The 48,483-nt window shown below is 52.0% G+C and carries 38 protein-coding genes, 3 tRNA genes and 1 pseudogene; 16 read left to right on the top strand and 26 right to left on the bottom strand.

Annotated features, from left to right (window positions below; all coding sequences use genetic code 11):
- Positions 1 to 41: 41 nt before the first annotated feature.
- Positions 42 to 1,049 (bottom strand): nucleoid-associated protein YejK, encoded by a 1,008-nt coding sequence (yejK, locus tag AC2A1E_RS20630; RefSeq protein WP_484385313.1) that lies wholly within the window; start codon positions 1,047 to 1,049, stop codon positions 42 to 44.
- Positions 1,050 to 1,284: 235 nt separating this feature from the next.
- Between yejK and AC2A1E_RS20625 the strand changes: the two genes are divergently transcribed.
- From AC2A1E_RS20625 to AC2A1E_RS20615, 3 genes are all read left to right on the top strand, one after another.
- Positions 1,285 to 1,512 carry a YejL family protein gene (locus AC2A1E_RS20625; protein ID WP_076941538.1) on the top strand — a complete coding sequence of 76 codons (228 nt, stop codon included), beginning with the start codon at positions 1,285 to 1,287 and terminating at the stop codon, positions 1,510 to 1,512.
- A gap of 9 nt (positions 1,513 to 1,521) precedes the next feature.
- On the top strand, positions 1,522 to 3,297 hold the full coding sequence (yejM, locus tag AC2A1E_RS20620; protein WP_484385312.1) for an LPS biosynthesis-modulating metalloenzyme YejM: 1,776 nt from the start codon (positions 1,522 to 1,524) through the stop codon (positions 3,295 to 3,297).
- Between the two features lie 77 nt (positions 3,298 to 3,374).
- A tRNA-Pro gene (locus AC2A1E_RS20615) sits at positions 3,375 to 3,451 on the top strand.
- A 105-nt stretch (positions 3,452 to 3,556) separates the two neighbouring features.
- Here the strand turns inward: AC2A1E_RS20615 and AC2A1E_RS20610 are convergent.
- The 6 genes from AC2A1E_RS20610 to AC2A1E_RS20585 all read right to left on the bottom strand — a co-directional run bounded on the left by AC2A1E_RS20610 (position 3,557) and on the right by AC2A1E_RS20585 (position 6,373).
- Entirely contained in the window at positions 3,557 to 3,844 is a 288-nt protein-coding gene (locus AC2A1E_RS20610; RefSeq protein ID WP_484385311.1) for a phage tail fiber protein, read from the bottom strand.
- Between the two features lie 268 nt (positions 3,845 to 4,112).
- Positions 4,113 to 4,406 (bottom strand): hypothetical protein, encoded by a 294-nt coding sequence (locus AC2A1E_RS20605; RefSeq protein WP_484385310.1) that lies wholly within the window; start codon positions 4,404 to 4,406, stop codon positions 4,113 to 4,115.
- A 121-nt stretch (positions 4,407 to 4,527) separates the two neighbouring features.
- On the bottom strand, positions 4,528 to 4,731 hold the full coding sequence (locus AC2A1E_RS20600; protein WP_484385309.1) for a phage tail assembly protein T: 204 nt from the start codon (positions 4,729 to 4,731) through the stop codon (positions 4,528 to 4,530).
- A 186-nt stretch (positions 4,732 to 4,917) separates the two neighbouring features.
- Positions 4,918 to 5,397: an anti-virulence regulator CigR family protein gene (locus AC2A1E_RS20595; RefSeq protein ID WP_484385308.1), complete on the bottom strand. Its 480-nt coding sequence runs from the start codon at positions 5,395 to 5,397 to the stop codon at positions 4,918 to 4,920.
- Between the two features lie 331 nt (positions 5,398 to 5,728).
- The gene (locus AC2A1E_RS20590) at positions 5,729 to 6,127 is read right to left on the bottom strand and encodes a hypothetical protein (protein ID WP_484385307.1); all 399 of its coding nucleotides are present in this window, start codon (positions 6,125 to 6,127) and stop codon (positions 5,729 to 5,731) included.
- A gap of 87 nt (positions 6,128 to 6,214) precedes the next feature.
- Positions 6,215 to 6,373, bottom strand: coding sequence for a hypothetical protein (locus tag AC2A1E_RS20585; RefSeq protein WP_484385306.1), 159 nt, complete (start codon positions 6,371 to 6,373; stop codon positions 6,215 to 6,217).
- A gap of 225 nt (positions 6,374 to 6,598) precedes the next feature.
- Here AC2A1E_RS20585 and AC2A1E_RS20580 point away from each other — a divergent pair, with 225 nt between their 5' ends.
- The 3 genes from AC2A1E_RS20580 (at position 6,599) to AC2A1E_RS20570 (ending at position 11,154) form a co-directional block, all read left to right on the top strand.
- A complete protein-coding gene (locus AC2A1E_RS20580) occupies positions 6,599 to 6,997 on the top strand; it encodes a VOC family protein (RefSeq protein ID WP_484385305.1) in 399 nt (132 codons plus the stop codon).
- Between the two features lie 137 nt (positions 6,998 to 7,134).
- A complete protein-coding gene (locus tag AC2A1E_RS20575; RefSeq protein ID WP_459402057.1) occupies positions 7,135 to 7,377 on the top strand; it encodes a DinI family protein in 243 nt (80 codons plus the stop codon).
- A gap of 960 nt (positions 7,378 to 8,337) precedes the next feature.
- On the top strand, positions 8,338 to 11,154 hold the full coding sequence (locus AC2A1E_RS20570; RefSeq protein WP_484385314.1) for an autotransporter outer membrane beta-barrel domain-containing protein: 2,817 nt from the start codon (positions 8,338 to 8,340) through the stop codon (positions 11,152 to 11,154).
- 282 nt (positions 11,155 to 11,436) lie between these two features.
- Here the strand turns inward: AC2A1E_RS20570 and AC2A1E_RS20565 are convergent.
- From AC2A1E_RS20565 to AC2A1E_RS20550, 4 genes and pseudogenes are all read right to left on the bottom strand, one after another.
- A tRNA-Thr gene (locus tag AC2A1E_RS20565) sits at positions 11,437 to 11,512 on the bottom strand.
- 6 nt (positions 11,513 to 11,518) lie between these two features.
- Positions 11,519 to 11,606, bottom strand: a tRNA-Ser gene (locus tag AC2A1E_RS20560).
- A 157-nt stretch (positions 11,607 to 11,763) separates the two neighbouring features.
- Complete coding sequence (osmE, locus tag AC2A1E_RS20555) at positions 11,764 to 12,093, bottom strand: osmotically-inducible lipoprotein OsmE (RefSeq protein ID WP_473187764.1); 330 nt, start codon at positions 12,091 to 12,093, stop codon at positions 11,764 to 11,766.
- A gap of 193 nt (positions 12,094 to 12,286) precedes the next feature.
- Positions 12,287 to 12,376 (bottom strand): annotated as a pseudogene (locus AC2A1E_RS20550) (VOC family protein); the annotation flags it as partial.
- A 115-nt stretch (positions 12,377 to 12,491) separates the two neighbouring features.
- Between AC2A1E_RS20550 and AC2A1E_RS20545 the strand changes: the two are divergent.
- The 3 genes from AC2A1E_RS20545 to rcsB are packed head-to-tail and all read left to right on the top strand — an operon-like array spanning position 12,492 to position 17,011.
- Positions 12,492 to 13,646: an MFS transporter gene (locus AC2A1E_RS20545; RefSeq protein WP_484385304.1), complete on the top strand. Its 1,155-nt coding sequence runs from the start codon at positions 12,492 to 12,494 to the stop codon at positions 13,644 to 13,646.
- A 13-nt stretch (positions 13,647 to 13,659) separates the two neighbouring features.
- Positions 13,660 to 16,368, top strand: a complete 2,709-nt coding sequence (gene rcsD, locus AC2A1E_RS20540) for a phosphotransferase RcsD (RefSeq protein ID WP_484385303.1) — start codon at positions 13,660 to 13,662, stop codon at positions 16,366 to 16,368.
- Positions 16,361 to 17,011, top strand: a complete 651-nt coding sequence (rcsB, locus tag AC2A1E_RS20535) for a response regulator transcription factor RcsB (RefSeq protein WP_025122830.1) — start codon at positions 16,361 to 16,363, stop codon at positions 17,009 to 17,011. Before rcsD ends, rcsB begins: the two co-directional genes overlap by 8 nt.
- 54 nt (positions 17,012 to 17,065) lie before the next feature.
- Here the strand turns inward: rcsB and rcsC are convergent, their stop codons facing one another.
- Positions 17,066 to 19,939 carry a two-component system sensor histidine kinase RcsC gene (gene rcsC, locus AC2A1E_RS20530; RefSeq protein WP_484385302.1) on the bottom strand — a complete coding sequence of 958 codons (2,874 nt, stop codon included), beginning with the start codon at positions 19,937 to 19,939 and terminating at the stop codon, positions 17,066 to 17,068.
- A gap of 173 nt (positions 19,940 to 20,112) precedes the next feature.
- A complete protein-coding gene (gene gyrA / locus AC2A1E_RS20525) occupies positions 20,113 to 22,758 on the bottom strand; it encodes a DNA topoisomerase (ATP-hydrolyzing) subunit A (RefSeq protein WP_484385301.1) in 2,646 nt (881 codons plus the stop codon).
- Positions 22,759 to 22,936: 178 nt separating this feature from the next.
- Here gyrA and ubiG point away from each other — a divergent pair, with 178 nt between their 5' ends.
- From ubiG to yfaE, 4 genes are all read left to right on the top strand, one after another.
- Positions 22,937 to 23,662, top strand: a complete 726-nt coding sequence (gene ubiG, locus AC2A1E_RS20520) for a bifunctional 2-polyprenyl-6-hydroxyphenol methylase/3-demethylubiquinol 3-O-methyltransferase UbiG (protein WP_484385300.1) — start codon at positions 22,937 to 22,939, stop codon at positions 23,660 to 23,662.
- Positions 23,663 to 24,094: 432 nt separating this feature from the next.
- Positions 24,095 to 26,383 (top strand): class 1a ribonucleoside-diphosphate reductase subunit alpha, encoded by a 2,289-nt coding sequence (gene nrdA, locus AC2A1E_RS20515; RefSeq protein WP_459402050.1) that lies wholly within the window; start codon positions 24,095 to 24,097, stop codon positions 26,381 to 26,383.
- Positions 26,384 to 26,451: 68 nt separating this feature from the next.
- On the top strand, positions 26,452 to 27,582 hold the full coding sequence (gene nrdB / locus AC2A1E_RS20510; protein ID WP_484385299.1) for a class Ia ribonucleoside-diphosphate reductase subunit beta: 1,131 nt from the start codon (positions 26,452 to 26,454) through the stop codon (positions 27,580 to 27,582).
- Complete coding sequence (gene yfaE, locus AC2A1E_RS20505) at positions 27,583 to 27,843, top strand: class I ribonucleotide reductase maintenance protein YfaE (protein WP_484385298.1); 261 nt, start codon at positions 27,583 to 27,585, stop codon at positions 27,841 to 27,843.
- 68 nt (positions 27,844 to 27,911) lie between these two features.
- Here the strand turns inward: yfaE and AC2A1E_RS20500 are convergent, their stop codons facing one another.
- Complete coding sequence (locus AC2A1E_RS20500) at positions 27,912 to 28,055, bottom strand: Hok/Gef family protein (RefSeq protein ID WP_156292577.1); 144 nt, start codon at positions 28,053 to 28,055, stop codon at positions 27,912 to 27,914.
- Positions 28,056 to 28,285: 230 nt separating this feature from the next.
- Positions 28,286 to 29,482 carry a nicotinamide mononucleotide deamidase-related protein YfaY gene (locus AC2A1E_RS20495; protein ID WP_484385297.1) on the bottom strand — a complete coding sequence of 399 codons (1,197 nt, stop codon included), beginning with the start codon at positions 29,480 to 29,482 and terminating at the stop codon, positions 28,286 to 28,288.
- 319 nt (positions 29,483 to 29,801) lie between these two features.
- Here AC2A1E_RS20495 and tyrP point away from each other — a divergent pair, with 319 nt between their 5' ends.
- A complete protein-coding gene (gene tyrP, locus AC2A1E_RS20490; protein WP_484385296.1) occupies positions 29,802 to 30,950 on the top strand; it encodes a tyrosine transporter TyrP in 1,149 nt (382 codons plus the stop codon).
- A 34-nt stretch (positions 30,951 to 30,984) separates the two neighbouring features.
- Here tyrP and AC2A1E_RS20485 read toward each other — a convergent pair whose 3' ends face one another.
- On the bottom strand, positions 30,985 to 31,527 hold the full coding sequence (locus AC2A1E_RS20485; protein WP_484385295.1) for a YfaZ family outer membrane protein: 543 nt from the start codon (positions 31,525 to 31,527) through the stop codon (positions 30,985 to 30,987).
- A 327-nt stretch (positions 31,528 to 31,854) separates the two neighbouring features.
- Here AC2A1E_RS20485 and katA point away from each other — a divergent pair, with 327 nt between their 5' ends.
- The gene (gene katA / locus AC2A1E_RS20480) at positions 31,855 to 33,291 is read left to right on the top strand and encodes a catalase KatA (protein ID WP_484385294.1); all 1,437 of its coding nucleotides are present in this window, start codon (positions 31,855 to 31,857) and stop codon (positions 33,289 to 33,291) included.
- A 1,395-nt stretch (positions 33,292 to 34,686) separates the two neighbouring features.
- Here katA and menE read toward each other — a convergent pair.
- The 10 genes from menE to AC2A1E_RS20430 form a co-directional block, all read right to left on the bottom strand.
- Complete coding sequence (gene menE / locus AC2A1E_RS20475) at positions 34,687 to 36,075, bottom strand: o-succinylbenzoate--CoA ligase (RefSeq protein ID WP_484385293.1); 1,389 nt, start codon at positions 36,073 to 36,075, stop codon at positions 34,687 to 34,689.
- A complete protein-coding gene (gene menC, locus AC2A1E_RS20470) occupies positions 36,063 to 37,046 on the bottom strand; it encodes an o-succinylbenzoate synthase (protein WP_484385292.1) in 984 nt (327 codons plus the stop codon). Before menC ends, menE begins: the two co-directional genes overlap by 13 nt.
- Positions 37,046 to 37,903: a 1,4-dihydroxy-2-naphthoyl-CoA synthase gene (menB, locus tag AC2A1E_RS20465; protein ID WP_459402040.1), complete on the bottom strand. Its 858-nt coding sequence runs from the start codon at positions 37,901 to 37,903 to the stop codon at positions 37,046 to 37,048. The genes menC and menB overlap by 1 nt, the downstream gene beginning before the upstream one ends.
- Positions 37,887 to 38,675, bottom strand: a complete 789-nt coding sequence (gene menH, locus AC2A1E_RS20460) for a 2-succinyl-6-hydroxy-2,4-cyclohexadiene-1-carboxylate synthase (protein WP_484385291.1) — start codon at positions 38,673 to 38,675, stop codon at positions 37,887 to 37,889. Before menH ends, menB begins: the two co-directional genes overlap by 17 nt.
- Positions 38,675 to 40,348 carry a 2-succinyl-5-enolpyruvyl-6-hydroxy-3-cyclohexene-1-carboxylic-acid synthase gene (menD, locus tag AC2A1E_RS20455; protein WP_484385290.1) on the bottom strand — a complete coding sequence of 558 codons (1,674 nt, stop codon included), beginning with the start codon at positions 40,346 to 40,348 and terminating at the stop codon, positions 38,675 to 38,677. The genes menH and menD overlap by 1 nt, the downstream gene beginning before the upstream one ends.
- Positions 40,349 to 40,523: 175 nt before the next feature.
- A complete protein-coding gene (gene menF, locus AC2A1E_RS20450; protein ID WP_484385289.1) occupies positions 40,524 to 41,816 on the bottom strand; it encodes an isochorismate synthase MenF in 1,293 nt (430 codons plus the stop codon).
- Between the two features lie 268 nt (positions 41,817 to 42,084).
- Positions 42,085 to 43,326, bottom strand: coding sequence for an MFS transporter (locus tag AC2A1E_RS20445; RefSeq protein WP_484385288.1), 1,242 nt, complete (start codon positions 43,324 to 43,326; stop codon positions 42,085 to 42,087).
- A 161-nt stretch (positions 43,327 to 43,487) separates the two neighbouring features.
- Positions 43,488 to 44,354 carry a DMT family transporter gene (locus AC2A1E_RS20440; protein WP_459402035.1) on the bottom strand — a complete coding sequence of 289 codons (867 nt, stop codon included), beginning with the start codon at positions 44,352 to 44,354 and terminating at the stop codon, positions 43,488 to 43,490.
- Between the two features lie 314 nt (positions 44,355 to 44,668).
- Complete coding sequence (locus AC2A1E_RS20435) at positions 44,669 to 45,094, bottom strand: cupin domain-containing protein (protein WP_459402034.1); 426 nt, start codon at positions 45,092 to 45,094, stop codon at positions 44,669 to 44,671.
- Positions 45,095 to 45,403: 309 nt separating this feature from the next.
- A complete protein-coding gene (locus tag AC2A1E_RS20430) occupies positions 45,404 to 47,233 on the bottom strand; it encodes a thiamine pyrophosphate-binding protein (RefSeq protein ID WP_484385287.1) in 1,830 nt (609 codons plus the stop codon).
- Between the two features lie 341 nt (positions 47,234 to 47,574).
- On the opposite strand from AC2A1E_RS20430, the gene AC2A1E_RS20425 reads away from it, so the two are divergent.
- Positions 47,575 to 48,447 carry a LysR family transcriptional regulator gene (locus AC2A1E_RS20425; protein ID WP_484385286.1) on the top strand — a complete coding sequence of 291 codons (873 nt, stop codon included), beginning with the start codon at positions 47,575 to 47,577 and terminating at the stop codon, positions 48,445 to 48,447.
- Positions 48,448 to 48,483: the final 36 nt, after the last annotated feature.

Below are 48,483 nucleotides of genomic sequence, written 5' to 3'. Positions count from 1 at the left end.
AACGCCGCAATTGCGGCGTTTTTTATTGGCTGCGATCCGGCTTATTGGCCGCCGCCTGAACGGCGTTGCAGCTGATCGCGCAGGTTCGGCGGCGTGCCGCGAATAGTCAGCGTATCGGTAGCCGGATCCCAAAAGATCCGCTCACCTAACAGCATCGCATCAAAGTTCAGGCTGATGCCGCCACCGCTGCCGGCAAATTTGGTCAACTGACGCAGCGTACCGCGATCCGCCGGGAAACTCTCTTCCAGTTGATAGCCCTGCTCGCTGGAAAATTGCAGGAAATCTTTTTCACCTACCGGCGCAATTTCTTTCGACAGCTCCTGTAACGCAATCTCTTCGCCTGCCTGCAACTGCTCATTACAGTAGCTGTAAACCTGCTGGCGCACCGACTGGCGTTCGTTCTTGCCCAACTGCGCATCGGCACAGTAGTCGTCCACCGCTTGCAGCAGGCCACGGTTCTGCGCCTTGGTGTCCAGGCCTTCGGCTGCCGCCAGGAAATCCATGAAGAAATCGGAAACTTTACGGCCCACGCGCCCTTTCAGGAAGGTCAGGTAACGCGTTGATTGCGGATTGGTTTCCCATTCAGTCAAATCAATACGCGCCACGATATCCGCGTGGTTGATGTCCAGATAGTGAGTCATGCTGAGATCCAGCTCTTCATTGACGCGCGTACTGTTACAGCTGTTCAGCACGGCGATCAGCAAATACTCCACCGCCAGATAACGGTATTGGCCAAACAACACCACGCCGCCGGAGGCAAACGGGTATTTGGCCAGTTCATCGCGCAGGCGACCGGTCGCTGCACGGCTGAATGCCAGGAAGTCTTCATCACCCTTGCGGCAGGTACGCAGCGCATCCGCCAGTTCGCTCCCTTCGTTAAACAGGCCATAAGCTTTGCTCTTGGCGCTGTAAACGCGGTGCAGCTCTGCCATCATCTCTTCCACCGCCGCATTGGTGGGGAGAAGGGAATCGCGCAACACCACGTCCAACGTCTGTTCGTCGCGTTTAACCAACTGGTGCAGTGCGATCTGCTGGATATCCAGACTCATGATAAATCCTCCTGTTCTTTGAGCGCGTATTCAAGCACTGAAGGCTTCGAACCGCAACCGATACTCAGTGGATTTCAAGACACAGGTAGGCGCAGGAATAGAGGCAGCCCCCCTGCATCTTGAAAGGCAACGGGTATAATCATTTCCTTAACGATCTTCACGCTATAAAAGAGCGGAAAAACACGGCTCTATACGGTAAGATATTGGACTTTGTCAGGCTTTGAGCACAATCTTTATGCCACAATCATCCCGTTACAGTGACGAACACGTTGAACAATTGCTTTCTGAACTGGTCAATGTTCTGGAAAAACACCATACTCCCACCGATCTCTCTTTGATGGTGCTGGGCAACATGGTAACCAACCTGATCAACACCAGTATTGCTCCCGCGCAGCGGAAGTCACTGGCAAGATCGTTTGCCGAAGCTCTGCAAGCTTCGATCCGTGAAGATAAAGCGCATTAATAATTATTTATGGTGACAAACCGTCAGCGTTATCGTGAAAAAGTCTCCCAGATGATCAGTTGGGGGCACTGGTTCGCCTTATTCAATATTCTGCTCAGTATCGGGTTGGGCAGCCGCTATCTGTTTGTTACCGACTGGCCGGCATCACTGCTGGGGCGGGTTTATGCGTGGGTCAGCCTGATTGGGCACTTCAGCTTTATTGTGTTTGCTGCCTATCTGCTGATCATCTTCCCCCTCACCTTTGTGGTGATGTCGCAGCGCCTGCTGCGATTTATTTCTGCCGCGCTGGCCACTACGGGCCTGACTTTGCTGCTGGTCGATAGCGCCGTATTTACCCACTTCCACCTACACCTTAACCCGGTGGTATGGGAACTGGTAATCAATCCAGATCAGAGTGAACTGGCGCGCGACTGGCAACTGATGTTCATCAGCGTACCGGTGATCTTCCTGATCCAAATGCTGTTTGCCACCTGGAGCTGGCAGAAACTGCGCAGCCTTAATCGGCACAGCTTTGGCAAACCGCTGGCCGCGTTGTTTATCTGCTCGTTCTTTGCTTCGCATCTGATCTATATCTGGGCAGATGCCAATTTCTATCGCCCAATCACCATGCAGCGCGCCAATCTGCCACTTTCTTATCCGATGACTGCGCGTAAGTTCCTGGAAAAACACGGCCTGTTGAACCAAGAGGAGTACGAACGCCGCCTGATTCAACAGGGGAGCCCTGAAGCCGTAGCCGTAGAATATCCGCTGAGCCCATTGAGTTACCGTGATAAAGGGAGTGGTTATAACCTGTTGATGATTGTGGTCGACGGCATTCGCACGGCTGATATCGCGCAGGATATGCCCACCCTCACCCGCTTTGCGCAGGAAAATATCCGCTTCAGCAATCATTACAGCTCCGGCAACCAGGCTGATACCGGTCTGTTTGGCCTGTTTTACGGCATTTCGCCCACCTATCTGGATGGTATTCTGGCCGGGCGTAAACCTTCGGCACTGATTAATGCGCTGAGCGATCAAGGCTACCAGTTTGGTCTGTTCTCTTCGGATGGATTCAATGCCACGCTGTATCGCCAGGCACTGCTGGCTGATTTCTCGCTGCCAGCACCTGAAGCGCAGAGCGATGCGGTAACGACCCAACAATGGCAACGCTGGCTGGCCGCCCAGAATCATACTGCACCTTGGTTCTCTTACCTCAACTTCAGCGGTGCTGAACTACAGAATATTAGTGACAAACCGGATGCATTTATCCAGCGCTACCGTAATGGTGCGAAGGATGTTGATGCCCAGATCGCACAAGTGCTGGCGACGCTGAAAGAAAAAGAGATGCTGGACAATACCGTTGTAGTGATCACCGCAGAACACGGTATTGAATTCAACGATACCGGCGAAGGGAATTGGGGGGCAGGTACCCGCTTCAACCGCAGCCAGTTGCAGGTTCCTCTGATTGTCCATTGGCCTGGCACACCGGCACAGACGATCAACAAACTAACCAATCACAATGACGTGATGCGCACGTTGATGCAGCGCCTGTTGCATGTCAGCACCGCCGCCAATGATTACTCACAGGGTGAAGACCTGTTTGCCGCACAGCGAAAAAACGACTGGCTAGCCACCGGCAACCGCAGTCTGCTGGTGATTACCACGCCAACGCAAACCCTGATGTTGGACAGCAACGGCAGTTATCGCGCCTACGATCAGAATGATAAAGAGATAAAAGATGAAAAACCTCAGTTAGCGCTGTTATTGCAAGTGCTGACCGACGTTAAACGCTTTATTGCCAACTAACTGCTTAAATCTAAAGCAATCAGCGATAAGCCATCTTGAATTCACAACGGGAAACGGTAGTATAGGTCGCACTGCGTCGGCATGTAGCGCAGCCTGGTAGCGCACCGTCATGGGGTGTCGGGGGTCGGAGGTTCGAATCCTCTCATGCCGACCAATTTTTTATAGAGAAACCAACCTGTTACGGTTGGTTTTTTTATGCCTGAATTTTTAACATGGTAAAACAATGGTAAAACTCTGGTAAAACCCCCGACGAAGATCATCAGGGTGCGCTAGGTTTACTCCTTGGTTTCGGACTCCGGTGTATCACCCTGTTCCAGCTCGGCCGGCTGATCAGTTGCTGATCGGTATCCGGTTCCGCTACTACCTCGGGCTCTGGGATTGGTTCGGGTTCAATCACCACCTCAGGCTCATCGCTGGCTGGCATCTCCACACGCAGATCAATCCAGCGGCCAGCAGGGATATCAATCGGCGTTCCATCAGGCATAGGCACATAGATTTTTTGGTCCTTAATAACCTTCCCTTTGTTATCAATGGCATCTGTTTCCATAACGCGTTGAGTATGGTCCCGTATCGTATGTGCGATGATACGTGCGGATCTCTATGTCGCCATCTGACAAGATATGTGCTGAACTTCTATAACTGCTCATGTCAGTGATTTCCTTCTTACTTGTGGTGAGTAAGCTGGAATTTTCTTGCATGGGCTTTCTTCAGGCTAGAGCCTCACAGGAACAATCACCACCTCCCGAGGAGGTGGTTTAGGCCTGACAATAAAAAAACCACCAGTTACGGTGGTTTCTATTACGGTTGCTTTTAATTTATTTCTTGGATTGTTTTTCTATATAATCAACAAGCTCTCCTGAGAGCTCACAGCTATCATCACCTTTACGAGTAATGCCAAGCTCTTTTTCTTTCTGGCATTGCTCAAAAAAACCATGATTTAATTGAACATATTTCATCATTTTATAGAGCATCTTCATACATTCGTCTTTAGCGTCTGCATGAGAATAACAAACTCCCTGCACAAATCCGTGCAAAGCTTTAGGTGTGAGAACCGGAATAGCCTCGGATTGAAAACTGATTAAAAGTAACGCAATTAATATCCTTTTCACTTACACGACTCCGTGATTAAACAAGCAAGTTCACTCTAGCATAGAGGAAAAGGATAACGTGATTAATTCACCGCTATTGCAAATACGGTATTGAGGCAGAAGTTTATACATAGTAGATATATTAATCAGCCAGCCCCCCCAGGAATCCCTCAAACTCTGAGGTATCCTCTGCTTCTTCTTCCGCTGGCCCACTCCAGCACAGCAACATATCGGGAATAGTTATCGGGTCTTTGGTGCGCCGATAATTCAACACAGCCGCCGAGATCTGCGCGGCGTGATAGTCGCTGCGCTCATCACCGATCGGACTGATTTTGTTGAATTCCATCCAGAGGCGAAGTTCACTGACGCTAATGGTCTGGCGCTTCGCCCAGGGTTATACCTAGGCGAAGCGCCAGCTTCATCATGAACCGGGTTTCTGGCTCTCTGACTTTTTTTCAGCATCTCCCTGTGTGGTACTCAGAGCGATTGTCTGCTTAAGTAATCGGCTAAGAATTTGACGCTGCTGAAGCCTCTAATCAAATACCCCATTAATCACAGAGGCGACGATTGCAGTGCTCAAAGCAACCAGGACTAAATCATCTCCCGCAATGCGCCATTCATACCCTGGATAAGCAGGTAACTGCCCCAAAAGCGAAGCAGGCACTGCTTTCTTTGCGATCCCCGGTGGCAATGGTTTACCTCGCGCCAAATTCTTTGCGATACCTGGAGGTAAAGACTGGTAGCCAGTTAATCCATAATTCACAGCGAGTGAGCGCACATGGTCATAAGATAAATTCACAGAGACCAACTCACCCTGATTATCCTTGGATTTTGCCCCGCGTTCTGAATGGCTTTTTCCTTTACCATGGCTAGCCGAGTTACCATGACTGTTGCCGCTGTTGCCATGACCAGCGCTATTGCCATTCCCTGGGTTTGCCATAGCCGAAATAGGAGACAAGGACAGAGATGCAATCAACGCTAGAGTGAAAAACACTGAACGACATTCTGACATTTCAAATTACCTTTATTAACGAGGTGCAAGTTAACTCTAGCCTTCCATACAACATAAACAATGTAGACTCATCTTATTTTTTGTTTTACTCGGCACTTTATTTGTAGTCCTTCTGCTATTCGCAGCACGGGCAAAAGGTTCGCTTGTGACCAACGACATGAGCGCCTGGCGGTTAGTGTGCTGGTAACACCTAACCACCGCCCACTTCACAAATATAATGCTCTGGGATATTCCCAGATATACCGGACAATCCGTTTACAGTTGCATTTTCTCGTTGTCCAGAAACGACAAAACCCGCCGAAGCGAGTTTTTTGACTTGATACAGCATGTGCTACCGAAACTTTCTAGTTTTCATCAACATTTCTAACAGAAATTTCCCTGATTGCGAATCCATTTTGTAAATTCGGAATGCGCTCCTACGGAAGATTCCTCGATACATTTTTGCCATACGAGGAAAAAGTATAAAAGGAATTACGCCAGCCCCAAACGCCGCCAACCCATACATCCAGTTCGCTAGGGTAAGAATGAGCAGTACAAAGCAATAGTGCATTGCAATAGCCAAGCCACCGCATTTACTTGCCCATTTAGGTATAAGCCCCCGCGAATAGGTTCTACCATAACCGAACTCTTCAGCAATGCCCTGAGCTGTAACATTCATGCCCAAAAACCAGAATGCGGGTATGTAAGTGATGATCAATGAAGACACTACGATGATATCAAACTCACTCATTATCAGTTCCACTCCGCAAAAAAGACAGTATAAATAATACGTTAATAACTTCCAGTGTGGAACTGGGTTTCTTCGCGAGTTGATTACTCAGTGAACTTCGACTCCATTACCTGTCACAAACCGCATCAGGAGCTGCTTAACCTGTTCTTTCGCTTTCATGCCATCCGTCACATAAAGCATCAGGATTTCTTCTGCCAGGGCATCAGCCTGCTCTTCTATGTCACGTGCCATCTTGTCGGTGCTCATGCTTACGTCCTTGTTGTTGGTGTTACACAACAGTAACAAGGGTAACGTCCTCTTATCAGCCCTTCCTCTCCCTTTGCTAAGGTAACTCCTGTCACTGCCGGTTGAGCTATTGTGCTCTCAGCCTTGGATTGTTATCGTACATAACAGATTCGCGGTAGCTCTTAGCGTAAGCAGTTTCACTCGCGTTCGGCCAAAAACAGACCTGGTTTGACCTGGAGATAAAGCATGATTGATCACACCGGCATCAATGTAAGCCAATTTGCCCAAAGTGAAAAATTTTACACGGAGGTGCTGGCATCTTTGGGTTATGTGCTACGTCTGCAACTCGGTGACACCGCAGCAGGCTATGGTAAAGCAATTCTACAGCCTGGGGACGATCCGGGGGGCGCTTTCTGGATCTCTGCCGGTGAACCCTGCACGCCGCGTATTCATATTGCTTTCCGAGCCACAAGCCAAGCACAGGTGAATGCCTTTTATGATGCCGCGTTAGCGGCTGGGGCGAAAGATAACGGAGCCCCAGGATTTCGCCACCACTATCACAAGAATTACTATGCCGCGTTTGTATACGACCCTGATGGCTACAACATTGAGGCTGTTTTCCACGGTACGGCAGAGCCTATCTGAAGTGCTGGGGCTTGAGTCAATGGCGTTTTATAGCTGTGAGTTACTGCTGCAAGATTTTTGTCATTTTTCTCTTGCATAAAGCCCTGGCTCTCGGCCAAAATAACTGTATACATAAACAGTTATTTTAAGGTTTAACTATGTTCGTTGAATTGGTGTTTGATAAGCGCAACGTTACTGGCATTCCGGGGGCCGATGAAATTATTAAGGCCGAACTGACAAAACGCGTGCATCGGCTGTTCCCTGACGCCGAGGTGAAAGTAAAACCCATGCAGGCTAACGCTCTGAACTCCGATGCCAGCAAAAGTGACAGAGAGAAGTTAAACCGTCTGCTCGAAGAAATGTTCGATGAGTCTGACCAATGGCTGGTCAATGAGATTTAAATCTGACACTACCTTGCGAATAAATAATCGAAAATCTGCACCGGTATAATTTACCGGTGTAATAGCATGGCTCAAAAAATCTCATTTACTGAGCCATTTAATGTCAGTTCGAAGTATAAATAATTGAATATATACAGCCTCACCTTATTGACTGCATCTACAAAACCCGATTACTGACGAGATGCATATTATTACAACAAGATGAGTTTATCACTCAGTAATATAACCTTTTAATCAGCTATCCAAAATCATCAGAAAAGTAAGACTCTCTAATTTACTCCTAAGCTAAAAATAGGAGAGTATCAATTACACGTTGAGCAGGGAATGTCACCGCTAAACCCACCAGAAGAAAACAGAACCTACCATCCTGCTTGCGGCGACACGATACAGTCAACAACACCTAGGGTGCTTCATGATTTCATCACTCTTCCCATCCCCCTGAGAATAGACGGCAGCACTGACTTTGATACCGCATCCGTTAAATAGGGTTACTTACAGTACCGGTACAACTATTTAACAAAAATAATATCCAAAGAGACAAATTCACATTTAATTTAATATACTTAAATTTACATTATCCAAGCAAATTCCCAAAATAACAAACACTCGTTGTGGTGATTTTTTAATCTACATATAATACATCTAACTCGTCGTTTATTCTCCAAACGGTAAACATACGCACATCCAGCATAATAACTATTATATTCACTTTTTGATGTTCCTAAATAACATTAGACGCACGGAATTAACCATTAGCATTACATTAATTTAACACCAGGAAAACCTCATATGGACATACACTCTTTAGCCACATGTCGGCAATTTGTTGTTTCTAATCCAAAACCTAAAGAAAAAATCAATAGGCATCGTTCTTCCCATAATTCTACCGCAAACTCAGAAGTGACGAATGTGTTCAGGCGATCATGCCTTTCTGTTGCGCTTTCATGTTCTATCTTGAATGTGCCTTTCGCCTTCGCAGAGACGATTGATGGTGGTCAGACCGTCACTGTTCCAGGCTCACAATCCTCGCCTTGGGGCACCAATAACCTTCTGATCGGCGACGCTAGTAGTGGCACATTGCTGATTCAGGACGGCGGAACTGTCACGACCACGGGTGCCAGCTACCTCGGCAGAACCGCTGGCTCAACGGGCACGGTGCAAGTCTCCGATGCCGGATCATGGAATAACAGCAGCTACCTTTATGTAGGTTACGCGGGTAATGGCTCGCTCACCATCAGCGATGGCGGCACAGTCAGCAATACAGATGGCTATATTGCCAACATGGCAGGAGCAACAGGCGCGGTCGACGTATCCGGTGCCGGATCGCAGTGGCATAACAGCAAAACACTCGTTGTAGGTAACTATGGTGATGGTTCACTGACGGTTAGCGATGGCGGTGTTGTGAGTAATACAACGGGCTTTATCGGCTACGCCCCTGATATTACGGGTACTGTCGCGGTGTCCGGTGCTGGGTCACAGTGGAATAACAGCGCCTACCTCTATCTTGGCTACTACGGCAACGGCAAACTCACTATTAGCGATGGCGGCACGGTGAGCAATACCATGGGTCTGCTCGGCGTCAGCGCTGGAACAACAGGTGTTGTAGAGGTGTCCGGCGTTGGGTCGCAGTGGCTTAACAGCGATGACCTCTATGTTGGCAACGCTGGGAATGGCAAACTCACCATTAGCCATGGCGGTATTGTCAGCAATACCAGTGGCTATATAGGCTCAGCTACCGATGCAATAGGTGTTGTCGAGGTATCCGGTGCTGGATCGCAGTGGAGTAATCGCAACAACCTCTCCGTCGGTAGCGGCGGAAATGGCACTCTCACCATCAGCGATGGCGGCGTTGTCAGCAATACGACGGGTAGTATCGGTGAGAGCACCGGTTCAACAGGCGTTGTTGAGGTATCCGGCGCTGGCTCGCAATGGAATAACAGCGATGACCTGGCTATAGGCCGCTCCGGTAATGGCACACTGACCATTGCCGATCGGGCAGAGGTTTCCGCCAGATACGTAACTATTGCTAATAACGCATCCGCCCAAGGTACATTAAATATCGGTAACGGTAATCTGGGCGGTACTCTCAATGCATCCAGCATCCGCAGCGGAGCCGGTTCAGCAACAGTCAACTTAAATCATACTGATAATATCGCCTTCGCACCGCGGATGTCCGGTTCATTAACCGTAAACAAGGTTAATACAGGTACCACCACGCTGATGTCTGCCAGTGATTATTCTGGCGTTACTACCGTCGATTCAGGAACCTTACGAGCCGGAACGGCTGGGGCCTTCAGCTTTAACTCAGACTTTGTCATCAAAGCCGACGGAAGGTTGGATCTGGCCGGTTATGACCAAACTCTGGCCAGCCTGAATAACGCCGGTGTGGTGAGTTTTAACGGTGCTCCAGGTACTGTGTTGACCGTTGAGGGTGATTACATCGGTAACAACAGTTTGCTGAATTTCAACACGGTACTGAATGACGATGCATCGGCAACCGATAAGCTGGTGGTAGAAGGTAATACTTCAGGCACTACGTGGGTAAGTGTGACCAACGCCGGCGGCAGCGGTGCTGCTACCCTGAACGGCATTGAACTGGTACAGGTTAACGGTCTTTCTGATGGTGAATTCGTTAAAAATGGCCGTATTGTCGCAGGGGCTTATGACTACTCTCTGGCACGCGGCACGGGTGACAAATCCAACCATTGGTACCTGACCTCGGCCACGGAGCCAGTAGCACCACCAAGCCCAGAGGTTGAAGTTACACCAGAACTAAAACCAGAAGCAAGTCCGGCAATCATGGTTAAACGTCCAGAAGCCAGTAGCTATGCCTCTAACCTGGCGGCAGCGAACAACATGTTTGTGACCCGTTTGCATGATCGTTTAGGTGAAACCCAATATATCGATGCTTTGACCGGTGAGCGGAAAGTGACCAGCCTGTGGATGCGTAACGAAGGGGGGCATAACCGTTCTCGTGATGCTGATGATCAATTGAGTACGCTGGCCAACCGTTATGTATTGCAACTGGGTGGCGATATTGCCCAATGGAGTAGTAATGATCAAAACCGTCTGCATCTCGGCATGATGGCGGGCTACGCTAACGGTAAAAGCAACACGGTATCTCGCCTGTCTGGTTACCGTGCTCGCGGTTCTGTTGAGGGATACAGTGCCGGTTTGTACGGTACCTGGTATGCCAATGAAGCCGATAAGTCCGGTTTGTACGTTGATAGTTGGGCACAATATAGCTGGTTTAACAATACCGTCGATGGCCAGAACTTAAATACCGAAAAGTACAAATCCAAGGGGATTACGGCGTCAGTTGAAAGCGGCTATACCTTTAAAGTCGGTGAGAATGTAGCCCAAAACGCGATTTACTTTATCCAACCGAAAGCGCAAATCACCTGGATGGGGGTGAAAGCAGACGACCACAAAGAAGCCAATGGCACAAATGTCTCTGGTGAAGGCCATGGCAATATCCAGACTCGTCTGGGGGTGAAAGCCTTTATTAACGGTTATAGCGATCAGGATAAGGGCAAGGACCGTGTATTCCAGCCGTTTATTGAAACCAACTGGGTCCATAACACTAAAGACTTTGGCGCCACGATGGACGGCATCACCGTGAAACAAGACGGCGCGGCCAACATAGCCGAACTCAAATTGGGTCTTGAGGGCCAGATCAATAAGCAGTTGAATCTTTGGGGCAATGTGGGCCAACAGATCGGGGACAAAGGCTACAGTGATACTGCGGTGATGTTGGGAGCTAAATATAATTTCTAAGGTGATGTGACTGTAAAAACCACCCGCCTTGCCGGTGGCTACAGATTGAAAATCCCCCCAGAGCAGTTTCAGCCGCTCTGGGGGGATTTTTTTGCCCCACTCTCGGCATGCGAACCTCTCACCCCTTTGGAGTAGAGCACGACGGTGTGTGGTTTTCGCATGCATAAAGTCTCTATGCGCGCAGCTATGCACAAGTGACCGAAGCGAATAGACGAAAAAGCCCAGCAACCGTTGGGATTGCTGGGCTTAATAGACGTTAGTAAACGCGGGTATATCTAATTATGGTGCCGGCTACCGGAATCGAACTGGTGACCTACTGATTACAAGTCAGTTGCTCTACCTACTGAGCTAAGCCGGCTAAATTTGGCGGAAGGACAGAGATTCGAACTCTGGGACAGTCGCCCGTCGACGGTTTTCAAGACCGTTGCCTTAAACCACTCGGCCATCCTTCCAATGGGCGCTGATATTAGCGATACCGTTATGAAATGTCTACTGTTCCCATGCAAAAAAATGCAGAGAAACGTTCACTTGCTTAAATTTCAAACCACTAGCGGTTAAAAAATAAAGAACCACGTAAAAACGAGGCTCTTTTATAATAGTCGATGGCGATTATTTAGGCTGGGCATCGTAGTCGGAACAACTCTGATAGCCTTTGTTCATCACATGGCCTGTATCGTTAAAGCTGACAAAATAGGTTTGTGCTTTTCCATCACGCGGTGCCACGGCGTAAGTATCACAGGTCCCTTGCGCGTGGATCAGTGTTGCAGAAGTCGATGGCGGCCCGGCAATCGCACGCACTTGCTGTTTAGTCATCCCGACTTTTACATCGCTTACCACAGGTTCCTTCACATAGCTCGCAGCCCTGTCGTAAACGGTACAACCAGCAAGAACAGAAAATGCCGCCGCAATGCAAACGGTTAAGATCAGTTTCGTTGTCATAGCTCATCCTGTTGAAATGCATTTATCGTGCCCTAAGCCTAGAAGGCAAAAGGTATTCCTACAAATTGCATTTTGTTTCTCTGTGGTATTGGTCTGAGCATGTCATTCAAGCAAGCCGTACCGAATTCACGCAGTTACCGATTAATCAAAAACCAAAATCACTGAGTGAAAGCTCTGTCGCAAATTTGCGCCCTCAGTAGTTAGCCCAAATGCCTGGAGTCACCAACTCCAGCAAATGCTTATCAGGATCGCGAGAATAAATACTTTCCCCACCATGCTCCCAATACCTACTCCAGCATGGATGATAACAACGCGAATCCTTTCGACCCAGATCGCAGATTGTGATAAAAACAGGGGTTCATTTTAGCCACTTATGCAAAATCGATCCCAATACCCACATGACAGCCACTTTGTGCAGTGAACAACGTAAACCCGGTGTACCAGAACAGGTGGCCACTCGTCTGGCGTTTTTTATCGCCGGTATTGGTATGGCCGCTTGGGCTCCTTTGGTGCCTTTTGCCAAAACGCGCATCAATATTGACGACGGCTCATTAGGATTACTGTTGCTGTGTATTGGTGCAGGGTCAATGCTGGCGATGCCACTGACGGGCCTATTGACCGGCAAATTCGGCTGTCGGCGCGTGATCCTGCTGGCCGGGTTCGCACTTTGCCTCGATTTACCGCTGCTCGTCATTATGGATTCAACGGCAGGAATGGCCTTGGCACTGCTGCTGTTTGGCGCTGCAATCGGCATGATCGATGTGGCCATGAATATACAGGCAGTGGTGGTTGAACGCGCCAGTGGGCGGGCCATGATGTCTGGCTTCCACGGTTTTTTCAGCGTTGGTGGTATCGTGGGGGCCGGTGGCGTCAGCGCGCTGCTGTGGTTAGGTCTCGGGCCGCTTCAGGCTACGCTGGTGGTCGTTGCCATGATTTTGGCGTTACTTTCCATTGCCAGTAAAAACCTGCTGCGGGAAAGCGGCGGTAACGCCGGTGGCCCGATGTTTGTGCTGCCACGTGGCTGGGTGATGTTCATTGGTTTACTGTGCTTTATTATGTTTCTGGCTGAAGGTTCGATGCTCGATTGGAGCGCACTGTTTCTGACCACGTTGCGCGGTATGGATCACAGCCAGGCGGGGCTGGGATATGCGCTATTCTCTATCACTATGACGCTCGGCAGGCTGAATGGCGATCGGATGGTCAACGCCATGGGAAGATACCAGGTGCTGTTATTGGGCAGCCTGTGTGCGGCGATCGGCCTGGTGTTAGCGATCTCCATCGACAACGTGATGACCTCGCTACTCGGCTTTATGCTGGTTGGCATCGGTGCCTCCAACGTGGTCCCCATTCTGTTTACCGCCGCCGGCAATCAGCAGGCGATGCCCGCTAACCTGGCTATTGCTTCAGTCACCACTGTCGGCTATGCCGGTATTCTCGCGGGCCCTGCGTTGATCGGCTTTATCGCCCAACTCTCTAGCCTGACGTTTGCCTTCGCCTGCGTCGCTACACTGTTGCTGGTAGTTACCGTAAGCGCTAAAGCGATCACTCGCTAACACGAAGGGTATAATGCAAAATAAACGACTGACTATCAGTTCCAGCTACATCACCCGCTGTTTCTGGCTGTTCATCGTGCTGCTGGCTGTGGCTCTTGGCTTGTATGGTTACAACTACACCAATGCCTACCTGGCGGAAAAGAAGTATTCCGTCAACACTATCGCCAATACCCTACAAAAGCGGATTGATAACTATCGCTATATCACTTACCAGATCTACGACCGATTTGGTAACACAACGGCGCAACCCGCCGAGGCCAGCCGCCAGGAAACCCGCCTGCATCCCGACATTTATTACGTTGAAAAATTGCGTAAGAAAACCGATGCGGTGATTTTTGGCAACCACGACAGCAGTACGTTGACGATGGTCGCCAACATTTCAGACTTCCTTGATGTCCGCTGGGGAGCCAAAACCGAAAGTTATACCCTGTACTACCTCAACGGGCAGGACAACAGCCTGAGCCTGGTGACAACCCAATCGCTGAAAGAACTGACCTCGCGGCTGAAAGAGAATTACCTCACCACGTTAGCCTCGGAGCGCCGGGCGGAAATGCTGCAACAGGCCAATATGCTGGATGAGCGCGAAAGTTTTTCAGGCCTGCGCAAGCAACGTTTTCAGAATGCTTATTCGTTTTCGATCCGCACGACCTTTAATCAACCTGGGCATTTAGCCACGGTGATCGCCTTTGATCTGCCGATTAACGACATCATTCCGTTGCATATGGCTCGCTCCAGCTTTCTGCTGTTGCCCGACAGTGGTGAGATAGATGAAAACACAGTACCCAGCGAAACGATCACCGATACCAACGTCGCATTGAAAGGCAGTTGGGTCGAATTTAGCATTGCACTGCCAAACGCGCCGCTAAAACTGGTTTACCGCGTTTCTGCCGTCAATCTGGCTATCGATCTGCTACGCAACAACCTCTGGTTGCTGGTGATTAACCTGCTGTTGATGGTGCTGTCGATGATGGGCATTTACTTTATTCGCCAACAATACATTCGGCCGAGCGAAAATATGGCCGCTGAATTGGAGAACGAGCGCACGCTGAATCGAGAAATCATCGCCAGCCTCCCCTCAGGTTTGCTGGTGTATGATTTTGCCAGCAACAGCGTGATTACCAGCAACAAAATTGCCGAACACCTGTTACCGCACCTCAGCCTGCAAAAAATCGCGCATATGGCTGAGCAGCATCATGGCGTGATTCAGGTCACGGTAAATAACGAAGTTTATGAAATCCGGATTTTCAACAGCCAATTATCACCAGAAACTTACCTGTTCCTGCTAAGCGATCAGGACAGAGAGGTGTTGGTCAACAAACGGTTGCAGTTGGCTCGCCGTGAGTACGATAAAAACGTCCAGGCACGCAAGCTGATGCTGCATAACCTGGGGTTCGAACTCAATCAACCGGTTCAGCAGATGCATGCGTTGGCCGAGCGCCTGCGCACGCCAGCCGACGAAGAACAGCAACAGACGCTGCTCAACCAACTGAATCTGGTTTCGTCGTCGGTGTTGAGCCTGATCGAAAATATCACCCTGCTTACCCGGTTGGAAACACAGGAGTGGCAGCCTTCGCTCCAGCCTTTCAGCCCTTCGGCCCTGATCGATGAACTGCTGTTGGATGCCCTGCCAGCGATCAATCAGAAAGGATTGGCACTGTTCAACCACTTCCAACTGGATGTTAACCAGCAATATATCGGCGATGCCAACGCATTGCGCAAAGTGATCTCGCTGCTGATTCATTACGCCATTATCACTACCGCCTACGGCAAGGTTACGCTGATCGCCGAACATGAGGTGGATCGCCCAGGCCATCTGCTGTTCCACATCAACGATACGGGTTCGGGCATTTCCGATGAGGAAATCAGCAATCTGACTTACCCTTTCCTTAGCCAGACCTTGGCCGATCGCTTCAGCCAAGGCTCTGGGCTGACTTTCTTCCTGTGTAATCAACTGTGTAAAAAGCTGAACGGCCGGTTGGATATCCACAGCAAAATCGACCTCGGCACGCGCTATACTATCCATGTAACCTTGGAGTTGAAAGAGAACGAACAGGAAGAAGAAGCGCAGGAAAAGTTGCTGGATGGGGTAACGACACTGCTGGACATCACCTCCGAGGAAATTCGCAGTATTGTCACTCGCCTGCTGAATGCTTATGGGGCCAATTGTATCGTTGCCGAAGAGCACCAACTTAATCGTGATTATGACGTGCTGCTGACCGATAACCCGCAGCAAGCCGATGACTATACGCTACTGCTAGCCAGCGATGAAACCGGCTGGCAGCGGCTCGACAAACGCTACATCCGGGTAAACTATAATCTGAGCGGCGCTATGATCGACGCTATTCTGATGCTGATGGAACAGCAGATGGCCGCACTGGATCAAGAGGAAAATCCGTTATCATTGAAGGCAGATGATATCCAACATTATGAAAAACAATTGAAATCAAGCGATTACTATGGTTTGTTTATTGATACAGTACCCGATGACGTCAAAAAACTGTATACTGAAGCGGACAGCAGTGATTTTACTGCACTGGCTCAAACCGCACACCGCCTGAAAGGCGTGTTTGCTATGTTAAATCTGCTTCCCGGCAAGCAATTGTGTGAATCGTTAGAACAGCACATCGCGGACGGTGATGCGCTTAATATCGAGAATAACATCAGTCAGATTGATTTTTTCGTCAGTAGACTGCTGCAGCAAGGTAGCCAACAACATGAATAACCTGAACGTAATTATTGCTGATGACCATCCTATCGTATTGTTTGGCATCCGGAAGTCACTTGAGCAAATTGAATGGGTGAATGTCGTTGGGGAGTTTGAAGACTCGACAGCGCTGATTAACAATCTGTCCAAACTGGATGCGAACGTGTTGATCACCGATCTTTCGATGCCTGGTGACAAATACGGCGACGGCATTACGCTAATTAAATATATCAAACGCCATTATCCGCAATTGTCGATCATTGTTCTGACCATGAACAATAACCCGGCAATTCTCAGCGCCGTGCTGGATTTGGATATCGAAGGCATCGTACTGAAGCAAGGTGCACCAACCGATCTGCCTAAGGCGCTGGCCGCATTGCAGAAAGGCAAGAAATTTACGCCGGAAAGCGTTTCCAAACTGCTGGAGAAAATTAATGCCAGCGGTTACGGTGACAAACGTCTTTCTCCGAAAGAGAGCGAAGTGTTGCGCCTGTTCGCTGAAGGCTTCCTGGTGACCGAGATCGCCAAGAAACTGAACCGCAGCATCAAAACCATCAGCAGCCAGAAGAAGTCGGCGATGATGAAGCTGGGCGTTGATAACGATATTGCCCTGCTTAACTATCTCTCCTCCGTCAGCATGACGCAGTTGGATAAAGACTAAGCTCCCAGGGGCTAACGAAAAAGGGCGCATCAGTTATGCGCCCTTTTGTTTTTTCTACACCTCTTCCGTTTCGATCCTGTTCCGCCGCACCTGCTGGCTGTAATAAGATAACGTCTGATTAAGCGTTTCCAAGGTTACCGGCTTCGACAGGCAATCATCCATCCCAGCCTCGATACAGCGCTGTTTCTCTTCCGCCAGAGCATTAGCCGTCACGCCAATCACCGGAGCGACAAAATGCAGCTGACGCAAGCGCTGCGTTAAACGGTAACCATCCATATTTGGCATGTTTACGTCGGTCAGGACGATATCCACCGTATTGTGATTCAAGACCGCCAACGCATCGACACCGTCATTAGCGGTAATCACCTGATAACCCAGCGAAGCCAGTTGATCAGACAACAAGCGGCGATTGATCGGGTGATCGTCCACCACCAGCAAACGGATATCTCCGTTATCCACCACGCTGGCTTTCGCTGGCAATGGCAGTTGTACCAAAGGTTTGAGATGCTCACTATCAACACCGAACAGGCTGTTCAATAACACAATGGTGTCCCGCGATGTTGAGGTGCTGTGTATCCAATAACCCGGATGCGTTTCCAATGAAGGCCCAATGTGCCCGATAGAAAATTCAATTTGTGCCAATAATGGTGTTGCCACTTGCAAGGGATAATCGCTGAGTAAAACATCACCCGCTGCCGTATCTTGCCCTTCATGGCGCAGTACGAGCGCGCCATACCCCCCGAGAATGGTCATCAGATAACTTTCCAACCGTTGGTTACGGATCTGCAACCACAGGGTTTTCCCCTGCCAGGTATCGCTGGCCTGTGGCAGCGGGAACTGTGCCCCGAATAGGGGAATGCGGATGTTGAACATACTGCCGAGCCCTGGCTCAGACTCTACGGCGATATCACCATCCATCAGGTTGATGAGTTTCTCGCAAATCGCCAACCCCAAACCCGTGCCCTGGAAGTGGCGCTGCACTCCGCTGCCGACCTGAAAGAAAGGATCGAACAAGCGGGGAATTTCTTTCTCTGGGATGCCTACGCCGGTATCGCGCACGCTGAACTCCAGATAGTTGTTACGGGTACACACTTGCAAAATGATGCAACCGGTGTCGGTGAACTTGATCGCATTACTCAACAGATTGGATAAAACCTGCTGCAAACGCACCGGATCGCCATGAAGCCGCTCTGGGACGTTTTGTTCGATGAAACAGTACAACCCGAGGTGTTTCTTCACCACCAGCGGCAGATAGTTACCCGCAATATGGGTGATCACTTCCAGGCAAGAGAACTCACGCGGCTCAATTTTTAGCTGCTCAGACTCAATTTTGGAGAAATCCAGAATGTCGCTGATGATCTTCAGCAACAGCCCCGATGAGTTGTTCATCGCATTAACCAAGCGCTCCACCCCTTGCGGCAGCGCCTTGGTCTGTAGCAGATCCAGGTTACCGATAATGCCGTACAGCGGGGTACGCAGCTCATGGCTAACGGTGGCCAGGAACATCGATTTCGACTGACTGGCCTGCTCCGCCGCCGCCGCCATCTCCTGCAACGACTCTTCCATCTTCACGCGAGCGCTCACATCCACCAGCACGCAGATCGCCACATCTTCATTACGATAGCGGGAATGCACAAAACTGATTTGCAGGTTGTTATTATTGCTGGTCATCACATCAACAAAGTTCGCCTGCTGTTCGCAGATAATCCGCGTAATGCGTTCGCGATCTTCGTGAGTCAACAGGTTGATATAGTTGTGCGCCAACTCATTACTCAGAATATTGCTGCCGTCACTGATACGCAGAATACAGATCCCGACCGGGGCCGAAGCCACGATCTTACGGTTGAACTGTTCATGTTCCTCAAGGCGGAAAGCATTCTCCTCCGCAGGCAGGAACATTTTGCGCTCAAACAGCCAAGCCAGGCTGAACAGCACAACAGCCGACAGTAAGTTCAACAGCACCGCATTAAGGATCAATACCTTGAAGCGCTCCGCTACACTCTTCACCGGCAGTGAATACACAATACTGAGCGATGATGGAGGCAATGCCTTCTTCATGATCAGATCGTGATAGCTATCGACATAGCCAAAATACGTGTGAGCCTGCGGATACATATAAAGCGAAGAGGCATAGCGATCGCCGTTTGACAGGCGCAACACTGGTTCACTGTTATCATCCAGCAGCGTGACGCTCACCGGCAGGTTGCCCGAAGTGATAAAATCCTCCAGACGAATGGTTTGCTCAATCCCCAGCAACGCTTCCAGCTTGTTGCCAATATAGATAGGCGTCAATACATACAGATAGCCGACATCTGGCCGTTGAGCGCTAGGGCTGACCCAGTAGAGATTATTACCTTTATCCAAGCTGTTGGTATTACGGTATTTCAGTATCTGCTCATGCAGCGATTTCAGGACGTTTTGCCGATCGGCCGTGGCATTGCTGCTGCCAAACTCCGCCATACACAGACTGTCACCGCCAATGAAAAACACCCGATTAAGATCATAGGCGGCAACAAAATTTTCTTTCCAGTATTGGATCAGGCTGTTCAGCGAAGTGAGAGATTCGTGATAAGACGTATTGAGGGCGCAGTTGGACTCAGGGTAAAGCGGAATAAAATTTAGCGGGGTACTATTTTTACCGTTAATGACACCGGTAAACACATCCAGACTGCCAGCCGAACGGTTAAGTCGATTTTCCGCCATATATTTGATATCGCGGATAATGTCAGAGGAATGGCGGATATACCCCTGCGCCTGATCGAAATTGAGGTTAAATTCCTGTCGGATATCCGATTCTTTCTCATGCAGGATATCCAGAATATAAAACGTCGTCAGCAACGCCCCCAGCGACCACAGCATGAGCGCCAGTACCCGGAACAGATAGCGGGAAATCTTTAAGGTGGTACGGAAAGAGGCTAAATATTTCAATCGGATACCATATCAACATGAGCGGTAATGCGCGTGTTCGTCACAAAAATAACGATTCCGGGAAACGCCGCTGGATCATACCGGCAATTAAACCATATAACTGAAAAAGGGCCTAGCATCGCTGCCAAGCCCTTTGTTTCACCGCCGATAACAGGCGTTATCTACGGTAAGCCTTATGCGTCTTCGTCATCCAAGTCGTCAGGCGCGATGTCGTCACCGTCATCAAGCGGCGTACTATCTTCTTCCGCTTCCGCAACACCCGGCTCGAGGCTATCCAATTCCTCGTCCTCAACCGGTTCTGCGACCCGCTGCAAGCCAACGACGTTCTCGTCCTCGGCGGTGCGGATCAGCGTCACGCCCTGGGTATTACGGCCAACCACGCTGACTTCCGCAACACGGGTACGTACCAAAGTACCGGCATCGGTGATCATCATGATCTGATCGGTGGTCTCCACCTGTACCGCGCCGACCACCCGACCATTACGCTCGCTCACCTTGATCGAGATAACCCCTTGGGTCGCACGCGACTTGGTAGGATATTCCGTCACCGCAGTGCGCTTGCCATAACCATTCTGGGTTACCGTCAGGATATCGCCTTCACCACGTGGAATGATCAGCGAAACCACGCTGCTGCCTTCACCGAGGTTGATACCACGCACGCCGGTGGCAGTACGGCCCATTGAGCGAACCTGCCCTTCAGGGAAGCGCACCACTTTACCGTTGGAGGAGAACAGCATCACTTCGTTGCTGCCATCGGTCAGATCCACACCAATCAGTTCGTCGCCCTCGTTGAGGTTAACGGCGATGATGCCCGCACTGCGCGGACGGCTGAATTCAACCAACGCTGTTTTCTTCACGGTACCGCTGGCGGTGGCCATAAACACATGGCAGCCTTCTTCGTACTCACGCACCGGCAGAATGGCGGTGATGCGTTCGTTGGCTTCCAGCGGCAACAGGTTGACGATTGGACGACCACGCGCACCACGGCTGGCTTCAGGCAATTGATACACCTTCATCCAGTACAAACGACCTCGGCTGGAGAAGCACAGGATCGTATCGTGGGTGTTGGCTACCAGCAGGCGATCAATAAAGTCTTCTTCTTTAATACGGGCGGCAGACTTGCCTTTACCACCACGACGCTGTGCTTCATAGTCGGTCAACGGCTGGTATTTCACATAGCCCTGATGCGACAGCGTAACCACCACATCTTCCTGGTTGATCAGGTCTTCGATGTTGATGTCAGAGGTGTTGGCTGTGATCTCAGTACGGCGATTATCACCAAACTGCTCGCGAACCGCTTCCAGCTCTTCACGGATCACTTCCATCAGACGATCTGGGTTTTCCAGAATAAAGATCAGCTCAGCGATCACGTTCAGCAGTTCTTTATATTCGTCCAGCAGCTTCTCGTGTTCCAGGCCGGTCAGTTTCTGCAAGCGCAGATCCAAAATCGCCTGAGCCTGCTGCTCGGTCAGGTAGTATTTGCCATCACGGATGCCGAATTCCGGCTCCAACCATTCTGGGCGCGCGGCGTCGTCACCGGCACGTTCCAGCATGGCACCCACGTTACCCAAGTCCCAAGGCTGCGCAATCAGCGCAACTTTCGCTTCGGCCGGGGTCGGCGCACGGCGGATCAGTTCGATAATAGGATCGATGTTGGCCAACGCAATCGCCAACGCTTCCAGGATGTGCGCACGATCGCGGGCTTTACGCAGTTCGAAAATGGTACGACGGGTCACCACTTCGCGGCGATGGCGAACAAATGCCTTCAGAATATCTTTCAGGTTCAACAACTTCGGCTGGCCCTGATGCAGCGCCACCATGTTGATACCAAAGGTAACCTGTAGCTGGGTCAGCGAATAAAGGTTGTTCAGCACCACTTCACCAACCGCGTCGCGTTTGACTTCAATCACGATGCGCATACCGTCTTTATCAGACTCGTCACGCAGCGCGCTGATGCCTTCAACGCGTTTCTCTTTCACCAGTTCGGCGATCTTCTCGATCAGGCGCGCTTTGTTCACCTGATACGGAATTTCATGCACGATGATGGTTTCACGGCTGGTTTTGGCGTCGGTTTCCACCTCAGCACGGGCGCGGATATACACTTTGCCACGGCCGGTGCGATAAGCTTCTTCAATACCACGGCGACCATTGATGATCGCCGCCGTTGGGAAGTCCGGGCCTGGGATGTGTTCCATCAGGCCTTCGATGCTGATGTTTTCATCATCGATATAGGCCAGACAGCCACTGATAACCTCAGACAGGTTATGCGGCGGAATGTTAGTCGCCATACCCACGGCGATACCGGATGAACCGTTAACCAGCAGGTTGGGAATTTTGGTCGGCATAACCGCCGGGATCTGCTCGGTACCGTCGTAGTTCGGCACGAAGTCGACGGTCTCTTTTTCCAGATCCGCCAGCAGTTCGTGAGCAATTTTCGACATGCGCACTTCGGTGTAACGCATTGCCGCGGCGGAGTCGCCATCGACAGAACCGAAGTTACCCTGGCCGTCCACCAACATATAACGCAGCGAAAACGGTTGGGCCATGCGGACAATGGTGTCATAAACCGCACTGTCACCGTGTGGGTGGTATTTACCGATGACGTCCCCGACGACACGGGCCGATTTCTTGTAGGGTTTATTCCAGTCATTACCCAATACATTCATCGCGTACAGAACGCGGCGGTGTACTGGCTTCAGTCCATCACGAACATCTGGCAGCGCACGCCCGACAATAACGGACATCGCATAATCCAGATACGAGCTTTTCAGCTCATCTTCGATATTTACCGGTGTGATTTCTCTGGCAAGGTCGCTCATGGAGCTGCTATCCCTCATACTGAATGATTCATCTGCCCTGGCATAGTGCCAAAGGGGTAAAACTATATCACAAAGCGCGCTTTACTGGAAAATATACCCGGCAACTTAGCGTTATTGGGGCAACTGCGCCGGAACATGTATAATCCGCACAATAGAAAACCAGGAGCCAATAACGCCCATGAATGCAGAATCATCCCGCCACGTGCAGAATGTTGATCACCAGGAGATCGCCAAGTTTGAGGCAGTGGCCTCACGCTGGTGGGATTTGGAAGGTGAGTTCAAACCGCTACACCGGATCAATCCGCTGCGCCTGAATTATATCATGCAACGCGCCAACGGCATTTTTGGCAAGAAGGTGCTTGATGTCGGCTGCGGCGGCGGTATTCTGGCCGAAAGCATGGCGCGCGAAGGCGCTGATGTCACCGGCCTGGATATGGGAGCCGAGCCGCTGCAGGTAGCGCGCCTGCACGCGCTGGAAAGCGGTATGCAAGTCACCTATGTGCAGGAAACTGTAGAAAGCCATGCGCAGGCTCACCCCCAGCAGTATGACCTCGTCACCTGCATGGAGCTGCTTGAGCACGTTCCCGATCCGGCCTCCGTGGTTCGCGCCTGTGCCCATTTGGTGAAGCCAGGTGGCCATGTGTTCTTCTCCACCATCAACCGCAATACCAAAGCTTGGCTGATGGCGGTGATCGGGGCGGAATACGTCCTGAAGATGGTGCCACAGGGCACGCACGATCATAAAAAATTCATCCGCCCTTCCGAGTTGATTGGCTGGGTGGACGGCACACCACTGCGTGAAAAGCATATGATTGGCCTGCATTACAACCCCATTACCGATCATTTCAAGCTGGGCCGTAATGTTGATGTGAACTATATGGTTCATACCCAGCACGAAGGTTAACCTAGCCGTACCGCTCCGGGGCTGGCTTTGCTGGCTCCGCTAAGGCTGAAGTTTAAGATAAACATCTAATTTTTTGGCTTTCGATCAAAAAACACGATGTAAAGGGTTTTTAAGAATATTAAATCAGATCAATATGCCGTTTTTTTCTAACGTTTAATAAAACGGCAAACGATCCAAATTTTCTGGATTTTAGCAAAATCTTATCCCGCTTATTGACAAGCTTGTCGTGCCAGTCACAGTGCGCACTTGGAACGGGCTGTAAGATTTCACCCCCAAGTTATCCACAAAATAGGTCGGTTTTGTTCACTTGCAAACGCCCTGCTTTCTCACTATCTTGTTACTCCATCGACACCCACCCCCTATATGTAGTGTTTACATACTGAGCAGAGCGACTACACTTTTTGCTTAGGGGAATCATACGGACAGGTAAAAATGAACCAAAGTCTACTTGTAACTAAACGCGATGGCCGTAAAGAGCGCATCAACCTCGACAAAATCCACCGGGTCATCGACTGGGCCGCAGAGGGTTTACATAACGTCTCGGTATCTCAAGTAGAGTTACGTTCACATATTCAGTTTTATGACGGCATCAAAACCGCCGATATTCATGAAACCATCATCAAAGCTGCCGCCGATCTGATCTCCCGCGATGCGCCGGACTATCAGTATCTGGCCGCTCGCCTGGCCATTTTCCACCTGCGTAAAAAAGCCTATGGCCAGTTTGAGCCACCAAAGCTGCACGCTCACGTGGTGCGCATGGTGGAGATGGGTAAATACGATAAGCATCTGCTGGAAGACTACACGACTGAAGAGTTCGAGCAGATGGGCTCCTTTATCGATCACTGGCGCGATATGAATTTCTCCTACGCGGCAGTCAAGCAGTTGGAAGGCAAATACCTGGTGCAGAACCGCGTGAGCGGCGAGATCTACGAGAGCGCGCAGTTCCTGTATATTCTGGTTGCGGCATGCCTGTTCTCTGGTTATCCGCGTGCCACGCGTCTGGATTACGTAAAACGTTTCTATGATGCGATTTCTACCTTCAAAATTTCTCTGCCTACGCCAATTATGTCTGGCGTACGTACTCCAACCCGTCAGTTCAGCTCCTGTGTGCTGATTGAGTGCGGTGATAGCCTGGACTCCATCAACGCCACTTCCAGCGCCATTGTGAAATACGTTTCGCAGCGTGCCGGGATTGGTATCAACGCTGGCCGCATCCGTGCGCTGGGTAGCCCGATCCGCGGCGGTGAAGCTTTCCATACCGGCTGTATTCCGTTCTACAAGCACTTCCAGACCGCGGTGAAATCCTGCTCGCAGGGCGGCGTACGTGGCGGTGCCGCTACATTGTTCTACCCAATGTGGCACTTGGAAGTAGAAAGCCTGCTAGTGCTGAAAAACAACCGTGGCGTTGAGGGTAACCGCGTGCGCCATATGGACTATGGCGTGCAGATCAACCGCCTAATGTATCAGCGCCTGATCAAAAATGAAGATATCACCCTGTTCAGTCCGTCTGATGTTCCAGGGCTCTACGACGCGTTCTTCGCCGATCAGGATGAATTTGAGCGCTTGTACACCCGTTACGAGAAAGACGACAGCATCCGCCAGAAACGGGTAAAAGCGGTAGAGCTGTTCTCACTGATGATGCAGGAACGTGCCTCTACCGGCCGTATCTACATTCAGAACGTCGATCACTGCAACACCCACAGCCCGTTTGATCCGCAGGTCGCTCCGGTGCGCCAGTCCAACCTGTGCCTGGAAATCGCCCTGCCAACCAAGCCGCTGGATGATGTGAACGATGAAAGCGGTGAAATCGCGCTGTGTACGCTGTCTGCCTTTAACCTGGGTGCTATCGATAGCCTGGACGATTTAGAAGAGCTGGCGACTCTGGCTGTGCGTTCACTCGACGCGCTGCTGGATTACCAGGACTACCCCATCAAAGCCGCTTACCGTGGCGCGATGGGCCGCCGTACCCTGGGCATTGGCGTGATCAACTACGCTTACTATCTGGCGAAGAACGGCGTGCGTTATTCCGATGGCAGTGCCAACAACCTGACTCACCGGACCTTTGAAGCTATCCAGTACTATCTGTTGAAAGCGTCGAACCGTCTGGCTCAGGAGCAAGGGGCTTGCCCGTGGTTCAATGAGACCACCTATTCGCAGGGCATCCTGCCGATCGACACTTACAAGAAAGACCTGGATGTTATCTGTAGTGAACCGTTGCATTACGACTGGGAAACTCTGCGTCAAGAGATTAAAGAAACCGGTCTGCGCAACTCAACGCTGTCTGCGCTGATGCCGTCGGAAACCTCTTCACAGATTTCCAACGCCACCAACGGCATTGAGCCACCACGCGGCCATGTCAGCATCAAAGCATCGAAAGACGGCATCCTGCGCCAAGTGGTGCCCGAGTATGAACGTCTGAAAGACAACTACGAACTGCTGTGGGAAATGCCGAATAACGACGGTTACCTGCAACTGGTTGGCCTGATGCAGAAGTTTATCGATCAGTCGATCTCTGCCAACACCAACTATGACCCAACCCGTTTCCCAGGTGGCAAGGTTCCGATGAAGCAGTTGCTGAAAGACCTGCTCACCACCTACAAGTTCGGCGTGAAGACGCTGTATTATCAGAACACCCGTGACGGTGCGGACGATATCCAGGAAGACATGCAGCCAGCCAAAGGCAGTGATGACGACTGTGAAAGCGGCGCCTGCAAGATCTAAGGTTTGCACAGCGGGCCAGAATTCTTCTGGCCCCTTTAATTCAGCACGGCACTAATGGATTCAAGCTTATGGCTTACACCACTTTTTCTCAGAACAAAAACAACCAGTTGCTTGAGCCGATGTTCTTCGGCCAGTCAGTCAACGTGGCGCGTTTTGACCAGCAGAAACACGAAATCTTCGAAAAGTTGATCGAGAAACAGCTCTCCTTTTTCTGGCGTCCGGAAGAAGTTGACGTTTCGCGCGATCGCATCGACTATCAGGCGCTGCCGGAACATGAAAAACACATCTTCATCAGCAACCTGAAATACCAGACCCTGCTGGATTCCATTCAGGGCCGCAGCCCGAACGTAGCGTTTCTGCCGCTGATTTCGATCCCGGAACTGGAAACTTGGGTGGAAACCTGGTCCTTCTCTGAGACCATCCACTCGCGTTCTTACACCCACATCATTCGTAACATCGTTAACGATCCGGCAGTGGTGTTTGACGATATCGTCACCAACGAAGAGATCCTCAAGCGCGCGAAAGACATTTCCGGCTATTACGACGAACTGATCGAAATGACCAGCTACTACCATCTGCTGGGGGTGGGTACGCATCAGGTTAACGGCAAAACCGTTACCGTGAATCTGCACGCCATCAAAAGGCTGTTGTATCTGTGCGTGATGAGCGTTAACGCGCTGGAAGCCATTCGCTTTTACGTCAGCTTTGCCTGCTCGTTTGCTTTCGCCGAACGTGAATTAATGGAAGGCAACGCCAAAATCATCAAGCTGATCGCCCGCGATGAAGCGCTGCACCTGACCGGTACCCAGCACATCATCAATCTGATGCGTTCCGGTGCCGATGATCCAGAGATGGCTGAGATCGCCGTAGAATGCCAGCAAGAGTGCTATGACCTGTTTGTGCTGGCGGCGCAGCAAGAGAAAGAGTGGGCAGAATACTTGTTCCGCGACGGCTCCATGATTGGCCTGAACAAAGATATTCTGTGCCAGTACGTGGAGTACATCACCAATATCCGTATGCAGGCAGTGGGTTTAGGCTCACCATTCCAGACCCGTTCTAATCCAATTCCGTGGATTAACGCTTGGCTAGTTTCGGATAACGTACAAGTTGCGCCACAGGAAGTGGAAGTCAGTTCCTATCTGGTGGGCCAGATTGACTCGGAAGTCAACGCTGACGACCTGAGCGATTTCGAGCTATAAGTGGCTGAACCAACCGTAACGCTGCGTGCCACCGGTACGCAGCTCTCCTGCCCCGAAGGTGAAAATTGCCTGCTTGAAGTGCTGGAATTGCACGACGTTGCGGTGGAATATCAGTGCCGCTCCGGCTATTGCGGCGCCTGCCGCATGAAGCTGCTGAAAGGTAAGGTTGCCTATCGTCAACAGCCGCTGGCATTTCTCAACGAAGGTGAGATCCTGCCCTGCTGCTGCATGCCGTTGATGGATATTGAGTTGGAAATATAAAGTCGGGTGCCTGAAACCCACGCCAGGATACCAGAAGGCGGGGTTTCCCCCGCCCAATGATTACCACTTCACATACAGGTTAACGACATTAGGATAGTGATATCCTTCTGGTAGATTGCCAACCCGCAAAACCGGTCTTTAATCATCCAGATAAATATTAAAACCGTAATGCATACAACCGTTAACGCATACAGCGCATGTTTTTTATACATGGCTTGCCTCCTTGCTGTGAAGGGGCTACCATACCGGTGTCTAGGCGGTAGTGGCAGCCCCATTCTGATTGAGAGTCAGTCTGGGGCTTTCATCTATTCGCCTTGTCACACAATGCCCAAGACGAACAGTCTCAAGCACCCGCAAAGAGTGTAACAGCATAATCCCACGCCGAATATCCCCTATAATATTATGATTAATAAGGGATATATCACCGTACTGAAGGCATTAGCTACTCAATGATTTCCACAATTTCCAACCAGCTATTCTTGCCACACACTTTTTCGCCATTCAACCAGCGGCGCAGCATATCCAACGCCAACATCGCCACCGATTCCTGACGCAACCGCAAACCATGGCGTGTTGCACGATAGCTCACGGTTTGGGCAACACCGCCCTTAGGCGTATGCAAGGCTACGCTGACGCGATCGCCTTCCAGTGCGCTAACCGCCAGCGCCAATGGTGAACCAGTGAGCTGAGCCAAAGACTGCGCGCGCGCCAACACCGTTTCCAGCGGCTCAGAGCAGTGCGCGGGCAGCAACTCGCCTCCTGCCAGCGGTGCCGCTGCGTTCTGCAACTGCAGATTGATTAAACCCGCGGTAAATTGCTCGCTCAGAGCCAATTTCAACCCCTGCTGCTGCAAACGTTCTGCCAATGATGCGGGTAATCCTGCCGTGCCTTCAAAAATCTTGTTGTCCCCCGCCACTTCGCGCACCCGCTCCCATGCCTGCTCCATCGCAGCCTGCTGAGTGCGTGGGCCTGTCAGCTTCAATTCAATAATCGGGCTGGAAGAACGATACCCCAGCACCACGCCTGGCGGTAATGCCATGCCGTCTAACTCAGCAGCCAGATCGCTTTCCGACGTACCAAAGGTGGTCAAACGCAAACATAGCGGGGGTTCTGGCAGAGTCAGATGTTGACGCAGACGCGGTAAAATCTGCTCTTCAACCATCACTTTAAATTCAGAAGGCACGCCGGGCGTGAAGAACATCTGGCATTTATTGAGCGTCAGTGCGAAGCCACAGGCGGTACCCACACGGTTATCCAACATTTCAGCATTGGCCGGGATCTGTGCCTGTTTACGATTAGATGCCGCCATCGGGCGGCCACGCTCCGCGAAGAAGGCTTCCATACGGGCAATCCATTCAGGATGCTCAACCAAACCAACGCCACAGGCATTGGCCGCAGCCAGCGCGCTGAGATCGTCGCTGGTTGGCCCCAAACCACCGTTGACGATCAGCACATCGGCGATGTGGCTGCGTTCCTGCAATATTTCCACCAAAGAGGAGAGGCTATCTCCTACCGTTTCGCGTCCGCTCATCGGTAAACCTTGCTGGAACAGATAATCCGCCAGCCAGGCCGCATTGGTATCTATAATTTGCCCATGCAGCACCTCATCACCGGTGCTGAGCATCTCCACCCTTAACATTGGTCTCTCCCGCATTTTTGACTCATCCATTTGGCTGCGATCGGCAACCCCGCAATTTGCAAGATGAAGGGTATGCAGAAGCCTGTAAACAACTTTTCACTGCGCGTGAAACGATATTGCTTATCTGAAGCATTTTTTACTGCCACAGCACCACCCTAGCATCGTAAAGATAAGTATACACTCTTCGTAACGTCGGTTTGACACAAAATGGGCAATCCACTATTCTGCCGCCCAAAGTCATAAGCTAGTAGAGAAAAATGTGAAGAATCGCACTCTGGGCAGTGTTTTTATCGTGGCAGGCACCACCATTGGTGCCGGAATGCTGGCCATGCCGCTGGCAGCCGCAGGGGTTGGTTTTGGTGTCACCTTGGCCCTGTTGGTTGGGTTGTGGCTATTGATGTGCTATACCGCCCTGTTGTTGGTGGAAGTTTATCAACATGAGCAGGCTGATACTGGCTTGGGCACGCTGGCACGGCGCTATCTGGGGAGCGGTGGTCAGTGGCTGACCAGTTTCAGCATGATGTTTCTGATGTACGCACTGACGGCCGCCTACATCAGCGGAGCCGGTGAACTGCTGGCAGTCAGTATTAGCCAATGGACTACGCAGGATTTCCCAACCTATCTTGGCGTGTTGCTGTTCACTCTGGTGGCAGGTGGCATAGTTTGTGTCGGCACCCACTCGGTCGATCTGTTCAACCGTATTCTGTTTAGCGCCAAAATCATCTTCCTGATCGTGATGCTCGGCCTGATGATGCCCTATATCCATCAAACCAACCTGATGACGCTACCGCTGGAACAAGGGCTGGCGCTTTCGGCTATTCCAGTGATTTTCACTTCGTTTGGCTTTCACGGTAGCGTACCCAGCATCGTCAACTATATGGGCGGAAACGTCCGCAAACTGCGCCGGATCTTCATCATCGGCAGCGCCATTCCGCTGGTTGCCTACATCTTCTGGCAGTTGGCTACGCTGGGCAGCATCAGTTCTAGTACTTTCGTCGGCATTCTGGCGCAACAGGCCGGGCTAAACGGTTTATTGCAGGCCGTACGCGGCGTGGTTGCCTCCCCGCATGTGGAACTGGCCGTACACCTGTTTGCCGACTTGGCACTGGCGACCTCATTCCTCGGCGTTTCACTCGGGCTGTTTGATTTCCTGGCCGACTTGTTTAAACGTCAGGACAATGCGCGTGGCCGCTTGCAAACCGGCTCCATTACTTTCCTGCCGCCGGTGGCGTTTGCGCTGTTCTATCCGCGTGGATTTGTGCTGGCATTGGGATTTGCAGCCATTGCGCTGTCGATACTGGCCCTGCTGCTGCCTTCGCTATTGGTCTGGAAAACACGCCAACAGCATCAAGCCAATTACCGTGTCTGGGGCGGTACACCGGCACTGGCGCTGGTGTTTGTCTGTGGAATAACGGTGATTGCCATTCAACTTGGCATCGCCAGCGGTATGTTGCCAGCGGTAGGGTAACGGCTGAATGTGGGGGCAGATGCCCCCATCATGATCAGAAGCTCAGACCTGCACCGATATACAGGCCATCGGCCACCTTGTTGTCGCGGTGGCCATCTTTACCTTCAATGTTGGCATAACGATAGCCTGCATTGACGTTGAGAGGGCTGAAAACATTCCAGCGCAGGCCGCCGTTGACTTCGTTATACGCCTTAACGCCGCTGGTCAGCGATTCTGGGGCAAAATAACCTTCACCGTACAGACTGAAATAGCGATTGAGGGTCCACTGCAAGCCGCCACCCAACGCGAGCGCCGCGCCGCTCTTACCGTCATTTGGGCTAAGGTAAAGCGCCTTACCGCCCACGGTTGCCATCAGCGGGCCAACCGGCAGGCTAAACCCCAACCCCAGGCTGCCGACGTTACCGTCATGATCGCTGCGTAACCAGTTACCGCTCAGTGCTAAACCGGTGGTTGAGGTACCCATGCCAATGCCCAGATTGGTGTAATGTTGCCCTGCCTCACCATTCATGCTGATGGCATTAGCCGACCCCGCCACCAACAGTAAACCTGCGGCACATGCGACTAAAGTTTTCTTCATCGTTGTTTCCTTTCGTCCTTCATCATCAGGAAGTGATGATGTATTACCCTGAAAATAGCGCGGTGATGAGTGTAACCGAATCGTCACGCTATCGGCGGTAATTTAAAGCAAAAATCTTCCAATTTTTCAATAAATTGTAAATAGATGAAAATCAACCAACCCCGTATCGCAACGATAACCGGTGCCTATTTGCCCCTGGTCGAGAATAGGACTACAACTAGTAATGCCATTGATATAAGCCAGCAACCTAGGGCTTTTCATTAATTACGATTATGTCCCCCCGAGTATGAGCAATCAACTTAACTGCAATACAGTAAGGAGCAATTGATGAGCAAGAAAGGATTAACCACTGCGGCCGGTGCACCCGTTGTTGATAATAATAATTCGATGACCGCCGGGAAACGTGGCCCACTGCTGATGCAAGACGTGTGGCTGCTGGAAAAACTGGCCCACTTTGATCGTGAAGTGATCCCAGAACGCCGCATGCATGCCAAGGGTTCCGGTGCATACGGCACCTTCACGGTGACTCACGACATCACCCAATACACTCGCGCAAAAATCTTCTCCGAGATTGGCAAAAAAACCGAGTTGTTCGTTCGCTTCTCTACCGTAGCCGGTGAGCGCGGTGCCGCCGATGCCGAACGTGATATTCGTGGCTTTGCGATGAAGTTTTACACCGAAGAAGGCAACTGGGATCTGGTGGGCAACGATACGCCAGTGTTTTATCTGCGCGATCCGCTCAAATTCCCCGATCTCAACCACGTGGTAAAACGCGACCCGCACACCAACCTGCGCAACCCGATTTATAAATGGGATTTCTTCTCGCACCTGCCGGAAGCCCTGCACCAGTTGACCATCGACTTCAGCGATCGCGGCCTGCCCAAGTCTTACCGCCATATGCACGGTTTCGGTAGCCATACGTTCAGTTTTATCAATGCTAATAACGAGCGGTTCTGGGTGAAATTCCACTTCCGCTGTGAACAAGGCATCGAAAACCTGATGGATGATGAGGCAGAAGCGATCATCGCCAAAGACCGTGAAAGCTCGCAACGCGATCTGTTTGACGCGATCAAACAGGGCAATTTCCCGCGCTGGACGCTGCAAGTCCAGATCATGCCCGAGCACGAAGCCTCACAGACCCCGTATAACCCGTTTGACCTGACCAAAGTCTGGCCACACAGCGACTATCCGCTGATCGAAGTTGGTTTCTTCGAGTTGAACCGCAACCCGGACAACTACTTCTCCGAAGTAGAGCAAGTGGCGATGAACCCGGCCAACGTGGTGCCAGGCATCGGTTTCTCACCGGACAGAATGTTGCAGGGCCGTTTGTTCTCCTACGGCGATGCACATCGCTACCGCCTGGGAGTCAACCATCACCAAATCCCGGTCAACGGTGCCAAATGCCCGTTCCACAACTATCACCGTGACGGCGCGATGCGCGTAGACGGCAACAGCGGCAACGGCGTCACCTATGAGCCAAACAGCTTTGGCCTGTTCCAGGAGCAACCGGACTTCAGCGAGCCACCGTTGAGCCTCGAAGGTGCGGCGGATCACTGGAATCATCGCGAAGACGACGATTACTACAGCCAGCCACGGGCGCTGTTCAACCTGCTGAGCGCTGAAGAGCATCAGCGTATGTTCACACGCATTGCCGATGAGCTGTCGCAGGTGCCAGAACAGATCCAGCGCCGCCAGGTTGACCTGTTCGCCAAGGTGCACCCAGACTACGGTGCCGGTGTCGCCAAGGCGTTAGGTTTGAAATAATCAGTTAAGGCTAGCCCTCTCCTTCGGGGCGGCTTCTCATACACATATCAGATTACGGCCATTTGGTCGTAATCTGACAAATATAACCATCTGATTTTAAAATAAATACTCTCACGCCGGCCTTAGACAACTAGAATAATGCACATAAAAAAACCACAAGATAGCCAGAACAACCAGTTTTCCAAGTACCGGGCGAGGGATGCTTCAATTATCACTGGCAATTCCGTTTTTAAACAATGCACAGCCACCAGCGGATAAACAGGGACTGTCATTTCCTTGTCATAATACAAATAACGCAGCAGTGCGCATTAGCGGACAATTAAATAATTGACAGTACAATTTCGCCGTTTCAGCATTATTAGTATTCACGGTATAGTCTGGCGTGATATCGGGGAGAATAGTGATATTACGCTGATGTTCGGCCACTTCCAAACACTGTTTATTGGCAGCAGCAACTAGCTCTTATAACAGGAGGGACAATCATTGTCTTTTAGTACGCTTGCGCTACTGATAACACCAATAGCAATTACATTCCCTTTTATTTGAAATGAACAATATTTAAACAGGCTGATGCGAGAATACCTATCGCATCAGCACTGAAATTATATTCTAAAAAAAACGTATTAATTTAGAATATTATGCACATTTAACCAGATCGGCTGATTCACTCGTCGTGCTTACGACGTTGCCGTTCTTATCTACGCATGTGTTTACTTCCATGCAAACTGTAGGTGAAGTTTTCTCGAAGCTAACAGTACAAACCGGAGCGGCGGTACCGCCAACAATGACGCTAGCTTCAGATAAATTAATTTTCTTCACAATATCATCCTTATATAAAATTGAAAATAAATTAAACGTTCCCCCATCGCTATAATAGCAACAAATTCACGCTCACTATAAAGACACAAGATTTATGCCTTTATTAAAGCATAAACAAGCGGGTACTTATAGGACACCATCTGCGTATGCCGTTAAGAATAACCTCACACATGAGATTAATCAATATAATTATTACTGTAATAACAAAGCCTCACCTTATTAGTTATGTTTTCAAAAAAGGATATTTCTTGTTTTTCACAAGAATAAATCCTCTATTAAATCTCGTGATCTTTTTAAATAAGGGCAACAACAGGAAATACATTATGGATATTTCTTATATACACACGTAATTATTGAAGCGGCATGATTCTCTAATCAATAAGGATCATGCTCAACGCTATGATTTCAGCACTGAATAATGAACAAAAAATAACCTCTGAGGCGCTCCCGACAAATACTTGCCAGAGCAAATATCCACGGGAGCATCTTCGCTACCCCCATGGTGTTCTGCAAACCGCTGTCCTACACGGGTATGAGCCGTTGTACGAGTATTATCCGCTTAAGCGGCCTTGTTTTTCAGCGAGACCCCTTCAACTGCTCAACTACCCACTGCCGTAAGCGGCGGCGCGAAATCTTGATACCGCCGGTTTTCAGTTCGTCACGTAGAGCAAACAGCGCGATTGGCCGCTGGAAATTGGCCAGCAAGGCATCCGCCCATGCCAGCAAGGCATCCAGCGTCAACTCACCTTCGTAGTCAATCACCGCCACTGGCCGCTGGCCGAACTCGGGATCGTCAACCGGCACGATAAACACTTGCAGGATCTGCGGATGCGCTGCCAGTACCCGTTCAACGTCTTCGGGTTGCACCCCTTCACCACCGCTGAAGAACAGATTGTCCAACCGACCGATAATCCGCAGTTCGCCCTGCTCCATCGCACCACGATCGCGCGTGTGGAACCAGCCCTGCTCATCGGCGATCGGCAGCAGCGCCCCTTGGTGCCAATAACCCAGCGCCAGGCTTGGCGAGCGGATCCACACCTCCTGATCCACCAGCCGTATCTCGCGGCCATACAGCGGCAAGCCTACGCCCGGCCGTTCGTCGGCGCGTTTGGCGCATACCGTGGAAGCCAGTTCGGTTAGACCGTAACCGCACCAGCAGCGGATCCCCATCGCCTCTGCCTGCTGAGTGAGCGAAACCGGGATCATCGCCCCACCGAGCAGCACCTCTTTCAACGCATGTTCGGTCATCGGTTCAGACAGCAAGCGCCATAACTGGGTCGGTACCAGAGAAGCATGAGTGCAACCAGCCAGCGCGTCGGCCAACGGCTGCATATCACGCACCACCAACTGCGCACCTGCCACCAGCCAGCGCCAAATAATGCCTTGCCCAGAAACGTGGAACAGCGGCAGAGAAAGCAACCAGCGATCCTGCGGCTGAAAGTCCATCAGATGCAGCACACCTTCGGCGCTGGCAAGGTGCCCGGCATAGCTGTGTGCGGCCGCTTTTGGCAAGCCGCTGGAACCGGAGGTCAGCGTCAGCGTTGCCAACCGTTGTGCATTCCACGGTAGCTCTTGCAGAGGGTATGCCGTTCCTGCTGATGACGATAATCGGATAATTTCAGGCGCTAGTTCGGGTAAACCATCGGGGCTGAAAGCAAAAGCAATATCCAAATCCGGCAATAACGCAGCCAACATAGAAGTAGGCAACGCCGGGTTAAGCGGCAACACGCGTGCCCCGCATTGCAGCAATGCCAAATAAGCCAGCAACAATGGATAGCTGTTTTTACCACACAGCACCACACCACAGCCCGGCAAAACCCCTTGCTGCTGAAAATCCGCCGCCAGCAGATCAACCTGCCGTTGCAGCTCAAGCCAGCCGATCGGCTGATGCCCAACGATCACCGCCGTCGCCTGCGGGTTCTGAGCGGCCCAATAGCGCCACGGCCAGTCGTTTAGCTGCGCCATAAGCACTCCAGCGCATCCGTACCGAGCAACGGCAGCGTACTCTCTGGCCAACCGCGCATCAGCTGCGCCTGCATCAGGTTCAAAGTATCCAGCCCCGGTACGGTATCCGGCGTCAGCCAATGGGCAATGCGTGCCAGCTGCGTTAGCCCCAGACTGGATTCAATGCTGGAGCTGATCACTGCGACTAACCCCGCTTGGTGCGCCTGCTCGATCAGTTCACGGCAGCGGTTCAAGCTGCCGACCAGCGTTGGTTTGATAACAATCGCGGCCACACCCGGCTCGGCCTGCACCACAAAGTCCGCTTCACGCACGCTCTCATCCCAGGCGATAGCAATACCGGTTGCCTGCGCAAAATCCCGCGACTCATCACGAGTTTTGCAGGGCTCTTCCAGAAATGCGATGCGATCGCGCCATGCCGGGTTGACATACTTGGCAAAGCTGTCGGCCTTGGCGCGCGTCCAACTGCGGTTGGCATCCAGCCGCAATTTAAGATCTGGCAAAGCCTCTAGCAGCACGTTGACCACCATGCCATCGCGCACCGCCTCATACAGGCCCACTTTCACCTTGGCTACCTTCTCGCCCGGCAATGCGCTCAGCACCGCAAACAATTCGTCGGGATCGCCGGTACAAAGCGGAGCCTTGCGATAGTCGGCCTGCAACGGCAACTGCTCTGCCAATTCAGCCAACGCGCAACTGGTGCCGAAAGCCACCGACGGCGGTTCGCTGGCAGCGCTGGCCTCACCCACCAGCCACGCCTGTAGCCAGATTAAGGCGGCCTGCTGTGCCTGCTCGAGCGTTTCCTGACTGAATTCCGGCAGCGGCGCGATCTCGCCCCAACCCTGCTGATCCCCCTGTTGCAGGTGGATCAGTAAGCCATCACGGGTTTTTAACCGCTGGTTGCGCAGCACCACGCCCGCCTCCATCGGCAGGCAGTAACGGTAAAGGGCTGCGTTACGAGTTAGCGCGGTCATTACGGATTACGCTTGAATTTGCTGAAGTCCGGCTGGCGCTTTTCATTGAATGCGTTGCGCCCTTCCTGACCTTCGTCGGTCATATAGAACAACATGGTGGCGTTACCCGCCAGCTCCTGCAAACCTGCCTGGCCGTCACAGTCGGCGTTGAGCGCTGCTTTCAGGCAGCGCAAGGCCATCGGGCTGTTTTGCAGCATCTCACGGCACCAGCGCACGGTTTCTTTTTCCAGATCCGCCAATGGCACCACGGTATTGACTAAGCCCATATCCAACGCAGCCGCAGCATCGTACTGGCGACACAGGAACCAGATCTCACGCGCTTTTTTCTGGCCAACAATGCGCGCCATGTAAGAAGCGCCCCAGCCGCCGTCAAAGGAACCAACCTTCGGCCCAGTCTGGCCAAAAATGGCGTTATCGGCCGCAATGGTCAGATCGCACATCATATGCAATACGTGACCGCCGCCAATAGAGTAACCAGCCACCATCGCCACCACCGGCTTCGGGCAGGTGCGGATCTGGCGCTGGAAATCCAGCACGTTCAGGTGGTGCACGCCGCTGTCATCACGATAGCCGCCGTAGTCGCCCCGCACTTTCTGATCGCCACCGGAGCAGAAGGCCTTGTCACCAGCACCGGTAAGAATGATAGTGCCGATCCCATCGTCATAACGCGCGTTCGCCAACGCATCGATCATCTCTTTCACCGTATGCGGGCGGAAGGCGTTACGTACCTGCGGGCGGTTGATGGTGATTTTGGCAATGCCATCGCTGGATTTGTGGTACAGGATGTCCTCGAAATCGCCGGAACAGTCCTGCCACTCAATGGCGGCGTACAGTTGTTCTTCATTGGGATACAGCATGTTCAGTTCCTTTATTATCAAGAAATTCATGTAACGCGGCGGCAAAATCCGCCGGGTTCGCTAAATGCGCGTTATGTCCGGCCAGTGGCACGGTACGCAGCGGCAAACCGGCATCGCGCGCCAGCATTTGAAATTTGTGATCATCAACGCCACACAGCACCCGCATCGGCAGCGTCAAACGTTGTAATTGTGGCACCAACCACGGCTGCCGCCCGAGCGAAGTGGCTTCCAGCATATCGGCCACCGCCGAGCCAATATTGGCAGAACGGGCTGAGATCAGCGCTTCACGGTGTACCGCGCTCAGATCGTCAAATATCGGTTGCTGATACCAATCCAGCAGCACCTGCTCAATAGGTTCAGCGCGAAAACGACTGGCCCAGTTGGCATCATGGGCACGGCGCTGAGTGCGTAGTTCTTCGCTCTCCAACCCCGGATTACCGCCTTCGACCACAATCCCCTGCAACCCCTGATGCTCACCGTAGCAAGCGTGGTACATGGCAATCCGGCCGCCGAGCGAATAGCCCACCAGCCAGTAACTTTCAATTTTGTGATGTTGCAGCGTGGCGGTGATTTGCCGGCTGATATCGGCAAAGTCCTCGCAGGGCTGGGCAGCAGAATCCCCATGGCCGGGCAGATCGATCGCCAGCGAAGGCCACTGCTCGCAGCGAGAAGCGATAACCCGCCACTCATTGTTGTTGCCCAGCAGGCCATGCAACCAAACCAACCACGGGCGATGGCTTTCGCCCTGTTGTAAAACGCGTGAAGCCAGCATCAGTTCACCACCTTGTGTTGTACCAGATGTTGTAACGTCTCTGCGCCATCGCTCGGCGGCACCTGCAATTCAATTAACGTCGTTCCTTCGCGGCACCAGCCCTGCTCCACCGCCTGTTGCAACTGCTGCCAATTTTGCGAGCAGGCGTAATTCAGCTGGAACATTGCCGCCGCATGGCTAAAATCCACGTTCTGCGGCATACAGTAAAAACGCTCGCGCTCCAATTCCGGCGTTGGCAGCAGCGAGAAGATCTGGCCACCGTTATTATTCACCACAATCAACACCATCGGTGCAGAAGATTGGCGCAGCAATGCCAACGCATTCAGGTCATATAACGCGGAAAGATCGCCGACTACCGCCAGGGTGGGTTTAGCCGTGGCGCGCTGCACGCCTGCGGCGGTGGAAATCAGCCCATCAATGCCGCTGGCTCCGCGATTGCTGAACACAGGATAACCGGCTGGCAACTGTGCCAATGCGTCGATCAAGCGCACAATCAGGCTATTGCCGAGAAACAGTTGGCCGTTTTCTGGCAATAGCTCCGGCAACCGGTGAGCCAGTTGCGCCTCACCGAAGCGATTGACCAAATATTCAGACACAGCATCAAAAGAATTCTGCGCCAAGGCTGCCAAATCTTCAGCCCACGGCGCACCTATCTGTGCCGGGTGTAGATCGAGCCACTCGCCCACGGCGGCGTGAAGTCGGCGGCCACGATGGTGCGCCGGATCGAGCCGACCAGGCAGTGAATCAATCAGCCAATATTCCTCTGGTTGGCAATGCTCTTGCCATTTCAGCAGGCGTTTGCCGGTCAGGCTGCTGCCAAACTGCACCACCAGTTGCGCATTTTCCAGCAATTGGCGCGCCTGTGGTTGCGCCAGCCACAAATCGGCACAGGGTAAAGGTTGACCGGTTTGCGAAAGGACGTCACCAATCAATGGCCAACCCAGCATGTCGGCCCATTCGGCCAACCGCACTCCCTCTTCAGCGCTCATACGCCCGGCGATCACCACCCCACGCTTTTGCCGCCAGACAAACCAATCTGGCTGTTGCAATACCTGATGCGCATCCACTTCTCGCAGCCAAGGCTGGGCCCCTTGCCACCAATCGCCCAATGCCGCCGACCATTCGGCATACTGCTGCTCATCACCGCCATACAGCGGTTCGGCAAACGGGCAGTTGATATGCAACGCACCGTGCGACAGGCGCGCCATCGCGCTATCTAAAGTAGAAACCAGCCAGCGGGCGGGAATATCCGCGCTAGGGCGTGGCAAATCAATATTCAGCGTTGGGTGGCTCGCATAGAGACCCGGTTGGCGAATCGCCTGATTGGCACCGCAATCAATCAGTTCTGGCGGCCGATCGGCAGTGAGAAAGACTAATCGCTCACCGGTCAGCCCGGCTTCAATCAGGGAAGGATAGAGATTGGCCGCAGCGGTGCCAGAGGTGACGATCACCGCCACCGGTTCGCGCGCCGCTTTTGCCAGGCCGAGCGCCAAGTGGCCCAGCCCACGTTCATCAAAATGGGTATGGCAGGTAAAAGACCTGTTGGCAGCCGCCGCCAGCGTCAAGGGTGTGGAGCGCGATCCCGGAGCGATACAGATATGCCGCACCCCATGGCGTGCCAGCGCTTCTAACAGCAACGCCGCCCACCGGCGATTAAAAACACTTGTCGACATAGTTCGCTCACGAGTCAGTAAACAGAAGTTATACTCGGAGGATAACTAACAAGAGGTATCACTCCAGGGGCTATAACTCTAAATTATATAAGTAATCATCTTTGCGGCTTTTGCGCTGGCGCAAAAACGCCGTAACTCTCCGTGGCAGGCTGAGCCGGAATACATCAATTCCGGTTCAGAGGCCGCCTTCTGGTTGCAGAAGAGTCCGCAAACCGGCTACTTTATTTTCGATTTCCTGCCACTCTTCGGCCGGATCCGAACCGGCAACAATACCCGCACCAGCATAAAGTTGGACCTGATCACCATCGATCTGGGTGGAACGCAGCGCCACACAAAATTCGGATTGCTCAATAGACAAATAACCGGCCGATCCGGCATACCAATGGCGAGAGAAAGGTTCATGCAGGCGGATAAAGTCACGTGCTGCCTGGCGTGGCAACCCGGCCACCGCAGCGGTAGGCTGAAGCCGTTGCAGGCAGTCGGCGTCGTCACCACGGTTCAGTTGCCCTTCAATCCGCCGCCGCAGGTGCTGTACTTTACGCAAGCGCACCACTTCGGCGGGCAAAACGTCTACCGCACTGGCGCCCCCTTGCAAGCGCTGGCAGATATCATCCACCACCAGTAGGTTTTCCTGTTGGTTCTTGGCATCCTGCAGCAGCCACTGTGCCAACGCGCGTGCCTGTTGCTCATCCGTATGGCTGGCAACGGTGCCCGCCAGCGCTTCGGTCAGTAAATGCTGCCCTTCACGCAGATACAATCTTTCCGGGCTTGAACCAAGAAAGGCCGAATGCGCATCGAAACGCATCATAAAATGGTAGCAACGGTGGTTAACCTTGCGGCTGGCGGCCATCAACGCGGGTGCAAACAGCGGGCTTGCCAGCGTCAGCCGCGTGCTGCGTGCCAACACCACCTTATCGAGCTGCTGATGTTCGATCGCGGTCAGCGCCTCACGCAGCATAGCGTCCCAAGCTGAACGCTCTGGCTGATGCAGCACCGATTGCACCGTTACCTGCAAATCCGCGATCGGTTTTGCCGCCGCCAGTTCCTCAAGCCAGCGGCTGGCGGCAATAGCGTCTTCATGCAATGAGGATTCAGAAAACAGATTCAGCGTCAGTTCACCCTTGCCGCTGCAACTCTGGATCTCCACACGCGGCAACAGCAGCAACGCGCTGTCGTCAAAAGCGTTCAGCCCCCACAGGCGAGCACCGGGATGTGCATGCAGAAACGCCTGCGCCGGCAAAGGATGCGAGAATTGCCTGACTGCGCCACATACCGCAGCTTCTCGCCGCGCTTCACGATGGCGCCAATAAAACTGCGGGAATAGCGTTTGTGCCGCCAACCACTCAAGTAACGTGGCGGCCAGGCGATCGGGAACCGGTAATGTTATCTGCCGAAATCCGGCTTCAGAGGGGAAACCCTGCGCAAGCTGCTGACGTAACTGCCGCAACAATCCCGAAAGTTGTTCCACTGCAACCTCATTAACCAAACTTAATGTGGGGAATTATACGGTAAATCAAAACCGGCGGGCGGAAAAATACCGTCAGCGTCTTGGCATATCAGCCAGTTGCTTATGGATTAACCGTGAAGAGTAATTTTCAAGCTACAGGTAAGAGGCAATCAAAGATAACGCTGTATTAATGAAGAGGATTTCTTAAAAAAAAACAGCGTGCAAGCACGCTGGAAATAGTACACAACACCAGGGAAATCGGCAGTAACGCGGGTTATCCTTATTGGTTTTAACGCGGGAATTTCGCTCGCATTACCAGTAGACCCAAGGCCAGGCAAACCACAGCGCTGACCATAAATAACAGATTGACCGCCAGATGCAGGCTGGCATGGTCGATCACTACACCCAACAGAATAGGTACCCAGTTGGCAATATAAGCGATCACATAAAACAGCGAGATCAAACGCGCATGGCAAGCCTTGGGTGAAATCAGGTTCACCAGCGTCGCACTGCCAACAAAAATTGCTCCGTAGGCATAACCCGCAATCACCATGCCCACCGCAGCCAGGCCCAATGAATGGATCAGGATCGCCTCGGCAAACACCACCACAGCCAACGCCTGCGCCAGGCAACCAAACATCAACGAATAGCGCGCATTAAAGCGACGGCTTAAAATCTGACTGATACCGGCAATCACCAGATACACCGCAATCACATAGCCATAAACACCACGGCTTTGTATACCCAACAGCTTTTCCGCCACGCTGGGGCCAATTGCCAGAATGCTCGCCGCCACCGCCCAGCAGATGAATAACGCCCCAGCACACAGGAAGAATTGACTGCCGGTGGCCCGCAAGCCATCCGCCAAACTGCTTTTTTCTACTACAACTTCCGCAGCCTGCCCGCTGCTTGGTGCAATCACCACATCCTGTGGCCACTTCAGCATCACGCCCAACGCCGCCGTAGCCGCAACGGCCATAATGATGACAAACGGCAGCGACGTGGTATAGAACCCGGTCTGCAATGCGACACCGCTGAAAATCGGCCCCAGTGCCAGCCCGGTGGTAAACGACAGCGTGGCGATCAGCGCGGCGTTTTTGCCCCCGTCCTTCGGGCCAAAACGCACCAGTGCAATATTGGCCGCACCGGTCAATGCCCCAGTGCCAATCCCTGCCAGCAAGCGTGCGATAAACAACATGAGAAATGAATCCGCCAGCGCAAATAGCAGAGCTCCAACCAGCACCACCAGTAACGCCGGGACAATCATGCTGCGCAGATCTTTCACCTTTCCGGCCAGGTTGCCCACGCCGAACAGAGAAATCAGCACACCCGCAGCATAAGCACCGTAAATAACCGTCAGGCTTACCGAAGTTAAAGCCAGTTCATGCTGATAAAGGGGATAAAGCGGCGTCGGTGCACTGCTGTTCAGCAGCGCAGACATCAATGCCAGCGCTAGAAACAGCAGAATAGCAAAACGCGAAGAACTCGAGTCCGTTCTAGTTGATCCATCAACAGCCACACCGTCTGACATTATCCTCTCCCGAAACGATCAAGCCTACGCCTGCAATAAACCGCGCTTTCCGAAAGTAGCCCCAATCAGAAAACGCGCTCATCATACCGTTCGGATCTAACTGCCAAAATAGCCAATAACGCATCACAGTGATTCATTAATGCATGCATTTAGATGCAAAATTACACCGATGCGGTTTTGGCGGCGGCTTTTGCTGGCGCACGCCGCAGCATGGCCAACGCCCCAGAGAGAATGATCAATGCCATGCCAACTGCGGCAATCGAAGACAGTGCTTCTGCAAACATCAGGTAGCCGAGCAGCGTGGAGAAAATAATGGTGCTGTAAGAAAGTATGCTGACAATCACCGCGTTACCGCTGCCATAGGCGCGGGTCATGGTGATTTGTCCCAGGCTGCCGAAGATACCGATGGCACAGACGCACAGCAACGTGGCGGCATCCAGTGCCGAGAACCCGACGATCAATGCCATCACAACGCCCACCAGCGTTCCCACCAGGGAGAAATAGAACACCACGCGCAGTTCAGGTTCACCGGCGCGTACCAGTTTACCGACGTTAAAATAGGCCAGCGCGGTTAATAACCCGGAAAACAAACCGATTAACGTCGCCGCAAACTCACCGTGCGGTACATCCGGGCGCAAAAGAATCAGGATACCGACAAAACCCAGCAAGACGGAGAACAGCAGTTTACCGGTCAGTTGACCTTTGGTCGTTACGAAAACGATCACCGACTGAAAGATGGGATTGGTATAACCGAGGGTCGCCGCCGTGGCGATAGGCAGATGAATCAGCGAGTAGAAACCGCAGTACATGGCGGCATTGCCGATGGCAGCACGCTTCATATGCAACCCAAGATGCTGGGTACGGAAACCGATATTCTTGATTTGAATCAGCGCTGCCACTATCGCCACGTTGATAAATGAACGATAGAAAATGATGTCAAAAAAACCGACCTTCGCTGAAGCCAGTTTGATACAGGCCCCCATCAATGCGAAAAACGCACTGGCAACGACCATCCATAACGCAACCATGATTTCCCCGGAATGCGGCCCAATCGGGCCGCGAACTCATTTATACCCTAAATAATTCGAGTTGCAGGACAAAAGCGCAACGCGTTTTTGAACAGCACTTGTGCTGGCCCCACAGGGGCGAGGCCCAAACTTGGGCCGAGTAACGCGACAAGCTCGTGACAAATGGGTCGTAGACCGATTTGAACAGCGCTTGCGCTGGCCCGTAGGGTGAGCCTCATTAATGAGGCTCATAATCCCCAGGAGCATAGGCCACTATGTGACTGGGGTGAACGAGCGTAGTCAACACACCTGCAGCTTGAAGTATGACGGGTATGTTATTCGGCGGCTTTCACCGTCAGTGGCTTATTATCTGCACAGGCAAAGAATACCAGCATTTCGGCGCCTTTATCACCGGAAACGCCCTGATGAACAATATCTACCGTATCGGTAAATGAGTCACCCTGTTTGAACGTTTTTTTCACACCGGTGGCTTTCACCGTAAGAGAAACACTGCCGCCGGTCATATACACCGCACTGATGCAGGGATGGGTATGCCAGGCCAGCACTTTGTTCGGCTCTACCGTAACTTTAAGCATAGTGATTTGCGGTGCCCCCGCCGGATAGTGCCGGTAGGCTGTACCTTCCCATGAGTTTTCGGTTTTCAGTAGGGTTTCTTTGGTGATCCCTTCACCATGTTCATCAGCCGCCAGCACGTTACCTTGAAATGCGGCCATTAATGCCAGAAGTACCCATTTATACATGGTTATTGCTCCATCGTTGTTGTGATTAAAAAATAGAATGGGGTGAAATACCGAGGTGACATTGATATACCCAAAATAATTCGAGTTGCTTGTAGGCGGCCACTGAGAGAAGCCCTAGGAGCATAGGCCACTATGTGACTTAGGGTGAATGACAAATCTGCGCATGCAGATTTGAACACCGCTTGCGGTGGCCCCGAAGGGGCGAGGCCCAGCATGGGCCGAGTCACGCAGCCAACACCCAAGCAACTTGAAGTATGAAGGGTATAGCGATGTTGAGGCCGCCATACACACAGGCATGGCAGCTACGTTTTATATCCCTTTGATACGCTGTTCGTATTCTTTAATGCTCTCGGAATAATAACGGTTGGGAACCACGTGGTTGCCGACCATCACCTCAATCAGGAATGGGCCATCATGCTCAGCCGCCATGGTCAGTGCCTGATCCAGTTCCTCGAGCGTCGCGGCTTTGGCCGAAGCCACTCCCAAGCTGTTGGCAAAAGCCTTCCAGTCATGATTCGGCAATGCGGTATAAGCAGCGGAAACCCCCCGGTTTTGCAGCGTGTCGATATGCACGGCACCGTGTGCGCTGTTATTCATCACCACAAAGGTCATTTTTACCTGATAACGTGCTGCGGTCTGGATCTCCATACCGTGCATCAGCATGCAGCCGTCACCGGTGACCACCAGGCAATCGCGCTGTGGAGCAGCCAGCTTAATGCCAATACCGGCACAGATCGCCCACCCCATGGGAGCCAGCGAGCTGGAGGTATGATAGTCACCACGGCCATGCGTCTGCCAATGGTGTGCCATAAAGATGCGATGCGCACCTGAGTCCACCACCACATTGGTGTCATCGGCCGTGCGGCGGCGTAGATGCTTGATCACATCCCCAGGGTACATATTGGCCTCCCCCAGGGCGATACGCGCCACTAGATCCGGCTGTTCCTGTTCCAACGGCAAGGTGCGCACCTGCTTCATCCACTGATCGCGCAAGCGGTTTACGCAAATCAGGCGGACATCGTCATCATCAATAATTTCCAGCAGGCTCTGCAACGAACCGTTCAGGTTGGAGAAAATCTGTAAATCGGGCTGATAGTGAGAACTGACCTTATCGAAATCCTCATCAATCACCACCAGCGTTTTGGTGCCATGCAGTTTGGGATCCCAGTTCAGGCTATCGCGCTGGCTGAGATCGCAGCCCAGCACCAGCAAGACATCCACGCTGTCACCATTGATGGTTTCCACCGCGCGGGTATGGCCAGCAAAACCATACAGGCCCAACGCCAGTTCATGATCCTCAGGGAAAGCCCCTTTGCCCGACAGCGTAGTGGCAACCGGTAGGCGATATTTTTCGGCCACACGTAACAGCAGTTCGGCATCCAACGGATTATTGATGCGGCTCCCCGCCAGACAAGCCACATTCAACCCGCGCAGCAGATAGTCGTCTAGCAACATCTCCAACGCTGGCTGATCTACCGCGACTTCACGGCACAGCGGCATCCGAATTGGCTCTGGCTGGTTTGTTCTGGCTGCAACCGTCTTCTGCATATCAACCGGTACGCTCAGATAGGCACGCCCTTTGCGCTGAGTATTTAAACAGGACAAACTGCGGCGCAGTTCATGCTGTAGCGTGAGGTTGTTTTTGACTTCAATGGCCGTGGATAGCAGCGGCTTAACGATGGTCAGCTCATCAATACCGCTGTTGCTGCCATCCTGAAATGCGCCCTGCGCTTCATGATAGGTGGCAATCCCCCCCGCCAGATAGAGTACCGGGATCTTATCGGCCTGTGCGGCCGCCATCGCTGGCAAAAAGTTCATGGTGCCAGGGCCAGAAATCCCTAAGCAAACACCGAACCTGCGGCTGGCACGAGCATAGCCATCAGCCATAAAACCACAGGCGGTTTCGTGAGCGCCAACGATGCCGGTAATCGTCGAATGATCAATGGATTTAATCAGCGGGTAAACAAGCTTGCCCGGCACCAGAAAAACATGCTGAATTCCGCGGGATTCCAATCCTTCGATAATCACATCTGCATTGTTTTTCTCTGCCGCTTTAGCACCTGGTGACATGATCACCCTAACACCATCCGCAGTTGCCAATGCTACGGGGGCGTACATGCTCTCTACTTGAGACTCCATTTTTTATATCCAGTCTTGGTAAGACAATCTGATTCAGAGCGGATCCCATCAAGCAATTACGCCCACCAAGACCGGCTCTCATACGTATTTGCTAATGCCGGAAAGGCCATTCCAAAACACAACCTGCGCCATATCGCAACATGAGCGCCGATCAGCATAAAGATTGTTTGATAAAAATAAAGATGCAAACCTGCTTCACAAGGATGCATTTATTCATATTCTGAAACATAATAGATAATGATGATACAGCAGCCTCATTTTTTACAAATGCCTTTTCTAACAAGGCATTCATAGTAAAAGCAGGCTGAAAACCGATAAGATTCCAAGAAGGAAACGGCACAATGAATTGGGATGATGCGCGCTTCTTCCTGGCTGTAGCACGCTGCGGCACTTTACGAAAAGCGGCCAATGAACTACGCGTCGATCAGGCTACCGTTGGGCGGCGGGTCAGCGCGTTTGAAGAGACCTTAGGTTCAAAACTGTTTATCCGTACGCCAAAGTCGTTCTCTCTCAGTCCGCTGGGGGAAGAAATGCTGTCAGATGTGATGAACATGGAAAACGCAGTGCAGGCTATCGGCCGCAAAGCCACCAGCGGCGATGAAAGCCTGTGTGGTAGTGTCCGCATCGCCACCACCGATACCATGGCGGAAGCCTTTGTGATACCGGCATTGAAAAACCTGCGCGAGAAATACCCGCGCATCACCGTAACCTTACTGACCTCGGTCAATATTTCTGACATCTCTTATCGCGGGGCCGATCTGGCGATCCGCGGTGCCCGCCCGGAGTCCGATGAGCTTATCATCAAACGCCTGGCCACCATTGAAATGGGCCTTTACGCCACGCAGGATTATCTCGACAGGCAGGGAGTGCCGACCAAAGGCGGCCAGCTGCGTGGCCACGATCTGCTGATGTTCCCGCGCGAATTGGTACCACGCCACTGGAATAATTTCTGTGGCGAGACGTTGGTCGATCCTAATGTGGTATTGCAATGTAATTCCCAATTGCTGCTGCGTTCCGCAACGCGTAACGGCTTGGGTATTGGCCTGCTCTCTTGCTTCCTGGCCGATAACGATCCCGATCTGGTACGCATTTTCCCCGAGAACAAAGATTGGGTGGATATCTGGCTGGTACTTCACCCCGATTTGCAGCGCGCAGCACGTGTTCGTGCGGTAGTGCAGGCATTGGAAGCCTCGTTCCAGACTTACCCTGAATAGCCACCATTAAAAAAGGTCGCCGAAGCGCTGAGGGAC

This window comes from Serratia sp. HNCC26DJ206 (assembly GCF_057180605.1).
Note: the sequence above shows the minus strand (reverse complement) of the source record. Positions and strands in the feature narration are given on the sequence as shown.

Coding starts and splice junctions, on each gene's coding strand:
- yejK (WP_484385313.1), bottom strand. CDS start 1,049: ATGAGTCTGGATATCCAGCAGATCGCACTGCACCAGTTGGTTAAACGC.
- AC2A1E_RS20625 (WP_076941538.1), top strand. CDS start 1,285: ATGCCACAATCATCCCGTTACAGTGACGAACACGTTGAACAATTGCTT.
- yejM (WP_484385312.1), top strand. CDS start 1,522: ATGGTGACAAACCGTCAGCGTTATCGTGAAAAAGTCTCCCAGATGATC.
- AC2A1E_RS20610 (WP_484385311.1), bottom strand. CDS start 3,844: ATGGAAACAGATGCCATTGATAACAAAGGGAAGGTTATTAAGGACCAA.
- AC2A1E_RS20600 (WP_484385309.1), bottom strand. CDS start 4,731: ATGGAATTCAACAAAATCAGTCCGATCGGTGATGAGCGCAGCGACTAT.
- AC2A1E_RS20595 (WP_484385308.1), bottom strand. CDS start 5,397: ATGTCAGAATGTCGTTCAGTGTTTTTCACTCTAGCGTTGATTGCATCT.
- AC2A1E_RS20590 (WP_484385307.1), bottom strand. CDS start 6,127: ATGAGTGAGTTTGATATCATCGTAGTGTCTTCATTGATCATCACTTAC.
- AC2A1E_RS20585 (WP_484385306.1), bottom strand. CDS start 6,373: ATGAGCACCGACAAGATGGCACGTGACATAGAAGAGCAGGCTGATGCC.
- AC2A1E_RS20580 (WP_484385305.1), top strand. CDS start 6,599: ATGATTGATCACACCGGCATCAATGTAAGCCAATTTGCCCAAAGTGAA.
- AC2A1E_RS20575 (WP_459402057.1), top strand. CDS start 7,135: ATGTTCGTTGAATTGGTGTTTGATAAGCGCAACGTTACTGGCATTCCG.
- osmE (WP_473187764.1), bottom strand. CDS start 12,093: ATGACAACGAAACTGATCTTAACCGTTTGCATTGCGGCGGCATTTTCT.
- AC2A1E_RS20545 (WP_484385304.1), top strand. CDS start 12,492: ATGACAGCCACTTTGTGCAGTGAACAACGTAAACCCGGTGTACCAGAA.
- rcsD (WP_484385303.1), top strand. CDS start 13,660: ATGCAAAATAAACGACTGACTATCAGTTCCAGCTACATCACCCGCTGT.
- rcsB (WP_025122830.1), top strand. CDS start 16,361: ATGAATAACCTGAACGTAATTATTGCTGATGACCATCCTATCGTATTG.
- gyrA (WP_484385301.1), bottom strand. CDS start 22,758: ATGAGCGACCTTGCCAGAGAAATCACACCGGTAAATATCGAAGATGAG.
- ubiG (WP_484385300.1), top strand. CDS start 22,937: ATGAATGCAGAATCATCCCGCCACGTGCAGAATGTTGATCACCAGGAG.
- nrdA (WP_459402050.1), top strand. CDS start 24,095: ATGAACCAAAGTCTACTTGTAACTAAACGCGATGGCCGTAAAGAGCGC.
- nrdB (WP_484385299.1), top strand. CDS start 26,452: ATGGCTTACACCACTTTTTCTCAGAACAAAAACAACCAGTTGCTTGAG.
- AC2A1E_RS20500 (WP_156292577.1), bottom strand. CDS start 28,055: ATGTATAAAAAACATGCGCTGTATGCGTTAACGGTTGTATGCATTACG.
- AC2A1E_RS20495 (WP_484385297.1), bottom strand. CDS start 29,482: ATGTTAAGGGTGGAGATGCTCAGCACCGGTGATGAGGTGCTGCATGGG.
- tyrP (WP_484385296.1), top strand. CDS start 29,802: ATGCTGGCCATGCCGCTGGCAGCCGCAGGGGTTGGTTTTGGTGTCACC.
- AC2A1E_RS20485 (WP_484385295.1), bottom strand. CDS start 31,527: ATGAAGAAAACTTTAGTCGCATGTGCCGCAGGTTTACTGTTGGTGGCG.
- katA (WP_484385294.1), top strand. CDS start 31,855: ATGAGCAAGAAAGGATTAACCACTGCGGCCGGTGCACCCGTTGTTGAT.
- menE (WP_484385293.1), bottom strand. CDS start 36,075: ATGGCGCAGCTAAACGACTGGCCGTGGCGCTATTGGGCCGCTCAGAAC.
- menC (WP_484385292.1), bottom strand. CDS start 37,046: ATGACCGCGCTAACTCGTAACGCAGCCCTTTACCGTTACTGCCTGCCG.
- menB (WP_459402040.1), bottom strand. CDS start 37,903: ATGCTGTATCCCAATGAAGAACAACTGTACGCCGCCATTGAGTGGCAG.
- menH (WP_484385291.1), bottom strand. CDS start 38,675: ATGCTGGCTTCACGCGTTTTACAACAGGGCGAAAGCCATCGCCCGTGG.
- menD (WP_484385290.1), bottom strand. CDS start 40,348: ATGTCGACAAGTGTTTTTAATCGCCGGTGGGCGGCGTTGCTGTTAGAA.
- AC2A1E_RS20445 (WP_484385288.1), bottom strand. CDS start 43,326: ATGTCAGACGGTGTGGCTGTTGATGGATCAACTAGAACGGACTCGAGT.
- AC2A1E_RS20440 (WP_459402035.1), bottom strand. CDS start 44,354: ATGGTTGCGTTATGGATGGTCGTTGCCAGTGCGTTTTTCGCATTGATG.
- AC2A1E_RS20435 (WP_459402034.1), bottom strand. CDS start 45,094: ATGTATAAATGGGTACTTCTGGCATTAATGGCCGCATTTCAAGGTAAC.
- AC2A1E_RS20430 (WP_484385287.1), bottom strand. CDS start 47,233: ATGGAGTCTCAAGTAGAGAGCATGTACGCCCCCGTAGCATTGGCAACT.
- AC2A1E_RS20425 (WP_484385286.1), top strand. CDS start 47,575: ATGAATTGGGATGATGCGCGCTTCTTCCTGGCTGTAGCACGCTGCGGC.